The sequence below is a fragment of the Nocardioides sp. Z43_10 genome (assembly GCF_059766615.1).
The window spans coordinates 1-55,579 of record NZ_JCBAJY010000007.1; the positions used below are offsets into that span (position 1 = coordinate 1).

At 71.6% G+C, this 55,579-nt stretch carries 59 protein-coding genes (1 of these 59 cut by a window edge); 30 read left to right on the forward strand and 29 right to left on the reverse strand.

Annotated elements, in window-relative coordinates; genetic code table 11:
• From AC6EI4_RS13475 to AC6EI4_RS13490, 4 genes are all read right to left on the reverse strand, one after another.
• On the reverse strand, positions 1-1,185 hold a 1,185-nt coding region (locus AC6EI4_RS13475; protein ID WP_498451765.1), incomplete at its 3' end, for a hypothetical protein.
• A gap of 149 nt (positions 1,186-1,334) precedes the next feature.
• On the reverse strand, positions 1,335-1,547 hold the full coding sequence (locus AC6EI4_RS13480; RefSeq protein WP_498421955.1) for a hypothetical protein: 213 nt from the start codon (positions 1,545-1,547) through the stop codon (positions 1,335-1,337).
• Between the two features lie 81 nt (positions 1,548-1,628).
• Positions 1,629-2,045, reverse strand: a complete 417-nt coding sequence (locus tag AC6EI4_RS13485) for a DUF4439 domain-containing protein (protein WP_498421953.1) — start codon at positions 2,043-2,045, stop codon at positions 1,629-1,631.
• Entirely contained in the window at positions 2,042-2,629 is a 588-nt protein-coding gene (locus tag AC6EI4_RS13490) for a hypothetical protein (protein ID WP_498451766.1), read from the reverse strand. The genes AC6EI4_RS13485 and AC6EI4_RS13490 overlap by 4 nt, the downstream gene beginning before the upstream one ends.
• 134 nt (positions 2,630-2,763) lie before the next feature.
• Between AC6EI4_RS13490 and rimP the strand changes: the two genes are divergently transcribed.
• The 8 genes from rimP to AC6EI4_RS13530 all read left to right on the forward strand — a co-directional run bounded on the left by rimP (position 2,764) and on the right by AC6EI4_RS13530 (position 11,300).
• Positions 2,764-3,255 carry a ribosome maturation factor RimP gene (gene rimP / locus AC6EI4_RS13495; protein WP_498421949.1) on the forward strand — a complete coding sequence of 164 codons (492 nt, stop codon included), beginning with the start codon at positions 2,764-2,766 and terminating at the stop codon, positions 3,253-3,255.
• The gene (gene nusA, locus AC6EI4_RS13500) at positions 3,255-4,232 is read left to right on the forward strand and encodes a transcription termination factor NusA (protein WP_498421947.1); all 978 of its coding nucleotides are present in this window, start codon (positions 3,255-3,257) and stop codon (positions 4,230-4,232) included. The genes rimP and nusA overlap by 1 nt, the downstream gene beginning before the upstream one ends.
• Before the next feature lie 67 nt (positions 4,233-4,299).
• On the forward strand, positions 4,300-4,707 hold the full coding sequence (locus AC6EI4_RS13505; RefSeq protein WP_498451767.1) for a YlxR family protein: 408 nt from the start codon (positions 4,300-4,302) through the stop codon (positions 4,705-4,707).
• Positions 4,708-4,825: 118 nt separating this feature from the next.
• Positions 4,826-7,798 (forward strand): translation initiation factor IF-2, encoded by a 2,973-nt coding sequence (gene infB, locus AC6EI4_RS13510; RefSeq protein WP_498451768.1) that lies wholly within the window; start codon positions 4,826-4,828, stop codon positions 7,796-7,798.
• Positions 7,799-7,907: 109 nt separating this feature from the next.
• Complete coding sequence (gene rbfA / locus AC6EI4_RS13515) at positions 7,908-8,393, forward strand: 30S ribosome-binding factor RbfA (protein ID WP_498421941.1); 486 nt, start codon at positions 7,908-7,910, stop codon at positions 8,391-8,393.
• Complete coding sequence (truB, locus tag AC6EI4_RS13520; RefSeq protein ID WP_498421940.1) at positions 8,390-9,265, forward strand: tRNA pseudouridine(55) synthase TruB; 876 nt, start codon at positions 8,390-8,392, stop codon at positions 9,263-9,265. Before rbfA ends, truB begins: the two co-directional genes overlap by 4 nt.
• Positions 9,266-9,348: 83 nt before the next feature.
• A complete protein-coding gene (locus tag AC6EI4_RS13525; RefSeq protein WP_498422266.1) occupies positions 9,349-10,287 on the forward strand; it encodes a bifunctional riboflavin kinase/FAD synthetase in 939 nt (312 codons plus the stop codon).
• A complete protein-coding gene (locus AC6EI4_RS13530; protein ID WP_498451769.1) occupies positions 10,284-11,300 on the forward strand; it encodes a hypothetical protein in 1,017 nt (338 codons plus the stop codon). The genes AC6EI4_RS13525 and AC6EI4_RS13530 overlap by 4 nt, the downstream gene beginning before the upstream one ends.
• A 43-nt stretch (positions 11,301-11,343) precedes the next feature.
• On the opposite strand, the gene AC6EI4_RS13535 is transcribed toward AC6EI4_RS13530, so the two are convergent.
• From AC6EI4_RS13535 to AC6EI4_RS13550, 4 genes are read right to left on the reverse strand one after another with little or no spacing between them, the layout of a single operon-like run.
• Positions 11,344-11,601: an HPr family phosphocarrier protein gene (locus AC6EI4_RS13535; RefSeq protein ID WP_498421936.1), complete on the reverse strand. Its 258-nt coding sequence runs from the start codon at positions 11,599-11,601 to the stop codon at positions 11,344-11,346.
• A 40-nt stretch (positions 11,602-11,641) separates the two neighbouring features.
• Complete coding sequence (locus AC6EI4_RS13540) at positions 11,642-13,777, reverse strand: PTS fructose transporter subunit IIABC (protein ID WP_498451770.1); 2,136 nt, start codon at positions 13,775-13,777, stop codon at positions 11,642-11,644.
• Positions 13,774-14,745, reverse strand: a complete 972-nt coding sequence (locus AC6EI4_RS13545; RefSeq protein WP_498451771.1) for a 1-phosphofructokinase family hexose kinase — start codon at positions 14,743-14,745, stop codon at positions 13,774-13,776. The genes AC6EI4_RS13540 and AC6EI4_RS13545 overlap by 4 nt, the downstream gene beginning before the upstream one ends.
• Positions 14,742-15,509 (reverse strand): DeoR/GlpR family DNA-binding transcription regulator, encoded by a 768-nt coding sequence (locus AC6EI4_RS13550; protein ID WP_498451772.1) that lies wholly within the window; start codon positions 15,507-15,509, stop codon positions 14,742-14,744. Before AC6EI4_RS13550 ends, AC6EI4_RS13545 begins: the two co-directional genes overlap by 4 nt.
• Before the next feature lie 100 nt (positions 15,510-15,609).
• Here AC6EI4_RS13550 and ptsP point away from each other — a divergent pair, with 100 nt between their 5' ends.
• Complete coding sequence (gene ptsP / locus AC6EI4_RS13555; RefSeq protein WP_498451773.1) at positions 15,610-17,313, forward strand: phosphoenolpyruvate--protein phosphotransferase; 1,704 nt, start codon at positions 15,610-15,612, stop codon at positions 17,311-17,313.
• A gap of 31 nt (positions 17,314-17,344) precedes the next feature.
• Here ptsP and AC6EI4_RS13560 read toward each other — a convergent pair whose 3' ends face one another.
• Positions 17,345-19,519 carry a molybdopterin-dependent oxidoreductase gene (locus AC6EI4_RS13560; protein ID WP_498451774.1) on the reverse strand — a complete coding sequence of 725 codons (2,175 nt, stop codon included), beginning with the start codon at positions 19,517-19,519 and terminating at the stop codon, positions 17,345-17,347.
• A gap of 270 nt (positions 19,520-19,789) precedes the next feature.
• Between AC6EI4_RS13560 and rpsO the strand changes: the two genes are divergently transcribed.
• From rpsO to AC6EI4_RS13575, 3 genes are all read left to right on the forward strand, one after another.
• Positions 19,790-20,065: a 30S ribosomal protein S15 gene (gene rpsO, locus AC6EI4_RS13565; protein ID WP_498421925.1), complete on the forward strand. Its 276-nt coding sequence runs from the start codon at positions 19,790-19,792 to the stop codon at positions 20,063-20,065.
• Positions 20,066-20,435: 370 nt separating this feature from the next.
• Positions 20,436-22,676, forward strand: a complete 2,241-nt coding sequence (locus AC6EI4_RS13570) for a polyribonucleotide nucleotidyltransferase (protein ID WP_498451775.1) — start codon at positions 20,436-20,438, stop codon at positions 22,674-22,676.
• A gap of 62 nt (positions 22,677-22,738) precedes the next feature.
• Entirely contained in the window at positions 22,739-24,073 is a 1,335-nt protein-coding gene (locus AC6EI4_RS13575; RefSeq protein ID WP_498451776.1) for a M16 family metallopeptidase, read from the forward strand.
• On the opposite strand, the gene AC6EI4_RS13580 is transcribed toward AC6EI4_RS13575, so the two are convergent.
• A complete protein-coding gene (locus AC6EI4_RS13580; RefSeq protein WP_498451777.1) occupies positions 24,070-24,537 on the reverse strand; it encodes a class I SAM-dependent methyltransferase in 468 nt (155 codons plus the stop codon). The genes AC6EI4_RS13575 and AC6EI4_RS13580 overlap by 4 nt on opposite strands.
• A gap of 206 nt (positions 24,538-24,743) precedes the next feature.
• Here AC6EI4_RS13580 and dapB point away from each other — a divergent pair, with 206 nt between their 5' ends.
• Positions 24,744-25,487, forward strand: coding sequence for a 4-hydroxy-tetrahydrodipicolinate reductase (dapB, locus tag AC6EI4_RS13585; protein WP_498451919.1), 744 nt, complete (start codon positions 24,744-24,746; stop codon positions 25,485-25,487).
• 30 nt (positions 25,488-25,517) lie between these two features.
• Here the strand turns inward: dapB and AC6EI4_RS13590 are convergent, their stop codons facing one another.
• From AC6EI4_RS13590 to AC6EI4_RS13635, 10 genes are all read right to left on the reverse strand, one after another.
• Complete coding sequence (locus tag AC6EI4_RS13590; protein WP_498421921.1) at positions 25,518-26,558, reverse strand: zinc-dependent dehydrogenase; 1,041 nt, start codon at positions 26,556-26,558, stop codon at positions 25,518-25,520.
• Entirely contained in the window at positions 26,558-27,013 is a 456-nt protein-coding gene (locus AC6EI4_RS13595; protein ID WP_498451778.1) for a PTS mannitol transporter subunit IIA, read from the reverse strand. Before AC6EI4_RS13595 ends, AC6EI4_RS13590 begins: the two co-directional genes overlap by 1 nt.
• Complete coding sequence (locus AC6EI4_RS13600; protein ID WP_498421919.1) at positions 27,003-27,311, reverse strand: hypothetical protein; 309 nt, start codon at positions 27,309-27,311, stop codon at positions 27,003-27,005. The genes AC6EI4_RS13595 and AC6EI4_RS13600 overlap by 11 nt, the downstream gene beginning before the upstream one ends.
• A 71-nt stretch (positions 27,312-27,382) precedes the next feature.
• Positions 27,383-28,492 (reverse strand): mannitol-specific PTS transporter subunit IIC, encoded by a 1,110-nt coding sequence (gene mtlA, locus AC6EI4_RS13605; RefSeq protein ID WP_498451779.1) that lies wholly within the window; start codon positions 28,490-28,492, stop codon positions 27,383-27,385.
• 145 nt (positions 28,493-28,637) lie between these two features.
• Positions 28,638-28,931 carry an AzlD domain-containing protein gene (locus AC6EI4_RS13610; RefSeq protein ID WP_498421917.1) on the reverse strand — a complete coding sequence of 98 codons (294 nt, stop codon included), beginning with the start codon at positions 28,929-28,931 and terminating at the stop codon, positions 28,638-28,640.
• A complete protein-coding gene (locus AC6EI4_RS13615) occupies positions 28,931-29,635 on the reverse strand; it encodes an AzlC family ABC transporter permease (RefSeq protein ID WP_498451780.1) in 705 nt (234 codons plus the stop codon). The genes AC6EI4_RS13610 and AC6EI4_RS13615 overlap by 1 nt, the downstream gene beginning before the upstream one ends.
• Before the next feature lie 64 nt (positions 29,636-29,699).
• A complete protein-coding gene (locus AC6EI4_RS13620) occupies positions 29,700-29,933 on the reverse strand; it encodes a hypothetical protein (protein ID WP_498421915.1) in 234 nt (77 codons plus the stop codon).
• 106 nt (positions 29,934-30,039) lie between these two features.
• Entirely contained in the window at positions 30,040-30,612 is a 573-nt protein-coding gene (locus tag AC6EI4_RS13625) for a GNAT family N-acetyltransferase (RefSeq protein ID WP_498421914.1), read from the reverse strand.
• The gene (locus tag AC6EI4_RS13630) at positions 30,609-31,457 is read right to left on the reverse strand and encodes a DMT family transporter (RefSeq protein WP_498421913.1); all 849 of its coding nucleotides are present in this window, start codon (positions 31,455-31,457) and stop codon (positions 30,609-30,611) included. The genes AC6EI4_RS13625 and AC6EI4_RS13630 overlap by 4 nt, the downstream gene beginning before the upstream one ends.
• Positions 31,454-32,047 carry a DUF3043 domain-containing protein gene (locus AC6EI4_RS13635; protein WP_498421912.1) on the reverse strand — a complete coding sequence of 198 codons (594 nt, stop codon included), beginning with the start codon at positions 32,045-32,047 and terminating at the stop codon, positions 31,454-31,456. The genes AC6EI4_RS13630 and AC6EI4_RS13635 overlap by 4 nt, the downstream gene beginning before the upstream one ends.
• 96 nt (positions 32,048-32,143) lie before the next feature.
• Between AC6EI4_RS13635 and AC6EI4_RS13640 the strand changes: the two genes are divergently transcribed.
• From AC6EI4_RS13640 to AC6EI4_RS13660, 5 genes are read left to right on the forward strand one after another with little or no spacing between them, the layout of a single operon-like run.
• The gene (locus AC6EI4_RS13640) at positions 32,144-32,908 is read left to right on the forward strand and encodes a PspA/IM30 family protein (RefSeq protein WP_498421911.1); all 765 of its coding nucleotides are present in this window, start codon (positions 32,144-32,146) and stop codon (positions 32,906-32,908) included.
• Positions 32,905-33,183 carry a PspA-associated protein PspAA gene (gene pspAA, locus AC6EI4_RS13645; protein ID WP_498421910.1) on the forward strand — a complete coding sequence of 93 codons (279 nt, stop codon included), beginning with the start codon at positions 32,905-32,907 and terminating at the stop codon, positions 33,181-33,183. The genes AC6EI4_RS13640 and pspAA overlap by 4 nt, the downstream gene beginning before the upstream one ends.
• Before the next feature lie 5 nt (positions 33,184-33,188).
• On the forward strand, positions 33,189-34,109 hold the full coding sequence (htpX, locus tag AC6EI4_RS13650) for a zinc metalloprotease HtpX (protein WP_498421909.1): 921 nt from the start codon (positions 33,189-33,191) through the stop codon (positions 34,107-34,109).
• A gap of 3 nt (positions 34,110-34,112) precedes the next feature.
• The gene (gene pspAB / locus AC6EI4_RS13655) at positions 34,113-34,685 is read left to right on the forward strand and encodes a PspA-associated protein PspAB (RefSeq protein WP_498421908.1); all 573 of its coding nucleotides are present in this window, start codon (positions 34,113-34,115) and stop codon (positions 34,683-34,685) included.
• Positions 34,682-35,950, forward strand: a complete 1,269-nt coding sequence (locus AC6EI4_RS13660; protein WP_498451781.1) for an ATP-binding protein — start codon at positions 34,682-34,684, stop codon at positions 35,948-35,950. Before pspAB ends, AC6EI4_RS13660 begins: the two co-directional genes overlap by 4 nt.
• Positions 35,951-35,961: 11 nt before the next feature.
• Here the strand turns inward: AC6EI4_RS13660 and AC6EI4_RS13665 are convergent, their stop codons facing one another.
• Positions 35,962-36,801 (reverse strand): GNAT family N-acetyltransferase, encoded by an 840-nt coding sequence (locus tag AC6EI4_RS13665; protein ID WP_498451782.1) that lies wholly within the window; start codon positions 36,799-36,801, stop codon positions 35,962-35,964.
• Positions 36,802-36,873: 72 nt separating this feature from the next.
• Between AC6EI4_RS13665 and AC6EI4_RS13670 the strand changes: the two genes are divergently transcribed.
• The 4 genes from AC6EI4_RS13670 to erpA all read left to right on the forward strand — a co-directional run bounded on the left by AC6EI4_RS13670 (position 36,874) and on the right by erpA (position 40,258).
• On the forward strand, positions 36,874-37,842 hold the full coding sequence (locus tag AC6EI4_RS13670; RefSeq protein WP_498451920.1) for an ATP-binding cassette domain-containing protein: 969 nt from the start codon (positions 36,874-36,876) through the stop codon (positions 37,840-37,842).
• On the forward strand, positions 37,839-38,642 hold the full coding sequence (locus tag AC6EI4_RS13675) for an ABC transporter permease (protein WP_498421905.1): 804 nt from the start codon (positions 37,839-37,841) through the stop codon (positions 38,640-38,642). Before AC6EI4_RS13670 ends, AC6EI4_RS13675 begins: the two co-directional genes overlap by 4 nt.
• Before the next feature lie 22 nt (positions 38,643-38,664).
• A complete protein-coding gene (locus AC6EI4_RS13680; RefSeq protein WP_498451783.1) occupies positions 38,665-39,768 on the forward strand; it encodes a glycerate kinase family protein in 1,104 nt (367 codons plus the stop codon).
• 127 nt (positions 39,769-39,895) lie between these two features.
• Positions 39,896-40,258: an iron-sulfur cluster insertion protein ErpA gene (gene erpA, locus AC6EI4_RS13685; protein WP_498421903.1), complete on the forward strand. Its 363-nt coding sequence runs from the start codon at positions 39,896-39,898 to the stop codon at positions 40,256-40,258.
• A 137-nt stretch (positions 40,259-40,395) separates the two neighbouring features.
• Here erpA and AC6EI4_RS13690 read toward each other — a convergent pair whose 3' ends face one another.
• Positions 40,396-40,662, reverse strand: coding sequence for a hypothetical protein (locus AC6EI4_RS13690; RefSeq protein ID WP_498421902.1), 267 nt, complete (start codon positions 40,660-40,662; stop codon positions 40,396-40,398).
• A gap of 64 nt (positions 40,663-40,726) precedes the next feature.
• Between AC6EI4_RS13690 and AC6EI4_RS13695 the strand changes: the two genes are divergently transcribed.
• The 5 genes from AC6EI4_RS13695 (at position 40,727) to AC6EI4_RS13715 (ending at position 46,301) form a co-directional block, all read left to right on the forward strand.
• Positions 40,727-41,713 carry a carbohydrate kinase family protein gene (locus AC6EI4_RS13695; RefSeq protein ID WP_498451784.1) on the forward strand — a complete coding sequence of 329 codons (987 nt, stop codon included), beginning with the start codon at positions 40,727-40,729 and terminating at the stop codon, positions 41,711-41,713.
• Between the two features lie 156 nt (positions 41,714-41,869).
• Entirely contained in the window at positions 41,870-42,781 is a 912-nt protein-coding gene (gene ctaC, locus AC6EI4_RS13700; RefSeq protein ID WP_498451785.1) for an aa3-type cytochrome oxidase subunit II, read from the forward strand.
• A gap of 80 nt (positions 42,782-42,861) precedes the next feature.
• Positions 42,862-44,556, forward strand: a complete 1,695-nt coding sequence (ctaD, locus tag AC6EI4_RS13705) for an aa3-type cytochrome oxidase subunit I (protein WP_498451921.1) — start codon at positions 42,862-42,864, stop codon at positions 44,554-44,556.
• Positions 44,556-44,951, forward strand: a complete 396-nt coding sequence (locus AC6EI4_RS13710; protein ID WP_498421898.1) for a cytochrome c oxidase subunit 4 — start codon at positions 44,556-44,558, stop codon at positions 44,949-44,951. The genes ctaD and AC6EI4_RS13710 overlap by 1 nt, the downstream gene beginning before the upstream one ends.
• Before the next feature lie 201 nt (positions 44,952-45,152).
• Positions 45,153-46,301, forward strand: coding sequence for a L,D-transpeptidase (locus tag AC6EI4_RS13715; RefSeq protein WP_498451786.1), 1,149 nt, complete (start codon positions 45,153-45,155; stop codon positions 46,299-46,301).
• A gap of 667 nt (positions 46,302-46,968) precedes the next feature.
• On the opposite strand, the gene qcrB is transcribed toward AC6EI4_RS13715, so the two are convergent.
• The 4 genes from qcrB to ctaE are packed head-to-tail and all read right to left on the reverse strand — an operon-like array spanning position 46,969 to position 51,272.
• Positions 46,969-48,702, reverse strand: coding sequence for a cytochrome bc1 complex cytochrome b subunit (qcrB, locus tag AC6EI4_RS13720; RefSeq protein ID WP_498421896.1), 1,734 nt, complete (start codon positions 48,700-48,702; stop codon positions 46,969-46,971).
• 2 nt (positions 48,703-48,704) lie between these two features.
• Positions 48,705-49,727: a cytochrome bc1 complex Rieske iron-sulfur subunit gene (gene qcrA, locus AC6EI4_RS13725; protein WP_498421895.1), complete on the reverse strand. Its 1,023-nt coding sequence runs from the start codon at positions 49,725-49,727 to the stop codon at positions 48,705-48,707.
• Positions 49,724-50,593 carry a cytochrome bc1 complex diheme cytochrome c subunit gene (gene qcrC / locus AC6EI4_RS13730; RefSeq protein WP_498421894.1) on the reverse strand — a complete coding sequence of 290 codons (870 nt, stop codon included), beginning with the start codon at positions 50,591-50,593 and terminating at the stop codon, positions 49,724-49,726. The genes qcrA and qcrC overlap by 4 nt, the downstream gene beginning before the upstream one ends.
• Positions 50,594-50,624: 31 nt before the next feature.
• Positions 50,625-51,272, reverse strand: coding sequence for an aa3-type cytochrome oxidase subunit III (ctaE, locus tag AC6EI4_RS13735; protein WP_498421893.1), 648 nt, complete (start codon positions 51,270-51,272; stop codon positions 50,625-50,627).
• Positions 51,273-51,337: 65 nt separating this feature from the next.
• Here ctaE and AC6EI4_RS13740 point away from each other — a divergent pair, with 65 nt between their 5' ends.
• Genes AC6EI4_RS13740 through trpD form a run of 3 tightly spaced genes read left to right on the forward strand, consistent with a single transcriptional unit; the run spans position 51,338 to position 53,748 of the window.
• A complete protein-coding gene (locus AC6EI4_RS13740) occupies positions 51,338-52,276 on the forward strand; it encodes a cytochrome c oxidase assembly protein (RefSeq protein WP_498421892.1) in 939 nt (312 codons plus the stop codon).
• 21 nt (positions 52,277-52,297) lie between these two features.
• Complete coding sequence (locus tag AC6EI4_RS13745; protein WP_498422262.1) at positions 52,298-52,705, forward strand: Rv3143 family two-component system response regulator; 408 nt, start codon at positions 52,298-52,300, stop codon at positions 52,703-52,705.
• Positions 52,705-53,748 (forward strand): anthranilate phosphoribosyltransferase, encoded by a 1,044-nt coding sequence (gene trpD / locus AC6EI4_RS13750; RefSeq protein ID WP_498421891.1) that lies wholly within the window; start codon positions 52,705-52,707, stop codon positions 53,746-53,748. Before AC6EI4_RS13745 ends, trpD begins: the two co-directional genes overlap by 1 nt.
• A 28-nt stretch (positions 53,749-53,776) precedes the next feature.
• Here trpD and AC6EI4_RS13755 read toward each other — a convergent pair whose 3' ends face one another.
• The 3 genes in view from AC6EI4_RS13755 to AC6EI4_RS13765 are tightly spaced (at most 35 nt apart) and all read right to left on the reverse strand, a layout consistent with a single transcriptional unit that may run on beyond the window.
• Positions 53,777-54,409, reverse strand: coding sequence for a hypothetical protein (locus tag AC6EI4_RS13755; RefSeq protein ID WP_498421890.1), 633 nt, complete (start codon positions 54,407-54,409; stop codon positions 53,777-53,779).
• 26 nt (positions 54,410-54,435) lie between these two features.
• The gene (locus AC6EI4_RS13760) at positions 54,436-54,714 is read right to left on the reverse strand and encodes an Lrp/AsnC family transcriptional regulator (protein WP_498421889.1); all 279 of its coding nucleotides are present in this window, start codon (positions 54,712-54,714) and stop codon (positions 54,436-54,438) included.
• A gap of 35 nt (positions 54,715-54,749) precedes the next feature.
• On the reverse strand, positions 54,750-55,579 hold the 3' portion of the coding sequence (locus tag AC6EI4_RS13765) for a DEDD exonuclease domain-containing protein (protein ID WP_498451787.1). 952 nt of this gene lie beyond the right edge of the window; 830 of the gene's 1,782 nt are visible here — the last part of the coding sequence; its start codon lies off the right edge, out of view — the gene reads right to left on this strand; its stop codon occupies positions 54,750-54,752.

Sequence of the window (55,579 nt, forward strand, 5' to 3'; positions counted from 1 at the left end):
GCAGGTGTGGTCGATGAGGGTCAGGCGTTCGACGAGGCGGTCGGGGGTCTCGTAGGCGTTGACGTGGACGTGGTCCTGGAGGTCGATGACCGGCTTGATGGTGATCTGGGTGTCGGGGGTGGCGCACCAGTCGCGGACCTGGTCGAGCGAGACGAAGGAGGCGGTGTTCTCCACGCGCGCCAGGTGTACGGCGCTGGCGGCGTCGGTGTCGGTGCTGCAGTCGGGGTGGGCGCCAGCGTCGTCGAGGCCTCGGGCGCGTAGCGCGTCGTGGGAGAGGTGGACGTAGAGCACGACCTGCCGCGGTCGTCGGGCCGCTGCACGCGACCGGTGGGCGGCAGTACCCGCGTCATGCGGGTTGTGCGGTTGATCGGGAGCACCTGGTGCCTCGGATCCACCGCACTGACCTGCGCCCGGCCCCTCGCCGGCGCCCAGGTCGAGGGCGAGCTGGCGTCGGGCGAGCTCCCCGGCGGCCTTCGCCCGCCGCACCCCGAGCGGGTCCACCGACCCCAGCGCCTGCTGCTGCGCCGCACCGGCCGCGACGGCCGCGTCGAGGTCGAGAGCGTCGGCGAGGTCGAGCTCACCGCGCACGGTCATGGTGCCGTCGTAGGAGACCTGGTCGGTGTCGATGTCGAAACACCGCCCATCCGCAGCCGCGCGGCGCCGAGCCTCGGCCTCCTCGGGCTGGAACCGGACCCGCGCCTCTTCGATGAGCCGGTCCAGGGCGGCGAGACCGATCTTGTGTGCGACTGCGGCGACGTGGGTGTCCACGAACCCCGCACCCGCTGGCACCAGGCTCATCGTGGCGTCCGCGATGCGCCGGGCTTTCCACGCCACGAGATCACCGCTGACGACCTGCGCCCAGACCTTGGGGAGGCAGTGGCGCAGCTCCAGGGCCTGCCCGACATACCGCCGCCCGGCGTCGGTGGACATTCCGATGGCGAGGGCGAACTCGGTGACCGCGAACTCCGCCACCAGGGGCGCCCCGGGTCCGGCGACGGGGATCCCGTGGTCGCCGTACGGCCCGTGGATGACCGCGGCCGCTTCAAGGGACTCCACCGAGTGCATCGCGGCCCAGTCCACCGCCAGCTGCAGCTGCTCGGCCTCCGCGCGGTCCGCGGTGGTGCGCCGTACTCGCGCGGCGTCCAGCACCGCACGGGCGGTGTCAGGAGTCGCGGTCCGGGTCATGGATCCACTCAAGCAGGCGCCACCGACAGTCCTGCCCCCAGAAACCGCCACGACACGCGGACTGTGGAGAACTCATTCGAGTTGATTCTGAGGACGCCCCCTCGCGCTCGCCCCTCGGCGATCCGAGTCCAGCTCCGCCGGCGCCCGGACTACTTCGAGGGCTCGGGGACGGTGCAGTCGACCTTGGGGTTCACCCCGAGGTAGTTCAGCGGCCCGGCCACGATGGTGAGGACGGTGTCACTGGTGGTCTTGCAGTTCACCTTGCGATCGTCGGAGAAGTAGTCCCGCTGGTAGGCGGCCAGGGCGCCGATCACCAGCCAGACCACGATCAGGGCGCTGAGCAGACTGCTGACGGCTTTCATGGAACGTCTCCTGTCACTGTGCGGGTCTGTGCCGGGACCCGATACCCCGTTCCGCGGAGCGCAGTCACCGGCCGGGCGAGCTCACTCGCCGGGGAAGTCCTGGGGCGCCCCGCCCAGGCGGACCCGGCGCACGGCGGCGTCCACCAGCGCCGAGACGGCCCAGGCCCGCTGCGCGCCGACGCTGTTCGCGACCAGTGCGGCGTACGTCGCGGCGCAGCCGTCCTCGATCTCGATGGCCGCCTCGCGGCGCTGCTGGGAGGTGCGCAGCGGGGCGGGGATCTCGTAGGCCGAGGCGGCCGCGACCGGCTCCTGGCCCAGGTCGCGCAGCGCCCGGGAGAGCTCGTCGCGCCGGGAGCGGTGCAGGGCGTAGCCCCGCGTCAGCTCCGCGTTCAGCTCCGCCTCCGCCGAGGCCGACGTCCGTGCGCCCAGCACCGCGTAGAGCCACGCGGCGGCGTGCTCCGCGGCCAGCGTGCGCTGCAGGGCCTCCGGCGTGCTCACGAGGTCTCCGCCGATCCCGGCGTCACCGGCAGCGCGACGGGAAGAGCCGCCAGGTGCTGGGCCACCGATGCCGCCATCACCGCGAGCAGCCGGGCGAAGGTGCCGCTGTCGGCCTGCTCGGCGAGCGAGCCGAGGTCGCTCTGCAGCGCCTGCTCGCGGCGCCGTAGGCCGGCCCAGGCCCGGGCGGGGTCGGCCGGGCTGGTGGCGCTGGCAGGCGGCGCGGGGTCGGGGACCGCCTCGCTGAGCAGGTCGCGGTGGGCCTGCTGGGCCTGGGCCAGGGGGTCGAGCAGGCCCGCGGCTGAGCGGTGGCGCGCGGCAACCGCCACGACGAGGGCGAGGGCGGCGTCGATGCGCTCGAGCGCCTGGGCGGCCAAGCTCTCGTCGAGGACGGCCTCGTCGGAGGGGGAGTTGTCGGGGGACGGTGAGCCGGAGGGGTCGGGGCTGGCACCCGGCGTGTCGCAGGCCGTGAGTGCCGTGACGCCGACCGCGAGTACGCCGCCGCGCAGCGCCGCCCGGCGGGTCGTCTCGCGCCGTCCCCACGGGACCAGGTCGTGCGCCGGGCGGGCAGGGTCGGTGCTGGACACGCCGACGACCCTATCGCCGCGCGCCGGGACGGCGCCGACGACGCCGCCGGGACGCGCAAACGGCGATGGTCGGGAAGGCCTTCGCAACGGCTAAGGTGGAGGCTCTACAACAGCACAAGGAGGTAGCTATCCCCGTGAGTACCGCCCGTCAGGACGCCACCCGGGACCGCATCGAGTCCGAGCTCTCCGGACCCCTCAGTGCGCTGGGTCTCGATGTCGAGGCCGTCGAGATCACGCCCGCCGGCAAGCGCCGCGTGCTGCGCGTCGCCGTGGACACCGATGGGGGCGTGACCCTCGACGACGTCGCGGACGCGACCCGTGCCATCTCCGAGGTGCTGGACGAATCCGACGTGATGGGGGAGATGCCCTACACGCTCGAGGTCACCTCGCGCGGCGTCGACCGCCCCCTCACCCTGCCGCGCCACTGGCGCCGCAACGCCGACCGGCTGGTCAAGGTCACCCTCCTCGAGGAAGGTGAGCTCACCGGTCGCATCACCACCAGCGACGAGACCTCCGTCACCCTCGACATCGACGGGGAGAGCCACGAGATCGCCTACCGCGACATCGCCAAGGCCCTCGTCCAGGTCGAGTTCAACCGCAAGGCCCGAAAGGACGACGACGCCTGATGGACATCGACCTGAGCATCCTGCGCATGCTCGAGCGCGAGAAGGAGATCTCCTTCGACGTGCTCGTCGAGGCGATCGAGCAGGCCCTCCTCACGGCCTACCACAAGTCCCCGGGAGCCCGAGCCCGGGCGCGGGTCGAGCTCGACCGCAAGTCGGGCCACGTCACGGTGATGGCCACCGAGGTCGACGACGACGGCAACGAGATCGGCGAGTTCGAGGACACCCCGGCCGGCTTCGGCCGGATCGCGGCGACGACGGCCAAGCAGATCATGCTCCAGCGCCTGCGCGACGCCGAGGACGAGCTCAAGTTCGGCGAGTTCTCCGGACGCGAGGGCGACGTGATGTCCGGCGTGATCCAGCAGGGCCGCAACCCCGACGACGTGCTGGTCGACCTGGGCCGGCTCGAGGCGCTGCTGCCCGTCGGCGAGCGGGTCCCCGGCGAGAAGTACGAGCACGGCAGCCGGATCAAGTGCCTGGTGGTCTCGGTGCGCAAGGGGATGCGCGGCCCCCAGGTCACGCTCTCGCGCTCGCACCCCAACCTGGTCAAGAAGCTGTTCGCCCTCGAGGTGCCCGAGATCGCCGACGGCACCGTCGAGATCACCGCCATCGCTCGTGAGGCGGGACACCGCACCAAGATCGCGGTGCGCTCCACGATCCCCGGCGTGAACGCCAAGGGTGCCTGCATCGGCCCGATGGGCCAGCGGGTCCGCAACGTGATGGCCGAGCTGCACGGCGAGAAGATCGACATCGTCGACTGGTCGCAGGACCCCGCCCAGATGGTGGCCCACGCGCTGTCGCCCGCCCAGGTGCGCTCGGTCGAGATCGTGGACCTGGCGGCCCGCTCCGCGCGCGTCGTGGTGCCGGACTTCCAGCTGTCGCTGGCGATCGGCAAGGAGGGCCAGAACGCCCGCCTGGCGGCGCGGCTGACTGGCTGGCGCATCGACATCCGCTCCGACGAGGCGCCGGCGCCGCGCTGAGTGCGCTGCGGCCACATCGGGCCGCCCGGTTCGGTGAACGACGCCTGAAGGAGTAGTGTTGTTGCCAGTGGCACGCGAACTCACCCCTCCCGCACGCCCCGATCACCGCCGTACGCCCGCTGGCTCCTCGCCCGCTGGTGGCGGGGGACCGGTCAGGACGTGCGTCGGGTGTCGGGAGCGGGCCACGAAGAGCGAGTTGTTGCGAGTGGTCGCTGGCTCGGACGCCTGGGGCTCACCAGCCCTGGTGCCCGATCCCGGGGCCACTGCACGCGGCCGAGGGGCGCATCTGCATCCCCGCGCCGAGTGCTTCGACCTCGCGGTGCGGCGCAAGGCATTCCCTCGGGCCCTTCGGGTCCAGGGAGCGCTCAGTGCCGAGCCGGTGAGGGCCTACCTCGACTCGCTCCGCGTGTTGATAAGCCAGCGTGACGAAGACCATGCGTTGACTCGCAGAGTCGCTGACATGACCGACGTGTGACCTACAGGAACTGGAGCAGCAGCTCATGAGCACTCGATGAGTACTTCCCGATGAGCATGCACAACCACTAACGGTCCGCAGCACCCCTTGAGACGGGGCTCGGGCCAGAAGGAGCAGCGTGGCTAAGACCCGAGTCCACGAACTCGCAAAAGAGTTCGGCGTCGAGAGCAAGTTCGTTCTCGAGAAGCTCAAGGAGATGGGGGAGTTCGTCAAGTCGGCATCGTCGACGGTCGAGCCCCCGGTCGAGATGCGTTTCAAGAAGCAGTTCGGCGAGCAGTTGAAGACTGCTGCGCCGGCACAGGCAGCCGACCAGGCCGCCCCCACAGCACCCAGCACGAGCGCCCCCAAGGCGCCGGGTACTCCCGGCCCGCGTCCCGGCCCCAAGCGGGCCGCGGCACCGGCAGCCGTCGAGGTCCCGGCAGCCGTCGAGGTCCCGGCAGCGCCCCAGGCTCCGGCAGCGCCGGCCCCCGCGCCTGCTGCCCAGGCTCCGGCCGCAGCCCCCGCACCGGAGGCGCCCGCCGCTCGCGCGGCTCAGCCCCCGGCCGGTGCGCCGCGCCCCGGTCCCAAGCCCGGTCCCCGCACGCCCTCGGCTCCCGAGCCGCAGGCGGCTCCCGAGCCGCAGGCGGCACCCGAGGCTCCGGCAGCTCCGGCGGCTCCGGCCGCTCGAGCCGGTGGCCCGACGCCGAAGGCGCCCGCGCCCAAGTCGCCGGCACCCCGACCGGTGGGCCGTCCCGGCTCGCCGCGCCCGGGCAACAACCCCTTCTCGCCCAGCCAGGGCATGGGACGTCGACCGTCCGCTCCGCGTGACGGTGGCGCGCCCGGCGCCGGCGCAGGTGCTCCCGCAGGCGCTCCCGGCGCCTCCGGTGGCGACCAGCGTCCGCCGCGTCCGCCGTCGGCACGCGACGGTGGCGCCCCCGGGCGTCCCGGCATGCCGCGCCCCAACCCGGCGATGATGCCGAAGTCCCCGGCCGCCTTCGGTGCTGGCCCCGGCGGCCGCGCCAGCGGTCCGGGTCGTCCCGGCGCCCCCGCCCGCGGTGGTGCCGGTCGTCCCGGCGCGCCCGGTCGCGGTGGCCCCGGCGGTGCCCCCGGTGGTCCCGGCGGCTTCGCCGGTCGCCCCGGCGGCGGTGGCCGTCCCGGCGGCGGTCGTCCCGGTCAGCGCGGTACCACGCAGGGTGCCTTCGGGCGTCCCGGTGGCCCCTCGCGTCGTGGTCGCAAGTCGAAGCGCGCGCGTCGTCAGGAGTTCGAGGCCATGCAGGCGCCCACCATCGGTGGTGTGCGCGTCCGCAAGGGCAACGGCGAGACCGTGCGTCTGGCCCGCGGCTCCTCGCTGACCGACTTCGCCGAGAAGATCGGCGTGGACGCGGCAGCGCTGGTCCAGATGCTGTTCAGCCTGGGCGAGATGGTCACCGCGACCGAGTCGGTCAACGACGAGACGTTCGAGCTGCTCGGCGAGGAGCTCAACTACGACGTCGTGGTGATCTCTCCCGAGGACGAGGACCGCGAGCTCCTGGAGTCCTTCGACCTCGAGTTCGGTGAGGACGAGGGCGACGAGTCCGACCTGTCGGCGCGTCCGCCGGTCGTCACGGTCATGGGTCACGTCGACCACGGAAAGACCAAGCTCCTCGACGCCCTGCGCAGCGCCAACGTGGCGGCGAAGGAGGCCGGTGGCATCACCCAGCACATCGGTGCCTACCAGGTCGCCACCGAGGTCGACGGCGACGAGCGTCTGATCACGTTCATCGACACCCCGGGTCACGAGGCCTTCACCTCGATGCGTGCCCGTGGTGCGCAGGCCACCGACATCGCGGTCCTGGTGGTCGCGGCCGACGACGGCGTCATGCCGCAGACGATCGAGGCGCTCAACCACGCCAAGGCCGCCGGCGTGCCGATCGTGGTCGCGGTCAACAAGATCGACAAGCCCGACGCGGACCCGACCAAGGTCCGTGGCCAGCTCACCGAGTACGGCCTGGTCCCCGAGGAGTACGGCGGCGACACGATGTTCGTCGACGTCTCCGCGAAGTCCGAGCTCAACCTCGACAAGCTGCTCGAGGCGATCGTGCTCACCGCCGACGCGTCCCTGGACCTGCGGGCCAACCCCAACCAGGACGCTCAGGGTCTGGTCATCGAGGCGCACCTGGACCGCGGTCGCGGCCCGGTCGCCACGATCCTGGTCCAGCGCGGCACGCTGCGCGTCGGTCAGTCCATCGTCGCGGGTCCTGCCTACGGCCGGGTCCGGGCGATGCTCGACGAGCACGGCGACAACATCACCGAGGCCGACCCGTCGCGCCCGGCGATGGTCCTGGGTCTCACCGCGGTTCCGGGTGCGGGCCAGAACTTCATCGTCGTCGACGACGACCGGATGGCACGCCAGATCGCCGAGAAGCGCGAGTCGCGTGAGCGGGCGGCCATGCAGGCCAAGCGCCGCGTGCGTCGTACGCTCGAGGACTTCATGGCCTCCATGGAGAAGGGCGAGACGCAGGAGCTCAACCTGATCCTGAAGGGCGACGTGTCCGGCTCGGTCGAGGCCCTCGAGGACTCGCTGGCCCAGATCGACGTCGGCGACGAGGTCAGCCTGCGGGTCATCGACCGCGGTGTCGGTGCGATCACCGAGACCAACGTCGACCTCGCCGCCGCCTCCGACGCCATCATCATCGGCTTCAACGTCCGGCCCCAGGGCAAGGCGAGCCAGATGGCCGACAAGGAAGGTGTCGAGATCCGCTACTACTCGGTCATCTACCAGGCGATCGAGGAGATCGAGGCGGCGCTCAAGGGCATGCTCAAGCCGGAGTACGAAGAGGCGGTGCTCGGCCAGGCCGAGATCCGCAACATCTTCCGCTCCAGCAAGATCGGCAACATCGCCGGCTGCATGGTCACCTCGGGCACGATCCGGCGCAACGCCAAGGCGCGTGTGCTCCGCGACGGCGCCGTGGTGGCCGACAACCTCGACCTCGCCTCGCTCAAGCGGGAGAAGGACGACGCGTCGGAGGTCCGCGAGGGCTTCGAGTGCGGTCTGGTGCTGAAGAACTACCAGAACATCCAGATCGGGGATGTTGTGGAGTCCTTCGAGATGCGCGAGATCCCGCGCAGCTGATCCAGGCAACGCGGCCGGGCGTCCCCCTTCGGGGGCGCCCGGCCGTTCTGCGCATAATGGCGGGGGCGTGACCACGCGCCCCGCCCCACGTTCGAACCAGGGAGAAGTCATGGCCAGCCCACGTGTCCGCAAGATCGCGGACCGGATCCAGGTGATCGTCGCGGAGATGCTCGAGCGGCGGATCAAGGACCCGCGGCTCGGGTTCGTCACCATCACCGACGTCCGGCTGACAGGTGACAGCCAGCACGCGACCGTCTACTACACCGTGCTCGGCGACGAGGACGACGTCACCGCGAGCGCGGCCGCCCTGGAGTCGGCCAAGGGCGTCCTGCGCGCCGAGGTCGGCAAGCAGCTCGGCATGCGCACCGTGCCCACGCTCACCTTCGTCCACGACGCGCTGCCCGAGAACGCGCGTCAGATCGAGGACCTGCTGGCCAAGGTGCGTGAGTCGGACGCGGCCGTGGCCGCCGCCCGCGAGGGCGCCCAGCCGGCCGGCGAGGCGGACCCCTACCGCAAGCCGCACGAGGAGGACCAGCTCGAGGACGAGCCGGACCCCTCGCCCGAGGACGCCGCCGAGGGCACCCGCGGGGCGTGAACGCCCCTTCGCCCTCGGGCCTCGTCGTCGTCGACAAGCCCGGCGCCCTCACCTCCCACGACGTGGTCGCCCGGGTGCGCCGCCTGGCGGGCACCCGCAAGGTCGGTCACGCGGGCACGCTCGACCCGATGGCCACCGGGGTGCTCGTCCTCGGCGTCAACCGCGCCACGCGGCTGCTGGGCCACCTGATGCTCACCGAGAAGGCGTACGCCGCCACGATCCGGCTCGGGGTCAGCACCGTCACCGACGACGCCGAGGGCGACGTCCTCGCGCGGTCCGCAGCCGAGCACCTCGGCGACGACGAGATCGCGCAGGCCCTGCAGCGCTTCGTCGGCGACATCGAGCAGGTCCCGACCGCGGTCTCGGCGATCAAGGTCGACGGCAAGCGTGCCTACCAGCGGGTGCGCGAGGGCGAGCAGGTCCAGCTCAAGGCCCGCCCGGTGACGGTCCACGAGCTCACCGCCGGCGTCCCGCGCCGCGGGGACGGCGTCGTCGACGTGGACGTCGAGCTGCGCTGCTCCAGCGGCACCTACGTCCGGGCACTGGCCCGCGACCTCGGCTCGGCCCTGGGCGTCGGCGGGCACCTCACCGCGCTGCGCCGCACGGCGGTCGGCGGGTTCTCCCTCGACGTGGCCAGCAGCCTCGAGCAGCTGGCCGAGGAGTTCACGATGATCCCGATCGCCCAGGCCGCGCGCGCCAGCTTCACGTCGTACGACCTGGGGGAGGAGCAGGCGGCCGACGTGCGCGTCGGCCGGGCCCTGGAGCTGGAGCTGCCCGACCGGCCGACGGCGCTGTTCGACCCCTCCGGGGAGTTCCTGGCCCTCTACGAGCAGCGCGGCGCGCAGGCACGTGCCGTCGCCGTCTTCGTCTGAAGGCGCACTCCATGCCCGCCAGCGCAGCCGCTGTGAAAGGCTGACCCGCGATGATCCAGCAGCACAGGAAGGCCGGTGGGCCGATGCGCGTGTGGCGCTCCCTCGACCAGGTACCGGCCGATCTCGGTCGCACCGTGGTCACCATCGGCAACTTCGACGGTGTCCACCTCGGTCACCAGCACGTCGTACGCCGCTCGCGCGAGGTCGCCGACGCCCTCGGCGTCGAGGGCGTGGTGGCGGTGACCTTCGACCCGCACCCGATCGCGGTGCTGCGTCCCGAGCACGCGCCCCCCACACTCACCACGATCGACACTCGGCTCGACCTGCTCGCCCGAGCCGGTGTCGACGACGCCCTGGTCGTGCCGTTCGACCGCGACATCGCCAGCTGGGCGCCCGAGGAGTTCATCCAGCGGATCGTGGTCGAGGCGCTGCACGCGCGCGCCGTGGTCGTCGGAGCCAACTTCCGCTACGGCAAGCGGGCCGCCGGCGACGTGGCGCTGCTCCAGCGGGTCGGCGCCGACAGCGACTTCGTCGCGGAGGGGATCGCCCTGGACGGCGGACCGCAGGTGTGGTCCTCGACCTATGTGCGCAACTGCCTGGCCGCCGGTGACGTCGAGGGCGCGGCCGAGGCGCTGGGGCGTAACTTCTCGGTGCGCGGAGCCGTGATCCGCGGCGACCAGCGCGGACGCGGGCTGGGCTACCCCACGGCCAACGTGCCGACCAGCGGGATGGCAGCAGCCCCCGCCGACGGTGTCTACGCCGGCTGGATGCGCCGCCTCGACACCGGTGAGGTGCTGCCGGCGGCGATCAGCGTGGGCACCAACCCCACCTTCGACGGAGAGCGGGAGCGGCGGGTGGAGTCCTACGTGCTCGACCGTACCGACCTGGAGCTGTACGGCGTCGAGGTCGAGGTCTCCTTCGTCGCCCGGCTGCGGGGGATGGTCCGCTTCGCCGACGTCGAGGCCCTCGTCGAGCGGATGGGCGACGACGTCGCCCGGGCCCGAGAGCTGCTCGGGTCGTGACCTCGCGGATCCACGAGGCCGACACCCTGCGCTCGACCGAGGCCTGGTTCCTGCGCAACGGGCTGCCCTACTTCGTGCCCGCCGAGCGCGAGGCCGCGCGTGCGGCCCTGCATCCGCGCAAGACGCTGCCGCTGGTGCTGCTGGTCGGCCTGGTGGCGGCGGGGGCCGGGTGGGCCCTGGCCTGGGTCTCGGAGGATCTCGCCTTCGCCCCCGCCACGCTGTTCTCGATCGGGGTGGCGGCGGCCGGGTTCTACGGCGTCACCGCGCTGCGGGCGCGACCGCTGCTGGGCTGGGCGCTGGGCCGCACCATGTCCAGCCTGCGGATGCTGATGCCGATGGTGGTCCGGGCGCTGCCGCTGCTGCTGCTGTTCGTGACCTTCCTGTTCATCAACGCGGAGGTCTGGGAGGTCGCCGCCAGCTGGACCGGCGGCGTGCTGTGGCTGACCGTGCTGCTCTTCTGCCTGATGGGCGCCGGCTTCCTGCTCGGTCGGCTGCCCGAGGAGGTGGACCGCACCGACGACTCCGTCGACGACCGCCTGCTGCTCACGGCGTGCACCGGCACCCCGCTGGAGGCCGCCGCGCGTGACCTGGTCGCCGATCCCGACAGCGACCCCGCGTCGTACGCGACCGTGACCGGCTACGAGCGCTGGAACCTGATCCTGGTGCTGATGATCGTCCAGGCCGTGCAGGTGCTGCTGCTGGTGCTCTCGGTGTTCGCGTTCCTGATGGCGTTCGGCTCGCTGGCGATGACCAACGACGTGGTGCTCGTCTGGGCCGACGAGGCCGCCGGCGACGTCGGGCACCTCCCGGGCCTGCCGAACACCTCGCTCCCGCTGCTGAAGGTGGCCACCTTCCTGTCCGCCTTCTCCGGGCTGTACTTCACGGTCTCGGCGCTCACCGACGAGACCTACCGCGCCCAGTTCTTCTCCGGCGTGCTGCGCGAGATGGAGCGCGCCGTCGGAGTGCGGGCGGTCTACCGGGCGCTGCGCGCGCACAGCGGGCAGACGCTGTAGGGCGCCGCCCGCTGCGGTGGGTGGTGAGAGCCGGTGGCGGGGCTCAGGCGTCGAGGTCCTGCTCGACCATCGCGGCGATCTTGTCGACCGCCGTCTGGTCGTCGCCGGAGACCTCGACCTCGGCCCCGTTCCCGGCGCCCAGGGTCATGATCATCAGCGCCGAGCTCGCGTCCACGGGGTCCCCGCCGGGCATCGAGATGAACACGTCGCTGCCGAGCTCCCCGGCCGCCTCGGAGATGAGCGAGGCGGGACGGGCGTGCAGGCCGACGGCGGATCCGACGATGACGGTCTTGCTGGGCATGTGAGCTCCTTCGAGGGGGTGGGGTGGTTGGCTGGGCTGCTCAGAGGGCAACGGGAGTCGCGGCCTTCGTGTCGGCGTACTCGTCGGCCGGGGTGCGGCCGAAGCTCTTCAGCACGATCACGGCGAGGGCGGCGACCAGCACGCCGGCGGCCAGCGAGATCAGGTAGCCCAGCACGTTGTCGACGGCGAAGAGCACGAACACACCGCCGTGCGGAGCCCGCAGCGCCACGTCGAACGCCTGGGACAGTCCACCGGTGACGCCGCTGCCGAGCATGATCGCCGGGATCACCCGCAGCGGGTCGGCCGCGGCGAACGGAATGGCGCCCTCGGTGATGAAGGAGGCGCCCATCAGCCAGGCCGCCTTGCCGTTCTCCCGCTCGGCCGGGGTGAAGAGCTTGGGACGCAGCACGGTGGCCAGCGCCAGGGCCAGCGGCGGGACCATGCCGGCGAGCATCACCGAGGCCATGATCTTCAGCTCGGGAGCGTCGGTGGCGGTGGCCGCGGCGCCCAGCCCGGCGGTGGCGAAGCCGTAGGCCGTCTTGTTCAACGGCCCACCCATGTCGAAGGCCATCATCAGTCCGAGCACGACGCCGAGGATGATCGCGGAGCCGCCGCTCATCGAGTTGAGGCCGTCGGAGAGCGCCTTGGTCAGTGCGGTGAGCGGCTTGCCGAGGACCGCCAGCATGATCACGCCGGAGATCAGCGTGGCGCCCAGCGGGATCACCAGGACCGGCATCAGGCCGCGCGCCCAGACCGGGACCTTCCACGAGGAGATCCAGTAGGCGACGAAGCCGGCGAGCACACCGCCGACCAGGCCGCCCAGGAATCCGGAGTTGAGGGTGTCGGTGGCGATCCAGCCCATCACGAAGCCCGGCGCGATGCCCGGCCGGTCGGCCATCGCGTAGGCGATGTAGCCGGCCAGGGCGGGGACGAGGAAGGTGAAGGCCGCCTGCCCGAGCACCAGCAGGAGCGCCCCGATGTAGGTCAGCAGCGGTCCGCGGGCCAGCTCGGACTGGTCGAGGTCGTACGCCGAGGGGTCGGGCAGGTCGAAGATCGTGGAGTTGGTGACGATGTGCTTGGCGACGTTGACCTCCTCCCCGTTGAAGGTGCCGGCGAAGTTGATCGCGTAGCCACCGAACAGGAAGCCGAGCGCGATCAGCAGGCCGCCGGCGGCCACGAACGGGATCATGTAGGAGACGCCGGTCATCAGCACCCGGCGGATCCGCGCCCCCCAGGACTCGCCGGCCCCGGCGGTGCTGGCCTCCTCGGCGCTGCCCTCGACGCGCGGCGCCGAGGGGTCGTCGGCGGCCCGCAGCGCCTCGGCGATCATCTGGTCGGCCTCGTCGATCGGGCGCTTCACTCCGGAGCGGACCACGGGCAGCCCCGCGAACCGGCCGCGGTCGCGCACCCCGACGTCCACGGCGAAGATGGCCGCCCCGGCCCGGGCGATCACGTCGGCGGGCAGCGGCGAGGCGCCGGCCGAGCCCTGGGTCTCCACCGCGATCTCCACTCCGGCGCGCTGGGCGGCGGCCTCGAGGGCCTCGGCGGCCATGTAGGTGTGGGCGATGCCGGTCGGGCACGAGGTGACCGCGACCAGGCTGGGCCGCTCGGCCCCGGCGTCGCCCGCAGCGTGAGCCGGCGTTGTGGGGCTGGCGCCGGTGGCCGGCGCGGGCGTGTCCGCCGCGTGCGCCCCACCGGGGGTGCCCGTGCCGGCTGCCGGGGCGGCGTCGGGGAAGATCCCGGACACGATCGCGACGACCTCCTCGGCGCTCGCCGCCGAGCGCAGGGCGCTGGTGAAGTCGGGCTTCACCAGGGCCCGGGCCAGCTGGGTGAGCAGCTGCATGTGGGTGGTGTCCCCGCCCGCGGGCGCGGCGATCAGGAAGGCGATGTCGGCGGGTCCGTCCTTGGCGCCGAAGTCGACCGGTGGGCTCAGCCGCGCGAAGGCGAGGGTGGGGGTCTCGACTCCCGCGGTGCGGCAGTGCGGGATGGCGATGCCGCCGGGCAGGCCGGTGGCGGAGGTGGCCTCGCGGGCCAGCGCGTCCGTCACGAGCTGAGCGGTGTCGGTGGCGCGTCCGGCGTCGTGGACGACGTCGGCCAGGGCACGGATGACGTCGTGCTTGTCGGTGCCGAGGTCGGCGTCGAGCCGGACCAGATCGGCGGTGAGGAGGGCGGTCACGGGTGGCCTCCAGGTATCGAGGGGAGAGCGAGCGAGCGGACGTGCACCAGCTCGGGGTGGACCAGGGACGGGTCAGGGACACCCGTCCCCGGCAGGCTCGCCGCCGCGCTGCCGTAGGCCACGGCGAGGGCGAGGCGATCGGCCGGCGACTTGTCGGTGATGTCGCCGAGCATGTAGCCGAACAGGCTGGCGTCGCCGGCCCCGACCGTGCTGGCCAGCACGGTCGGTGGGGGAGTGGCCTGCCAGACGCCGTCGGCCCGGACGAGCACGGCGCCCTCGCCGCCGAGGGTGACGAGCACGGACCCCACCCCGCGCGCGACGAGACCCTGCGCTGCCTGGGCGGCCGCGGCCGGGTCACTCTCCAGCGACTGCGCGGAGAAGCCGGTCAGCGAGGCCAGCTCCTCGGCGTTCGGCTTCATCAGATCGGGGGCGGCGCGGTCCAGGCCGGCCACCACGGCGGAGAGGGGCTCCCCGCTGGTGTCGACCGCGATCTTGGCGGAGCCGTGGGCCAGGGCGGCCACGAGCTCGGCGTACCAGGTCACCGGCGCCCCGGGCGGCAGCGAGCCGGCCAGGACCACCCAGTCGGCGCTGTCGGCGCGGCGCAGCAGCGCGTCGCGCAACCGGCCCAGCGACTCGGGCGTGGCCACGGCCCCGCGGGTGTTGAGCTTGGTGGTGGTGCCGTCGGGCTCGGTGATCGTGAGGTTGACCCGTATCGGGCCGGTCGGCTCCTCGGGGCGGCAGTCGACACCCACGGCGAGCAGCTCGGTCACGTAGGGGTCTTCCCTGTCGGCGGGCAGGACCGCGATCGAGGGGATACCCGCGGCCACCGCCGCACGGGAGATGTTGACGCCCTTGCCACCGGACTGCGAGAGGCCGGACTCCACGCGCAGCACGCCGCCGCGCTCCAGGGGGCCGTCGAGGTTGACGGTGCGGTCCACGCTCGGGTTGGGGGTGAGGGTGACGATCATGCGACCACCACCTCGACGCCGGCTTCCTCGAGGGCGGCCCGGTCGAAGGTGGTGATCGCGCCGTCGGTGACCAGGACGTCGACGTCCGAGATCTCCGCGAAGCGCAGGGTCCGCTCCTGGCCGATCTTCGCGGAGTCGGCCAGCACCACGACCCGCTGCGCGGCGGCGACCATCGCCCGCTTGGCCGCGGCCTCGGCGTCGTCGGGAGTGGACAGCCCGTGCGAGACCGAGATGCCGTTGGTGCCCAGGATCGCGATGTCGGCCCTGATCCGGCCGAGCGCCTCGACGGTCTCGGCGCCGACCGCGGCCTGCGTGGTCGCGCGGACCCGGCCGGGCAGCAGGTGCAGCTCGACGTTGGGTTGGCTGGCCAGCCTGGCGGCGATCGGGACCGCATGGGTGAAGACGGTGAGGGGACGCTCACGGGGGATCAGGGCTGCGAACCGTCCGGTCGTGCTTCCCGCGTCGATGAGCACGGTCGACGCGGCGCCGGGCAGCAGGTCGATCGCGGCCGCCGCGATCCGCTCCTTGGCCTCGGGATTGGCCGCGTCCCGGTCGCTGAGGGCCACCTCGATCACCGTGAAGGTGTCGGCCGGCACGGCGCCCCCGTGCACGCGGCGCAGCAGGTTCAGCCGCTCCAGGGCGGACAGGTCACGGCGCACGGTCTCGGTCGTGACGTCGAACTCACGGGACAGGTCACTGACCGACACCCGACCCTGACGGGTGACCAGCTTGACCATCGCCTGCTGGCGTTCCTCGGCATACATTCGGCCTCCATCCCTGGACCGTCCCCCACGATCTGCGTTTATGTTGTTTTAGTCCCCGTTTGTGTTGACTGTCAAGGGTCCGGCGGGTTTCATGGGAAGCATGACCAGCCAGACCGACACCAGCCGCGGCTCGCGGCACCTGCAGGGCACGCCTGTCGTCGCGGGGGTCGTCGTCGGCCCTGCCGTCCACGTGATCGGCACCGTGGAGCCGAGTCTGGTCGAGGCGTTCGGCACCGGCGGCTTCGAGGACGCCGAGCAGGCGCTCGCGGCGTACGACGCGGCGGTGCAGGAGGTGGCTCAGGGATACGCGCGCAAGGCGGAGTCGGCGTCCGGCTCGGCCTCCGAGGTGCTGGCCGCCAGCGCCGGACTCGCCCGCGACAAGGGGCTGCGCACGGCGGTGCGCAAGCACCTGGGCCAGGGCGAGGTCGACCTCCTGGCCGCGGTCGGCGCGGCGGTGCAGCAGTTCGCGAACGTGTTCGCCGACATGGGTGGGCTGATGGCCGAGCGGGTCACCGACCTGCACGACATCGAGCGCCGGGTGGTGGCCCACCTCGTGGGGGCCCCGGAGCCGGGTGTGCCCACGCCCGACGAGCCGTCGGTCCTCCTCGCCGCGGACCTGGCCCCCTCCGACACCGCGGGGCTCGACCCCGCCCGGGTGCTGGCCCTGGTCACCGAGCGCGGGGGCTCCACCAGCCACACCGCGATCATCGCCCGCCAGCTGGGCATCCCGTGCGTCGTCGGCTGCTCCGGGGTGCGGGAGATCCCCGGCGGCACGCCCGTGCTCGTCGACGGCACCACGGGGATCGTCGAAGCCGAGCCCGACGAGGCCGACTCGCAGCGCCGGGTGGCGGCCGACCGTGAGCTGCGGGCGTCGCTGGAGGCGTGGACCGGGCCGGCGAAGACCCGGGACGGCTCCGCGGTGAAGGTGCTGGCGAACGTGGCCGACGCGGAGTCCGCCCGTCTCGCGGCTCAGGCCCCGGTGGAGGGGGTCGGGCTGTTCCGCACCGAGCTGAGCTTCCTCGGACGCCGCGAGGAGCCCTCGGTCGAGGAGCAGGCCGAGCTCTACGCCGAGGTGCTGGCGCCGTTCGCGGGTGCGGGGCGCTACGTCGTGGTGCGCACCCTCGACGCGGGTTCGGACAAGCCGATCGCCTTCGCCACCCACGAGGGCGAGGAGAACCCGGCGCTCGGGGTGCGGGGGCTGCGACTGGCCTTCGACAACCCCGGCCTCCTGGAGCGCCAGCTGGCGGGCATCGCGCTGGCCGCCGAGCGCACCGGGGTGGAGACCTGGGTGATGGCCCCGATGGTGGCCACCGTGGCCGAGGCGCGCGAGTTCGCCACGATGGTGCGCGGCCACGATCTCAAGGCGGGGATCATGGTCGAGGTGCCCAGCGCGGCCCTGCTGGCGCACCGGATGCTCGAGGTGGTCGACTTCCTCTCCATCGGCACCAACGACCTGACGCAGTACACGATGGCCGCGGACCGGATGGAGACCGACCTGGCTCACCTCACCGACGCCTGGCAGCCGGCGGTCCTCCAGCTGATCGCGATCACCGCCGCCGCGGGTCGCCAGGCGGGCAAGCCGGTCGGCGTGTGCGGCGAGGCCGCTGCCGACCCGCTGCTGGCCTGCGCCCTGGTGGGCATGGGGGTCACCTCGCTGTCGATGGCCGCCGCCGCGGTGCGTCCGGTGGGGGCGCGCCTGTCCCTGGTCACCGCGACCGCGTGCGAGGAGGCCTCCGAGGCGGCGCTGGCCGCGGACAGCCCGCTGGCGGGGCGCGCGGCCGCCCGCGTCGCGCTCGGCCTCTGAGCGGCGCGCGCCGCGCCCTGGTGCCGCCTGCCTAGCGCCCGGCCGCCGTCACGGTGACCGGGACCCCGCTCAGCGCGGCGTTGCCGCTCACGTCGAGCAGGTCCGGGTCGGTCAGGTCGTTGATCGACACTCCGGGCACCTGCCCGGCGTGCTGCATCCGGGCGCCCTGGTGCTGGGCCTGCTGGTGGCCGTAGCCGTGCGGGAGGCTGACCACGCCCGGCATCATCTCGTCGCTGGCCCGCACCTCCACCTCCACGGACCCCACCCGCGAGGTGACGCACACCGCGGCGCCCTCGGCGAGGCCACGTGCGGTGAGGTCGTCGGGGTGCATCAGCAGCTGGTGGCGGGCGCGGCCGCGGGTCAGCCGCTCCACGTTGTGCAGCCAGGAGTTGCAGTCGCGCTGGTGACGCCGGCCGATCAGGACCAGCGCGTCACCCGACGCCTCGTCAGCGGCCGCCGCGGCTGCCGCGTGCAGGCGGTCGAGGTCGGCCAGGACCAGGCCGGGCGCCGCGTCCACCCGCTTGCTGCGGTGCGGCAGCCGGTCCGGCAGCTGCCCGGGACGCAACGGCCCCAGGTCGATGCCGGCGGGGTTCGCCCGCAGCCTGCGCAGGGTGACCCCGGAGCGGCCGCGGCGCAGCAGCGCGGCGACCAGGAGGGTGGGGCTGGTCGAGAGCCGCAGTCGCTGGCGCAGCCGCACCTTGCGCGGTGCCGGGCTGTTCAGCCGGCGCTGGATGCGCACCGCGAGCTCGCGGTAGATCTGCCAGTCGTGCAGGGCGTCCTTCGGCTTGGCCAGCACCGCGGGGGTGAAGCGCGCGGTGTTGCGGACCGCGAGGACGTGGAAGACCAGGTCGTAATGGTCGCGCTCCAGGGCGGTGGTCGGCGGCAGGATCACATCCGCGTGCCGGGTCGTCTCGTTGAGGTAGATGTCCACGCACGCCATGAAGTCGAGGCCGGCCAGCGCCCGGTCCAGCCGGGCGCCGTCGGGGGTGGACAGCACCGGGTTGCCGGCCAGGACCAGCATCGAGCGGATCTGGGCGTCACCGGGAGTCTCGATCTCCTCGCGCAGCGCCGCCACCGGCAGCTCGCCGCCGAACTCCGGCAGGCCGCGGACCCGGCTGCGCCACGCGTCGTGGTGGCCGCGCCCGATCAGGCCGGTGCCCACCGCGTCGATCGCCGGGGTGGTCAGCATCGCGCCGCCGACCCGGTCGAGGTTGCCGGTCAGCAGGTTCAGCAGCTGCACGGCCCACTGGCACACGGTGCCGAAGGCCTGGGTGGACACGCCGATCCGGCCGTAGGCCACCGCACTCCGGGCCGCGGCGAAGTCGCGGGCGATCCGGCGGATCTCCGCGGCGGGGACGCCGCTGAGCGCCTCGGCGCGCTCCGGGGTGAAGCCGGTGACCGCCTCGCTCACGGCGTCCAGCCCGTCGACGTACGGCGGGGGAGTGGCGAGCCCCTCGGCGAGGAGCACGTGCACCATCCCCAGCAGCACGTGCGCATCCGAGCCGGGACGCACGAAGTGGTGCTCGTCGGCGACCCGGGCGGTCTCGCTGCGCCGGGGATCCAGGACGACCATCCGGCCGCCGCGCGCCTTCAGCTCGCGCAGGCGCGCGGGGAAGTCCGGCACCGTCATCAGCGAGCCGTTGGAGGCCATCGGGTTGGCCCCCACTACCAGGAAGTACGACGTGCGGTCGATGTCCGGGATGGGCAGGAACAGCTGGTGGCCGTACATCAGGTACGCCAGCAGCTGGTGGGGAAGCTGGTCGACCGACGTCGCGCTGAACTTGTTGTGCGTGCGCAGGGACTTCACCAGGGTCGTCCCGTGGGTCAGCGACCCCAGGCTGTGCGCGTTGGGGTTGCCGAGGTAGACGCCGAGCGCGTCCTTGCCGTGCTCGTTGATCGTGCGCGCCAGGCCGTCGGCGGCCGCGTCCAGCGCCTCGTCCCACTCGACCTCGCGCCAGTGCGGGCTGCCGTCCGGCTCGGTGCCCACCCGGCGCAGCGGCCGGCGCAGCCGCTCCGGGTCCGCGTGCACGTCGGCCAGGGCGATGCCCTTGGGGCAGACGTGGCCGCGGGAGAGCGGGTCGGCGGGGTTGCCGCGCACCGAGGTGACCACGCCGTCGGTGAGGGTCAGCTCGAGGCCGCAGATCGCCTCGCACAGGTTGCACACGCCGATACGCTTCTGCTCGCCGGTGGCGGCCCCTGGCCTCATCCGGGCATCCTCACACCGATCGGGCCCCCGGGGAACCGCCGGCGTGCACCGATCCGGTTGGGCGCTCGCGCCACCTGGCGAGGGTCAGGAGGCGGCAGGATTCGCCGCTGCGGTCGCGACGCTGATAATCTTGCGCGGTTGCCCGGACCCGGCCTCGCCGGATCCGACAGGGTGACGACCAGTACACCGCCGTAGGAACGGCCGCGGATCCAGAGTGCCCGGGTGAACAGGCCCCGGCGCGCCGCGCAGCGAATCGAAAGGAGCCCCCGTATGTCGATCGGTACCGACGCGGAGACCAAGAAGAAGATCATCGCCGAGTACGCCACGGCCGAGGGCGACACCGGTTCGCCCGAGGTGCAGATCGCGCTGCTGAGCCACCGCATCTCGCACCTGACCGAGCACCTCAAGCAGCACAAGCACGACCACCACAGCCGTCGTGGTCTGCTGCTGCTGGTCGGCCAGCGCCGTCGCCTGCTGAACTACCTGCAGAAGACGGAGATCGCTCGCTACCGCTCGATCGTCGAGCGCCTCGGCCTGCGTCGTTGATCTGCCTGACGTCTCTGTGAGGAGCGGTCGCCACCTGGTGGCGGCCGCTTCTCGCGCTCTCGGGGCCTTTCGCGGTAGCGATGCCCCGGACCAGGACACCGGCGGGTTTCGGCTCGCGGGCCCGATTCGTTAGTGTCGGTCTCAGACCTCACCGCTGAACCCCACAACTCCACATTGAACACATCACCAGGAGCGACCCGCAGACGCCGGCCCGGTCCTCGGTAGTGGCTTTCGGAGCAGGGCTCCGCGAGCCTCGATCGAAGACCGGCCCCTCCCTCGAACGGGAGGGCACACCCAGGCGGGACACCTTCGATGCCCCGCCGACAGGCGGACCTGCGGATCGCTCCGCGAAGAGAAAAGGGATGAACCCTTGACAGACTCCACTCCGGCCGGACCGGTCATCTCCGCGGTCGAGACCGTTCTCGACAACGGCAAGTTCGGCACCCGCACCGTCAAGTTCGAGACCGGGCTGCTGGCCCGGCAGGCCGCTGGCTCCGTGACGGCCTACCTCGACGACGACACCATGCTGCTCTCGGCCACCACGGCCGGCAAGCACCCCAAGGACCACTTCGACTTCTTCCCCCTGACGATCGACGTCGAGGAGCGGATGTACGCCGTGGGTCAGATCCCCGGCTCGTTCTTCCGCAGCGAGGGTCGTCCCGGCGAGGACGCCATCCTCACCTGCCGGCTGATCGACCGGCCGCTGCGCCCGACGTTCAAGAAGGGCCTGCGCAACGAGGTCCAGGTCGTCATCACCGTGATGGCGCTCGACCCCGACCACCCCTACGACGTGCTGGCCATCAACGCCGCGTCGCTGTCGACCCAGCTCTCCGGCCTGCCGTTCTCCGGCCCCGTGGGCGGCGTCCGCGTCGGCCTGATCGAGGGTCAGTGGGTGGCGTTCCCGACCCACAGCCAGCTCGAGAACGCCGTCTTCGACATGGTCGTCGCCGGGCGCGTCACCGACACCGGCGACGTCGCGATCATGATGGTCGAGGCCGAGGCCACCGAGCAGACCTGGACCCTGGTCCAGGGCGGCGTGCAGGCGCCGACCGAGGAGATCGTCGCCTCCGGTCTGGACGCCGCGAAGCCGTTCATCAAGCAGCTCTGCGAGGCCCAGGCCGAGCTGGCCAAGGAGGCCGCCAAGCCGGTCCAGGAGTTCCCGATCTTCCTCGACTTCGAGGACGACGTGTACGCCGCCGTCGAGGCCGCGGTCAAGAGCGACACCGCTGCCGCGATGACCATCGGGCCCAAGCAGGAGCGCGAGGACAGGCTCGACGAGATCAAGGCCTCGCTGCTGGAGAAGCTCGGCGAGCAGTTCGCCGGTCGCGAGAAGGAGATCGGCGCGGCGTTCCGCGCGCTGAACAAGCAGCTGGTCCGCGAGCGGGTGCTGCGCGACAAGGTCCGCATCGACGGCCGCGGGCTGGCCGACATCCGGCCGCTGCACGCCGAGGTCGGCGTGATCCCGCGGGTGCACGGCTCGGCGCTGTTCGAGCGCGGCGAGACCCAGATCCTGGGTGTCACCACGCTGAACATGCTCACCCTGGAGCAGAAGCTCGACACGCTCTCCCCGGAGAAGACGCGTCGCTACATGCACAAGTACGTCTTCCCGCCGTTCTCCACTGGCGAGACCGGCCGCGTGGGCTCGCCCAAGCGTCGCGAGGTCGGCCACGGGGCGCTCGCCCGCCGGGCGCTGCTGCCGGTGCTGCCCACCCGCGAGGAGTTCCCCTACGCGATCCGCCAGCTCTCCGAGGCGATGGGCTCCAACGGCTCCACCTCGATGGGCTCGGTCTGCGCCTCGACGCTGTCGCTGCTGCAGGCCGGCGTGCCGCTGCGCGCCCCCGTCGCCGGCATCGCGATGGGCCTCATCACCGGTGAGGTCGACGGCGAGACCCAGTACGTCGCGCTGACCGACATCCTCGGCGCCGAGGACGCGTTCGGCGACATGGACTTCAAGGTCGCCGGCACCAAGGAGTTCGTCACCGCGCTGCAGCTCGACACCAAGCTCGACGGCATCCCCGCCGACGTGCTGGCCGGCGCGCTGACCCAGGCCCGCGACGCCCGCCTGGCGATCCTCGAGGTGATGAACGAGGAGATCGCCGCGCCCGAGGAGATGTCGGTGCACGCGCCGCGCATCATCACGGTCCGCATCCCCGTCGACAAGATCGGCGAGGTCATCGGCCCGAAGGGCAAGGTGATCAACCAGATCCAGGACGACACCGGGGCGTCGCTGTCCATCGAGGACGACGGCACCATCTACATCGGTGCGACCAACGGCGAGGCCGCGGAGGCGGCTCGCCAGGCGGTCAACGCGATCGCCAACCCGACCATGCCCGAGATCGGCGAGCGCTACCTCGGCACGGTCGTGAAGACGACCAACTTCGGCGCCTTCGTCTCGCTCATGCCCGGCAAGGACGGCCTGCTGCACATCAGCAAGCTGCGCTCGCTGGCCGGCGGCAAGCGCGTGGACGCCGTCGAGGACGTCGTCTCGGTGGGCCAGAAGGTCCAGGTCCAGATCGCCGAGATCGACGACCGCGGCAAGCTCTCGCTGATCCCGGTGGTCGAGGAGTCGGCCGACGAGACAGCCGAGGCCGAGGCTCCGGCCGAGGACTGAGCATGACCCCTCCCCTCACGGGGCCAGACACGGCAGCCGGCCAGCAGACTTCTGCTGGCCGGTTGGCCGTTTCTCAGCCCGTCGGCAGCACCCGCACCCTGCAGACCGTCACCGACGACTCCGGGGCGGTGACCTCCCAGATCCGGCGCACCGTCCTGCCCGGCGGCCTGCGGGTGGTCACCGAGCAGATGGCCGGCGTGCGCTCGGCCTGCATCGGCGTCTGGGTCGGCGTCGGCTCGCGTCACGAGACGCCCAGCCTGCACGGCTGCTCGCACTTCCTCGAGCACCTGCTCTTCAAGGGAACCCGCGAGCGCTCCGCGATGGACATCTCGGTGCAGTTCGACGCGGTGGGCGGCGAGTCCAACGCGTTCACCGCCAAGGAGTACACCTGCTTCCACGCCCGCGTGCTCGACGTCGACCTGCCGCTGGCCGTGGACGTGCTCGGCGACATGGTGACCAACTCGACGCTGCTCGACGAGGACGTCGAGGCGGAGCGCGACGTGATCCTCGACGAGATCGCGATGCACGACGACGATCCCGACGACGTGGTCCACAACCTCTTCGCGCACCAGGCGTGGGGCGACTCCCCGCTGGGCCGCGACATCGCCGGCACCGAGGACTCGATCGCCGCGCTCACCCGCGACCAGATCGCCGGCTTCTACCGCACCCACTACACCGCGCCCAACGTGGTGGTGGCCGTGGCCGGCAACGTCGACCACGCTGCCGTGGTGGACCAGGTGCGCACCGCCTTCGCCCGCAACGGCTTCCTGAGCGGCTCCGAGGAGCCCGTCCGGCCCGCCCCGGCCGGCGACGTACGTCCGGTGATGCCGGGGACGGTCACCGCGGTGCGGCCGCTGGAGCAGGTCAACCTCGTGCTGGGCATGAACGGGATCTCCCGCAACGACGAGCGTCGCTTCGCCCTGGGCGTGCTCAACACCGCACTCGGGGGAGGGACGTCCTCACGGCTCTTCCAGGAGGTCCGCGAGCGGCGGGGACTGGGGTACTCGGTGTACTCCTTCGCCTCCCACCACGCCGACGCCGGACTGGTCGGGGTGTCGGTCGGCTGCCTGCCCGCCAAGCTCGACGACGTCCTGGCCACCGTGCGCGAGCAGCTGGCGCTGGTGGCCGCCGAGGGCATCAGCGCCGAGGAGCTGGAGCGCGGCAAGGGCCAGCTGCGCGGCGGGCTGGTGCTGGGCCTGGAGGACTCCGGCTCGCGGATGTCGCGGCTGGGCAAGGCCGAGCTGGTCTACGACGAGATGCTCAGCCTCGACGAGGTCATCGCCCGCATCGACGCCGTCACGCTCGAGGAGGTGCGCGCGCTCGCGGCCGAGATCTTCACCCAGCCCGAGGTGCTGGCCGTCGTCGGCCCGGTGCCCGGGGGCGCGGAGCCGGCCTAGCGGCGTCCGATGATGCCGACCACGGGCGGGGCCTTCTGCTCGACCAGCGACACCCGGAAGCCCCCGTCCACGAGCGACTTCGAGGCCTTCTCGATCATGTGCGGGATCCGCTCGCGGTTGACCGCCTCGTAGAACAGGAAGATGGCTCCGCCCGGGACCAGCCGCTCGTGGAGCAGGGCGATCTCGTCGGCGCACTCGCGCACCCAGAACAGGTTGACGTTGAACGCGAAGACCTTGTCGAGCCGCTTGACCGGCACCCGCAGCGTGGCGAGGTCGATCTGACGCACGGTCAGGCGCCCGGCCTGGACGTACTTCGCGTTGCGGCGCTTGGTGCGGTCGACGCCGGACTCGGAGCGGTCGATCGCGAAGAGCTTGCCTGTCTCGAGGCGCTCACAGATCAGCTCCGCCCCCGCGCCGGGTCCGCATCCGATCTCCAGAACGGAGTCATCGGGACGGACGTCCATCACGTCGACGGCCCATCTGATTCGCGCCGGTATCGCCTGTGCCATGGGAGACAGCCTGCCACTACCCGGTCCGAGAGTCAGGCACCGGGACGCGTCTGGGACGCAGCGAGGATAGGTTAGGGGGCGTGAGTGCATCAGGCGAGACGTCGCAGCCCCGGTCCAGCGAAGACGCCCAGGACACGCCAGGAGCCTCGCCGGGCGCCCGGCTGAGGGTCGGGGTCCTCGGGGCCCGCGGCAAGGTCGGCAGCGAGGTCTGCGCGGCCGTGGAGGCCGCGGACGACACCGAGCTGGTCGCGCAGATCGACGCCGACGACTCGCTGGAGGAGCTGCTCGCCGCGGGGGCCGAGGCGGTCGTCGACTTCACCCACCCCGACGTGGTGATGGACAACCTCCGCTTCTGCGTCGAGCACGGCATCCACGCGGTGGTGGGCACCACCGGCTTCGACGAGTCGCGGCTGGCGACCCTGGGCCGGTGGCTGGAGCGGGCGCCCGAGGTCGGCGTGCTGATCGCCCCCAACTTCTCCATCGGCGCGATCCTGATGATGCGCTTCGCTGCCGCCGCCGCCCCGTTCTACGAGTCGGTCGAGGTGGTCGAGCTGCACCACCCCGGCAAGGCAGACGCGCCGTCGGGGACGGCGCGCCGCACCGCGCAGCTGATCGCCGCCGCCCGCCGCGAGGCCGGTCTCGGCGCCCAGCCGGACGCGACCAGCACCGAGCTGGACGGGGCCCGCGGCGCCGACGTGGACGGGGTGCGCGTGCACGGCCTGCGGATCCGCGGGCTCGTCGCCCACCAGGAGGTGATCCTCGGCGGGGTGGGGGAGACCCTCACCATCCGGCACGACTCGCTGGACCGGGCGTCGTTCACCCCGGGCGTGCTGGCCGGTCTGCGCGCCATCCGGTCCCACCCCGGGCTCACCGTCGGCTTGGAGGAGTTCCTCGACCTCGAGTGAGCCCGGCGCCACCGCGGCGCGCCGGCCCGCTCACGGCTCCACGGTCACCTTGATGGCCTCCCCCCGAGCCACGATGTCGAAGGCGTCGAGCGCGCGCTCGAGGGGCAGCCGGGCGGTGATCAGGTCCTTGACGGGGACCTTGCCGGAGGCGATGTACTCCAGCGCCCGCTTGTTGTGCGAGGGCGCGGAGCCGTTGGCGCCCATGATCATCAGCTCGCGGTAGTGCACGAGGTTGGAGTCGCAGGCGATGATCGGCTTGTCCTTGGGCAGACCCCCGAAGAACGAGATGCGCCCACGCCGGGCCGCCATCCGGATGGCCTGCTCCTGGGCGATGCCGGCCGCGGTGGCGGTGATCACCACGTCCGCGCCGCGGCCCTCGGTCAGCTCCATCACGCGCTGCACGACGTCGACCTCGGCCCCGTTGAGGGCCTCGTCGGGACCGACCGCCTTCGCGGACATCTCCAGGCGCTCGGCGTTCACGTCCACCAGGAACACCCGCGCGGCGCCGTTGGCGCGGGCCAGCCGGATGTGGATGCAGCCGATCGGGCCGGCACCGAAGACCACCACGGTGTCGCCGTCCCCGACGTGGATGAGCTCCTGGGCGTTGATCGCGCAGGCGAACGGCTCGGCCGCGGAGGCTTCGTCGAAGCCGACCCCCTCGGGGATCCGGTTCAGCCCGTCGACGGCGAGCACCTGGGGCGGGACGATCAGATACTCCGCGAAGCCGCCGTCGTACTGGTAGCCCACCGAGGTCTGGTTCTGGCACACCGCCATCCAGCCCTTGCGGCACTCGTAGCAGTGCCCGCACGGGACGGCGGCGATGATCTGGGCCCGGTCGCCGATGTCCCACCCGCTGACCTCGGCGCCGACCTCGACGACCTCGCCGGCGACCTCGTGTCCCATGGTGCGCGGCGGGGTGATGTTCTGGTGGCCGTTGTTGCGGATCTTCACGTCGGTGCCGCAGGTCGAGCAGTTCCTGACCCGCAGCTTGACCTCGTCGGGGCCACAGGTGGGCTCCTCGACGTCCTCGATGCGTACGTCGCCGGGGGCGTAGAAGCGAACGGCCTTCATCAGTTGTCCTCCTCGGCCCGGGGCGCCAGCAGCGCCAGGACCGCGTCGATGTCGTGGGTGGTGCGCAGTTGGGCCGCGGCGTCCGGGTCGCTGAGGACCAGGGCGAGCGACTGCAGGATCGAGATGTGCTCGTCGCTGCGTGAGGCGATGGGGATGCAGACGTGGCAGGTCTTTCCGTTCCAATCCACGCCGTCGGGGAACTGCAGGAACGCCAGGGCGGCGCGGTGGATGTGCTCGCGACTCTCGTCGGTGCCGTGCGGGATCGCGATGCCCTCGCCCATGTAGGTGGAGACCGAGCGCTCGCGCTCGAGGATCGCGTCGGCGTACAACGGGTCCGCCGCGCCGATCTCGACGAGGACCTCGCCGCACTGGCGCAGGGCATCCGCCTTGTCGACCGCCCGCAGCCCGAGCCGCACGGCGTCGGGTGCGAGCACCTGGGCGGCGTCAGGACTCAAGGACTCCACCGTCCTTGATGGCGCTCTCGACCTTGGCGAAGGCGGGGTCGCCCATGAACACCTGGAAGGGCACCACGACGGCGTCGGGGTTGATGCCGGTGGCGCGCTGGGCCAGACCGGCGTGGCAGAGCACCACCTGGGCGTCGGCGGGAATGGAGTTCACCGGGGTGTGCTCCACGGCGACGCCGTACTTCTTGAGCTTCTTCTTCATCGTGCTGGCGACCATGACGCTGCTGCCCATCCCGGCGTCGCAGGCGATGATCACCTTCTTGACGTCCGATCCGTTGACCTTCGGCATCTCGAGTCTCCTGTCCTGTGGGGTTGGTGCGTGCGGTGTCGTGCGTGCGCCTGCGGGTCCAGGGCAGCGCCTCAGCTGCCGACCACCACCTCGTCCTCGGGCAGTCGAGCCTCGTCGGGCTCGCGCTCCCCGCGGCCGAAGCCGAGCAGCACCGAGGCCGCCGCGAAGGACACCGCCGCGGCCACGATGATCGAGGCGAGCACCGGGAAGTAGCCGCCCTTGGGGGTCACCGCGAGGTAGGCGAAGATGCTGCCCGGTGAGGCGGGCGCGACCAGCCCGGCGTCGAGGATGGTGCCGGTGAGGATGCCCGCGGCGCCGCCGGCGATCGCGGCGAGCACCAGCTGGGGCTTCATCAGCACGTAGGGGAAGTAGATCTCGTGGATGCCGCCGAGGAACTGGATGATGATCGCGCCGGGCACCGTCGGACGCATCACCTTGGGGCCGAAGAACATGAACGCGAGCAGGATGCCCAGGCCTGGGCCGGGGTTGGACTCCACCATGAACAGGATCGACTTGCCGGTCTCGCTGGCCTCGTTGGCCCCCAACGGGGAGAGCACCCCGTGGTTGATCGCGTTGTTGAGGAACAGGATCTTGGCGGGCTCCACGATGACCGACGCGAGCGGCAGCAGGTTGTTGTCGACGAGGGTCTGGACGCCGTCGCCGAGCCACTCCACGACGTTGGAGACGACGGGGCCGATCGCGAGCCGTCCCAGGCAGGCGAAGACGCCGCCCACGATGCCGGCGGTGAAGTTGTCGATGAGCATCTCGAAGCCGGAGGGGACCCGGTCCTGGATGGCGTTGTCGACGAGCTTCATGAAGTACGCCGCGAGCGGGCCGATGATCATCGCGCCGAGGAACATCGGCACGTCGGAGCCGACGATGACACCCATGGTGGCGATGGCGCCCACCACGGCGCCGCGCTGGCCGTGGACCATCCGTCCGCCGGTGTAGCCGATCAGGATCGGGAGCAGGTACTTGATGATCGGGTCGACGAGCTCGGCCAGGTCGGCGTTGGGTGTCCACCCGTCCTCGATGAACAGCATGGTGATCAGGCCCCAGGCGATGAACGCCCCGATGTTGGGCATGATCATCCCCGCGAGATAGCCGCCGAAGCGCTGGACGCGGGCGCGTACTCCGCTTCCCTCGAGCTTCTTGTTGGCAGTTGCGTCTGGGATGGCCATGGTTCCTCCAAGAAGAAGGCTGTGAGGCTCCTCACATCTGTGTTTACCTTTATATGGACCCGATCATGTGGCGTCAAGAGATGGTCGGTCGATTTCTATGCCGGAAACCCAGATAAACGGGGGTGCCCGGATGAGGGCCTCGGGCTCAGAGCCGGAGCAGGGCCGCGGTGGCGGCGGCGCCGAGCACCACCACCAGGAACGGCGCGCGCAGCACCAGCAGTGCCACGGCCGCGGCGAGTCCACCGGCGCGGGCGTCGAGCGCCAGCGCGCCCGGGTCGCCGAAGACCTGTACCGCCACCAGGGCCGCGAGCAGGGCGACCGGGAGCAGGTCGGCGACCCGCTGCACGAGCGGGCGCTCGAGCACGGCGGGCGGCACCGCCAGCCCGGCGAGCTTGAGCAGCCAGCACCCCACGCCGGTCGCCACGATGACCGCCCACATCATCGGGGTCCTCGGGTCGTGGCCGGGGTCGAGCGCAGCACGACCCCCGCGAGCAGGGCCACCCCTCCGGCGGCGAGCACCGGCACCCCCGCCGCGGTGAGCGGGACCAGGCACAGCGCCGCGCCGGCGGCGAGGGCCGCCACCAGCTGGTTGCGGCGCTCGCGCAGGCGCGGCCAGAGCAGCGCCAGGAACGCCGCTCCGACCGCCGCGTCCAGGCCGTAGGTGCGAGGGTCGCCCAGCGCCTCACCGGCGAGCGCGCCGGCCAGCGTGGCGATGTTCCACAGGCCGAACACGCCGAGGCCGGTGGTGAGGAACCCCAGCCTGGCCGCGCTCGTGGACTCGCGGGTGATGGCCATCGCCGTCGACTCGTCGATGACCAGCTGAGCGGCCGCGGTGCGGCGCCAGCCCCTCCAGTCGAGCAGCGGAGCCAGTCGCAGGCCGTAGAGCGTGTTGCGACTGCCCAGCAGCAGAGCGGTGAGCGCCCCGGAGAGGGGAGTGCCGCCGGCCGCGAGGACTCCGGCGAAGGCGAACTGGGAGGCGCCGGTGAAGACCAGCAGCGAGAGCGCGCACGCCTGAGCGGGGGAGAGGCCGGAGGCGACCGCGACGGCGCCGAACGAGACGCCGTACGTGCCGGTGGCCAGCGCCACGGCGAGACTGTCGCGAATGATCCCGCGACGCTGCGAGGGCGTCATCTCGTCGGTCATGCCGAGACCTCGGCGCCTCTCGGACGACCCGAGCGCCCGCCCCCCGGTAGCCGGGACGGGAGGCTCAGTGCCGTCGAGGGCTGTGCCGGGCCGGGCTGCGGTGTGCCGCGTGGGCGGAGAAATCGTGGACCAGCAGGTACGCGGCCACCAGGCCGACGGCGGCGCCGACCCCGGCACCCACCGAGGCCATCACCGGCAGCGCGGTGACCTGGGCGAGCCAGGCCCCGACGCCCAGGAAGGCCACGACGGCGACGACGGCGAGAACGAAGCGGTACAGGCGCGGCAGTGGACCGAGCACGGGTGCCTCCCTTGGTGCGTGCGGACCCACGAGGCTGGGGCCCGCCCGGCGCCGTGAGGCGCCGGTCACACCATGGTGGCGCGTGGCTGGCGGAAAGCAAAGAGGTCTAGACGAGGGAGGTGTGCAGGCGCACCTCGCGCACGACGGTGGTACCGGCGCCGTCGAGGTCGAGCTCGCGGTGCGCCCCATCGGGGGACCAGCCGGCGGCCTCGACGAACGCGCGCAGCGTGTCGTCGGTGGAGAGCACCCAGGTCAGCGCGCGCTGGAAGCGGTCGGCGACCATGGTGTCGGCGGCCGCCTGGAGCAGCCGCGATCCGTGTCCCTTGCCGCGCTCGTCCGGGTCCACGGTGAACTCCCGGAGCTCGCCGTCGGCGATCGGGTCCCGGTCGGGGTCGCCGGTCGGTCCGGTGATCGCGAAGCCCACCACCCGGTTGCGCTCCAGGGCGACCAGCACCCGGTTGCGGGCGTCGCCCGGCTTGGCCAGCGCGCTGCGCCAGGTGGCCGCGAGGGCGGCCGGGTCGCTGGCCAGCAGCTCGTCGGGCAGCAGTCCCTGATAGGCCACGCGCCACGCCCGCAGCTGCACCGCCGCCACCGCGTCGGCGTCGTCGGACCAGGCGACCCGCACCGAGACGTCGGCGCTGGGTCCGCTGGGCGGGCTGCTGGGAGGGGGAGTGCTCATGGCGCCATCCTGACACCGCCGGCCGGCGGCCCGGACGGGGCGTCGCCCGGTGCTCCCGCCCGGCTCACCCAGATGGCGCCGACGGTCGCCAGCAGCAGCCCCGCCACCACGCCCGCGGACCATCCCGCACGGACGCCGTCACCCAGGAGCAGGATGCCCGCCAGCGCCGGCACGAAGGTCTGCGCGACGATCATCGGGGCCGTCGAGGAGGTGACCGCGGCTCGCTCGAGACCCAGCGAGTAGAGCCAGAAGCCGAGCAGACCGAAGGCCGGGACGGCCAGGCCCGCCGCGACGTCGGCCGGATCGAGGGCGGCGTCGAAGCCCCGCACCGCGATCGCGGAGCCGGCGTAGGCGAGGCCGGCCAGCCAGCCGAGGGAGGCGCCCGCGCTGCGGCGTACGAGGAAGCCGAGCACGGCGATCGCGACCACCGCGCTCCACAGGGCGAGGGCGAAGCCGTCCGAGGAGCGCACCTCCCCGACAGCCCCGCTCCCGACGGCGAGCAGGACCAGGCCGGCGGTGACTGCGGCGATGGCGAGCCAGCGTCGGCGCCCCACCGGCTCGCGCAGCAGCGCCGCGGAGAGCACGGCGGTGACCGGCATCGACATCGATATCGTCGCCTGGGCCAGGTAGAGGGGCAGGTACCAGATCGAGACGGCGTGCAGCACGAACCCGAGCAGGTAGGCCGCCACCACCACCATCAGCCAGCGGTTGCGCAGCGCCGAGGCGACGAAGCCGACCAGGTCCTGGCCGCCGGTGGGAAGCCGGCGTACCGCGTGGGCCTGCAGGACCGCGCTGGCGCCGAAGAGCAGGGCCGCGGCCAGCGCCGCGACCAGGCCGACGATCACCGGTAGTGCTCGGGCAGCTCCTGGCCGATCCTCACCTGCGGCTTGGGCAGGCGCAGGAACCTCATCTGCAGGGCCCGGATCAGGGCGTAATAGGTGGTGCCCTTCAGCGGCGCCTCCGGGAAGCGCCGGCGCAGCTCACGGCGCAACCGCAGACGCAGGACGACGACGTCGATCAGCACGACCGCGAAGACGCCGAACATCAGGGTGTTGCCGATCCCGGCCAGCCGGGCGCTGCCGGAGTAGCCCAGGAACATCGTCAGCAGCAGCAGCGGCAGCACCAGCTCGGTGAACGAGAAGCGGGTGTCGACGAAGTCGCGGATGAAGCGCTTGACCGGGCCCTTGTCGCGCGGCGGCAGGTAGCGCTCGTCGCCGGTCTTCATCGCCGCGCGCATCTTCTGGCTCGACTCGCTGCGCGAGCTGCGCTGGGCGCGGGCCAGCTCCTTGCGCGAGCGGGGCGTCTTGGCCCGGGCGCGCGCGGCCGCCTCCGCCTCCCGTCGGCTGGGGGTCGGCCGCCCCTTCCCGTCCCGCTTGACCAGGTCCGGGGTCGTGGGAGTGACGATGGGGCTCTCGGTCTTGCTGCGACGGAACAACGATGCTGCCTTCGTGAGCGAGGAGTGTGGGATCCAGACTATAGGGTGGGCTGACCAGCACCGACGCCCGACAGTACGAGGAGGGGCCGCATCCCCATGAGTCTCATGAAGCGCATCAGTCTGATCTTCCGATCCAAGGCCAACAACGCGCTCGACCGCGCTGAGGACCCGCGCGAGACGCTGGACTACAGCTACCAGCGCCAGCTCGAGCTGCTCACCAAGGTACGGCGCGGCGTGGCCGACGTCGCGACCAGCCGCAAGCGCGTCGAGCTCCAGGTCAACCAGCTCGTCCAGCAGTCCACCAAGCTGCAGGACCAGGCCGAGAAGTCGATCGCGATGGGCCGCGAGGACCTCGCTCGTGAGGCGCTGACCCGCAAGTCGGGGCTGACCAACCAGATCAACGACCTCAAGGCGCAGCACGCCCAGCTCCAGGGTGAGGAGGAGAAGCTCACCCTCGCCCAGCAGCGCCTGCAGGCCAAGGTCGAGTCCTTCCGGACCCGCAAGGAGACGATCAAGGCGACCTACACCGCGGCCGAGGCCCAGACCCGCATCAACGAGGCGGTCTCCGGGATCGGCGAGGAGATGGGCGACGTCGGGATGGCGATCCAGCGCGCCGAGGACAAGACGGCCCAGATGCAGGCGCGTGCCGGCGCGATCGACGAGCTGATCTCCTCCGGCGCCCTCGACGACGTCACCGCGGTCGGGGCCGGTGACGACATCGCCCGCGAGCTGGAGTCGATGAGCTCCCAGGCCGACGTCGAGGCCGAGCTCGCCCGGCTCAAGGGCGGCAGCGCGCCGCAGGCCCTCGAGTCGCAGGACATCCTCGGCGTCGAGGGTCGCAAGCAGGAGGGCCAGGCGTGATCGTCCGGATCATGGGGGAGGGACAGTTCGACGTCCCCGAGACCAGCGTCGAGCACCTCAACGAGCTCGACGCCGCGGTCGAGGCGGCCGTGGAGTCCGGGGACCTGGCCCGTTTCAGCGAGGTGTTCGGCGCACTGCTCGACGGTGTGCGCCGCGTGGGCACCCCGCACCCGGCGGATGCGCTCGACGAGTCCGACCTGATCCTGCCGCCGGCCGACGCGAGCATCGACGACGTGCGCGCCCTGCTCACCGGCGACGGTCTGATCCCAGGCTGAGTGTCGTGGCTCGCTCACGCTTCATCAAGGACACCGGACTGACCGTCCGGATGACCCTGGTCATGTTCCTGCTCGGCGCGCTCTTCGTGGCGCTGGTCGTGGGGCTGATGTATGCGGTGGGGGCGAGCGCGGCGCCGCTGATCGGGCTGCTGGGGCTGGGCGTCGCGTTCTACCAGTGGTGGAGCTCGGACAAGGTCGCGATGCGGGCGATGCGGGCCCGCGAGGTCTCCCCTGCGGAGGCCCCCGAGCTGCACGGCATGATCGACCGGCTGTGCGCGCTGGCCGACATGCCCAAGCCGCGGGTCGGGATCGCGAACCTGGCCGTGCCCAACGCCTTCGCCACCGGCCGGTCCCCGAACCGCTCGGTGGTGTGCGTGACCACCGGCATCCTGCACACGCTGGACGCCGAGGAGCTCGAGGCGGTCCTCGCCCACGAGCTCTCGCACGTCGCCCACCGCGACGTGCTGGTGATGACGGTCGCGTCCTCGGCGGGGATCGTGGCCGGGATGCTGACCCGCGGGGCCCAGTACGGCGGGTTCGCGATGACCCGCGGCAGCAACCGGGACGGCAACGGAGGCGCGCCCGCCTTCCTCATCGCGCTGCTGATCAGCCTGGTCGTCTACGCGGTCAGCTTCGTGCTGCTGCGGGTGCTCTCGCGCTACCGCGAGCTCAGCGCCGACCGGGCGGGCGCCTACCTGACGATGAAGCCGGCCGCGCTCGCCTCGGCCCTGCAGAAGATCACCGGCGAGATCAACACCATCCCCAAGCGCGACCTGCGCTCCTCGGCGGCGATGAACGCGTTCTTCATCGCCCCCGCGGTCAGCGGCGTCTCGCTGCGGACGCTGACCTCGACCCACCCGTCCCTGGAGCAGCGGCTCGAGCAGCTCGCCCGGATCCAGGCCGAGCTCAGCCGCCCCGAGGGCTGAGCGGTGGGTCTCTGGGACGTCATCACCGGACGCAGCCGCCCCAAGCGGGCGAACCTCGACGCGCTGTTCGCGGTGCCCAACGCCGCGCTCACCCTGGAGAGCGCGGCCGGTCTGCGGCCCACCGGGCTGGGGTCGGTCTGCTTCCGGGCGGCCGGCGGTGCCGCGTTCGCCCAGACCCAGGCCGACGTGGTCGCGCTGCTGAACGGCGATCCCCAGGCGCCCGACGTCGAGCTCAGCACCGACCGGTTCGGGTTCACCTGGCTGGTGGTGCACCGCGACCCCAGCGACACCGCCGGGCTCTGCACCGACCTGCACGCCGTCAACACCACGCTCGAGGCACAGGGCTTCGGCACCGGCCTGCTCTGCTCGGTGGTGCCGTTCGCCGACACCGCCGGGCACAAGGTGGGTCTGGTCTACCTCTACAAGCAGGGCACCTTCTACCCGTTCGCGCCGCGTGCCGGCGAGCAGCGAGACAACCTGCTCGAGCTCGGCGTGCGCGACGCCCTCAAGGGCGAGCTGGCGATGGAGTCCGACCTCGGTCGCTGGTTGGCCCTGTGGGGGGCCCCGGGCCTGTGAGCGCCGCCGATCGCAGCAGCGCAGGCACGATGGCCGCCGACCGGCCCGCCGACGGGGTGCGCCGGACCCGCGCGATCGAGGACTACGGCGTGCTGCAGGGGGGCCCTCGCCCCGAGCTCCAGTCGATCGCGGAGCTGGCCGCCCACCTGTGTGGGGTGCCGATGGCAGCGATCAACCTGCTCACCGACTCCGAGCAGCACCAGGTCGCGACGTACGGCTTCGACGCCGCGGTCCTCCCTCAGGAGGACACGCTCTGCGCGGTGACGGTGCGCACCGCGGAGCCGGTGGTCATCAGCGACGCCAGCGCCGACCCACGGCTGCGCGACAACCCCTTCGTGAACGGCGACCTGGACCGGGTGCGCTTCTATGCCGCCCACCCGCTGCTCACCCCCGCGGGCGTCGTCATCGGCACCCTGTGCGCCTTCGACGTGGTGCCCCGCGAGCTGGACGCGCGCGAGCGCGAGCTGCTGGCCTCGTTGGCGCAGCGGGTGGTCGAGCTGCTGGAGCTGGAGCGGCGCACCCGCGACCTCGCCGCCACCGTCGAGGAGCTCCGGGCGGCGCAGGCCGAGCTGGAGCGCTCCAACGAGCAGCTCGCCTCGTTCGCCGGGCAGGTCGCCCACGACCTGCGCAATCCGCTGACCGCGATGGGCATGTCACTGCAGCTGCTGCGCGAGGAGGTCCAGCAGGGGGCCGGCGACCGCGAGGAGCTGCTGTGGCTGGCCCAGCGCGCGATCAGCGGAACCGAGCGGATGCAGGCCCTGGTCGACGAGCTGCTCGACTTCGCGCGCCTCGGCGCGGGCCTCGCGGTGGCGGAGGTGGACCTGGCCGGCCTGCTCGAGGAGGTCCGCGCCGACCTGGCGCCGGCGCTGGGCGGGGCCACCCTCGAGGTCGGCGACCTGCCGAGGGTGCGCGGGGACCGGGTGCAGCTCCGGATGCTGCTGCAGAACCTCCTCGCGAACGCCGTCAAGTTCACCCGCCCCGGCGAGCCGCCGCGGATCGAGGTGGACGCCCACCGCGACGCCGACCGGTGGCAGCTGGAGGTCAGGGACCACGGGATCGGGATCCCGCCCGAGGACCGCGTCCGGGTCCTGGAGCCGTTCGTGCGTCTGGACCAGCGGGTGGCGGGCTCGGGGATCGGTCTGGCCACCTGCAGCCGGGTGGTGCGCGCGCACGGTGGCTCGATCGAGCTGGACGAGACCCCCGGCGGTGGCACGACCGTGCGGGTGCGACTGCCGGTGACGCCCGACGCGTCGCCGGCGCGCTGAGCAGCCCGCCCTCAGAGCAGCGAGCCGTGGTGCAGGTACGGCGCCGGCGGGGCCATGCCTCGCAGCGCCAGGTAGCCCCGCTGGTGCAGCGAGAGCCGGGCCGCCATCCCCACCTCGATCGCCCATTGGTTGGCCGCGGTGACGTGAGGCAGGCTGACGGTGCCCTCGGGCGGGGCCGAGGCGAGGGCCTCCCAGAGCAGGTCGGTGGCGGTGCGCCGGTTGGTCGCCGCGACCAGCTGCGGTGAGCCGTCCGCGTCCACGTAGGCGTAGCCCGAGCCGGTGCTGCGGTCGCACACCAGCAGCCGGAACGTGCCCGCCAGCACCGGGTGGTCGACCAGGTGCGCGGCCCCGCGGGTGCGGCGGTCCACCGAGTCCATCAGCTCGAAGTCGGCGGCCGTCCCCTCGCGGACCCGCTCGACGATCGGCAGCGCGGCGCGGTCGAGGACGCCGGTGAGGAACATCTGCGGGTGCAGGGCGAACCCGGCCGCCCGGTACCGGCGCGCCGCGCGCGGGTCGGCGGAGGCGGAGAGCATGCCGCGCAGGCACCCCCGCCCGTGCTGCAGGGCGGCCTCGAGCAGCACCCGGCCGACCCCGCGCCCCTGCAACCCCGGGCGCACGGCGTACGAGGCGAGCAGCCACATCAGCTCGCGCACGTAGGAGACGGCGAACCCGACGATCTCGCCCTCCTGCTCGGCGACCCAGCAGCCGGCCGGGTCGGTGCGCACCAGGTGGGTGGTGCGGGCGATCCACGCCGCGGCCCGGTCCGGCGGGCGCAGCTGCGGGTCGGGCCAGTCGCGCTGATGGGTGCGGCTGTCGAGCTCGTGGAACCCCTGCGCCGAGAGCCGCTCCACGACGGGCACGTCCGCCGGCAAAAGGGGTCGTATCCAGGTGCTCACCATGCGACCCTAGCGAGGGTGAGGGAGATGATCCGGGCGGACGGCCTGGTCAAGCGGTACGGCGACGTGGTGGCGCTCGCCGGCCTCGACCTGAGCGTTCCCGAGGGCACCGTGCTCGGTCTGCTGGGGCCGAACGGGGCGGGCAAGACGACCGCGGTGCGCATCCTGACCACGCTGCTGCGCCCCGACGCCGGCAGCGCCCAGGTGGCCGGCGTCGACGTGGCGCAGGACCCGCAGGGAGTCCGGGCGCGGATCGGCCTGTCGGGGCAGTACGCGGCCGTCGACGAGCACCTGACCGGCTACGAGAACCTGGAGATGGTGGGCCGCCTCTACGGGCTGGGGAGGGTTCGCGCCCGCGTCCGCGCCCGCGAGCTGCTCGAGCGCTTCGACCTCGCCGACGCGGCGGACCGCCCCTCCAAGACCTACTCCGGTGGCATGCGCCGGCGCCTCGACCTGGCCGGCGCACTGGTCGCCGAGCCGGCCGTGCTGGTCCTGGACGAGCCGACGTCCGGGCTGGACCCGCGCAGCCGGATGCATATGTGGGACGTCATCCGCGAGCTCGTCTCCCACGGGGGCACGCTCCTGCTCACCACCCAGTACCTCGAGGAGGCCGACCGCCTCGCCGACTCCATCGTCGTGATCGACCATGGCCGGGCGATCGCCCGCGGGACCGCGGACGAGCTCAAGCGCGAGATCGGCGGGGAGCAGATCGAGCTGTCGGTCCTCCACCGTGACCAGGCCGAGGTGGCGCGCCGGGTGTTGGCCAGCGTCTCGGGGGCCGAGGTCCGCGTCGGCGACACCGGCCGTGAGCTGTCGACGCCGGTCGAGGGCGGAGCCAGGGCGCTGCGGGAGGTGCTGGCTCTGCTCGAGGCCGAGCAAGTGGCGGTGATGGATGTCGGTCTGCGCCGGCCCACGCTGGACGACGTGTTCCTGGCGCTGACCGGCCACGCCAGCCAGGACGACGCGGGCGCGGAGCGCACGGAGGCCGCCCGATGAGCACCATGTCGCGGATGGCGAGCGACTCCTGGGTGATCTCCAAGCGCAACCTGATCAAGATCAAGCGGGTCCCCGAGGTCCTGGTGTTCGTGCTGATCTCGCCGATCATGTTCGTGCTGCTGTTCGCCTACGTCTTCGGCGGGGCGATCGACCCCGGCGGCGGGGTGAACTACCGGGAGTTCCTGATCGGCGGGATCTTCGCCCAGACGGTGGTCTTCGGCTCGACGTTCACCGGGGCCGGGCTGGCCGAGGACATGCAGAAGGGGATCATCGACCGGTTCCGCTCGCTGCCGATGTCGCGGGCCGCGGTGCTGGTCGGCCGGACCTTCTCCGACATCGTCTACAACCTGCTCTCGATCGTGATCATGGCCCTGACCGGACTGCTCGTCGGCTGGCGGGTGCGTGGCTCGGTCCTCGACGCGCTCGCGGCCTTCGCGCTGCTGCTGCTGTTCGCCTACGCGTTCAGCTGGGTGATGGCGCTGGTGGGGCTGCTGGTGCCGAGCGTCGAGGTCATCAACAACGCCTCGTTCATCGTGATCATGCCGCTGACCTTCGTCTCGAACGCGTTCGTGCCGCTGGAGAGCTTCCCCTCGGGGCTGCGGGTCTTCGTGGAGTGGAACCCGGTCTCGGCGGTGACGCAGGCCGTGCGCGAGCTGTTCGGCAACACCAACCCCACCGTGCCGGTGCCCGACGTGTGGTCCATGCAGCACCCGGTGCTGTACACGCTGGCCTGGGTCGTGCTGATCCTGGTGGTGTTCGTGCCGCTGTCCGTCAGGCAGTACCGCCGCGCCGCCGGCTGAGCCGTGCGGCGAGGATGGGCCCATGCGCGTCCTGATCGCCCCTGACAAGTTCGCCGGCACCCTGACCGCGGTCGAGGCGGCCGAGGCCATCGCCGAGGGCTGGCACCGCCACGCGCCCGACGACGAGCTCGACCTCGCCCCGATGGCCGACGGCGGGCCGGGCTTCGTCGACGTGCTGCACGTGGCGCTGGGCGGCCGGCTGCTGGCGCGCACCGTGCGCGGGCCGCTGGCTGAGCAGGTGCCGGCGGCGGTGCTGCTGGTGGGCGACACGGCGTACGTCGAGAGCGCCCAGGCGTGCGGGATCCAGCTGACCGGCAGCCGGCCGGGGGCGGCCGAGCGCGCCACCACCTACGGCGTGGGGGAGCTCCTCGGGCACGCCGTGGACGCCGGCGCGCGCCGCGTCGTGGTGGGCCTGGGCGGCAGCGGCAGCAACGACGGGGGAGCCGGCCTGCTCGCCGCGCTGGGCGCGGAGGCGGACGTCCCGCTCGACCGGGGGGCGCTGGGCCTCGAGGGGATCGGGCGCCTCGACGCGTCCGCCGCCCGGGCCAGGCTCGCGGGCGTCGAGGTGGTCGCGGCCAGCGACGTGGACAGCCCGCTGACCGGGCTGTTCGGGGCGACCAAGACGTTCGGCCCGCAGAAGGGCGTGAGCGAGGACCGGATCGCGGAGGTGGACGGGCTTCTGGAGCGGTTCGCCGTCGTGGTGGACCGCAGGCTCTCGCTGGAGAAGGGGGCCGGCGCGGCCGGCGGGCTCGGCTTCGCGCTGCTGGCGCTGGGCGCGCGGCGCACCCCGGGGGTGGCCCTGGTCGCCGAGGCGGTGGGCCTGGAGCGCCGGGCACGCGAGGCGGACCTGGTGGTGACGGGGGAGGGTGCCTTCGACTTCTCCAGCCGCTCGGGCAAGGTGCCCTACGGGGTCGCGGAGCTCGCCGCGCAGGCGCTGCGGCCCTGCATCGCGCTGGCCGGCCGGGTGCTGGTCGGCTCGCGGGAGATGCGGGCGCTGGGGGTGGAGTCCGCCTACTCCGTGGTGGACCTGGTCGGGGAGGAGGCGGCCCTGGGTCGGCCCCGCGCCGCCCTGGCGGACCTGGCCGCCCGCGTGGCCAGGTCGTGGTCGCCCCGCACGCCTCGGTGATCCGGCGAGCCAATGGCTGCCGAGCGGTGGGGAATAACCGTCGGTGTGCGACCATTGGGAACGGATATGACCGGTGCCGTCCAGCGCCGGACGACCGAATCTCTAGCCTTTCTTCCAGGGAGCGAACATGACCGAGCAGGTCGAGACCACCGAAGAGCGCCGCACCGACCAGATCAACCTGAGCTCGGTCGCGTCGAGCAAGGTGAAGAGCCTCCTCGAGCAGGAGGGGCGTGACGATCTCGCCCTGCGCATCTCGGTGCAGCCGGGTGGCTGCTCGGGTCTGCGCTACCAGCTCTTCTTCGACGAGCGCACCCTCGACGGCGACGTCACCACCGACTTCGACGGCGTCACCGTCGTGGTGGACCGGATGAGCGTCCCCTACCTCAACGGCGCGACGATCGACTTCGTCGACACCATCGAGAAGCAGGGCTTCACCATCGACAACCCCAACGCCACCGGCTCCTGCGCCTGCGGCGACTCGTTCCACTGAGCGCGCGGCGCCGGGGCCTCTGAGCCCGGCGCCCCGCTCGCCCGGCCCCGCTCGCGGGTGACCCGGAACCCACGAGGCCCCCTGCCAAGCGTATTGGCAGGGGGCCTCGTGGCTCCCGAGACGGGAAGCGGTGGGGGTCAGTCGAGATGCAGGTGCAGCGCGCCGGCCAGCCGGGCGGCGGCCTCGCTCACCTTGATCTCACGCTTGGCGATCTCCCGGGGGAAGTCCGCGTAGTGCAGGCTGGGCGCCCCGGCGACCGCGGCCCGCGCCGCGTGCTGCAGGCGGGGGCTGACGTGGAGGTTCTCGCCGGCCGCGCGGCAGGCGCCGTACAGCTCCTCGGGGGACTCGAAGTCGTCGTAGGCGAGACGGGTGGAGCGGCCGTGCGCTTGAGTCGCGGAGATCATGACCCTGAGATTAGGGGCTACTCCCGGGTACCGACAGCGGTACCGACCGGTAGTGTTGCCAGGCATGTCGCTGCTCATCACCGGATCGATCGCCACCGACCACCTGATGTCCTTCCCGGGACGCTTCTCGGACTCGCTGGTCGTGGACCAGCTCGACAAGCTGTCGGTGTCGTTCCTCGTCGAGGACCTCGAGGTGCGGCGCGGGGGATGCGCGGCCAACATCTGCTTCGGCCTGGGCAACCTCGGCATCGAGCCGGTGCTCGTCGGCGCGGTGGGGGAGGACTTCGTCGACTACCGGGCCTGGCTCGAGCGGCACCACGTCGACTGCAAGGGCGTGCACGTCTCCGAGACGCGTCACACGGCGCGATTCGTGTGCACCAACGACTCGTCGATGGCCCAGATCGCGTCGTTCTACGCCGGCGCGATGAGCGAGGCGCGCGAGATCGAGCTCAAGCCGATCGTGGACCGGGTGGGGGAGCCGGACTTCGTGCTGATCGGGCCCAACGACCCCGAGGGCATGCTGCGCCACACCGAGGAGTGCCGCCAGCGCGGCTACCGGTTCGTGGCCGACCCCTCCCAGCAGCTCGCCTTCGGGGACGGCGCGATGATCCGGCCGCTGATCGACGGCGCCGAGATCCTGTTCTCCAACGAGTACGAGGCCTCGCTGATCACCCAGAAGACCGGCTGGAGCCGCGAGGACGTGCTCTCCCGCGTCGGCACCTGGGTGGTCACCCTCGGGGCCGCCGGGGTGCGCATCGACCGCGAGGGCGCGGCGTCGATCACCGTGCCCGCCGTCCCCGAGATCGCGAAGGTCGAGCCGACCGGGGTCGGCGACGCCTTCCGGGCCGGCTACCTGGCCGCCCTGGCCTGGGGACTCGGGCCTGAGCGAGCCGGGCAGCTCGGCTGCCTGCTGGCGGTCTACGTCGTCGAGCAGGTCGGCACCCAGGAGTACTCGCTCTCGCGCGCGGCCTTCCTCCAGCGCTGCCTCGACACCTACGGCGCGGACGCCGTCGCGGACTTCGAGCCGCACCTGAAGACCTTCCGTCCCTGAGCTTCCCGGCGTGCCCGCGGCAGCGGTGAGCCCCAACGGGCCACGGCAAGGGGCGAAGGTCACAGACCCGGCCCTTACGGGTCCCCACCGAGTCATCCGACCCACACTTCGGATAGGGTTTCGCCTATCCGTGATCTTTGAGAGAGAGGCTCGTTCGTGGGTCTGCAGCTCCCCAAGCGCGCGACCAAGTCGGTGAAGCGGCTTGCGCTCAGCGTTGCGCTGGGCACAAGTCTCCTACTGGTCGGCGCGTGCTCGGCCGAGGACGAGGACCAGATCCGTCGTCTGGCCATGCCCGAGCCGGTGACCGAACAGGCACCGGCAATCTTCGACCTCTGGCGTTATGCGTGGCTTGCCGCCATCATCACCGGCATCATCGTCTGGGGCCTGATCTTCTGGGTGATCCGACGCTACCGGCGTCGCCACGCCGACGAGATCCCCGTGCAGACGCGCTACAACCTGCCGCTGGAGATCTTCTACACCATCGCCCCGATCCTGATGGTGATCGTGTTCTTCTACTGGACCGTGACGGTCCAGAACGAGGTCCTCGACGAGGTCCCCGAGCCCGACCGGACCATCGAGGTGGTCGGTCAGCAGTGGTCGTGGACCTTCAACCACGGGCTCGGTGAGCCGGACTTCGACGTCGCCGACGACGAGCCGCGCTACGACGAGTACGTCGCGGTCGTCGGCACCGGCTCCGAGATCCCCACGCTGGTCCTGCCCGAGGGCGAGACCGTCCAGTTCAACCTGCACTCCCCGGACGTCATCCACTCCTTCTGGGTGCCCGGCTTCCTGATGAAGCTGGACGTCGTCCCCGGACGCATCAACCACTTCCAGGTCACTCCGAACAAGGAGGGCACCTACGTCGGGAAGTGCGCCGAGCTCTGCGGCGTCTACCACTCCCGGATGCTCTTCAACGTCAAGGTCGTGTCGCCCGACGAGTACGAGGACTACCTCGCTGACCTCGAGGAGGTCGGACCGGTCTACTCCGAGCCGCTCCTGGGCGGCTCCGAGCTCAAGACGCAGGACGGCCTGGACACCGAATCTGACGCAGAGGGAGGTCACGAGTGACCACCACAGCAGCACCGGTGCCTCAGAGCGCCGCCGTGCCCGTCCGTCGTAAGACCCTGGGCCAGCACGCGGTCACGCTGATGACCACGACCGATCACAAGCTGATCGGCAAGATGTACCTCGTCACCTCCGTCGTCTGGTTCCTCCTGGGCGGCCTGATGGCTCTGGTGATCCGCTCCGAGCTCGCGTTCCCCGGCCAGCAGGTCGTGAACGAAGAGCTGTACAACCAGATGTTCACCATGCACGGCACGATCATGCTGCTGCTGTTCGCGACGCCGCTGTTCTTCGGCTTCTCGAACGTGATCATGCCGATCCAGATCGGCGCGCCCGACGTGGCGTTCCCGCGGCTGAACATGTTCAGCTACTGGCTCTACCTGTTCGGCGGCCTGATCGCCGCCGCCGGGTTCCTCACCCCGCAGGGCGCGGCCAGCTTCGGCTGGTTCGCCTACACGCCGCTCTCCGACGCCGTGCGCTCGCCCGGCATCGGTGGCGACCTGTGGGTGATGGGCCTGTACATGGCCGGTGTCGGCACCATCCTCGGTGCGGTCAACTTCATCACCACGATCATCTGCATGCGTGCGCCCGGCATGACCATGTTCCGGATGTCGATCTTCACCTGGAACACGCTGATCACCAGCATGCTCGTGCTGATGGCGTTCCCGATCCTCGGTGGCGCGCTGCTGATGCTCGAGGCCGATCGGATGCTCGGGGCACACGTCTTCGACGCGGTGCACGGTGGACCGATCCTGTGGCAACACCTGTTCTGGTTCTTCGGCCACCCCGAGGTGTACATCATCGCGCTGCCGTTCTTCGGCATCGCCAGTGAGATCCTGCCGGTCTTCAGCCGCAAGCCGATCTTCGGCTACGTGGGTCTGGTCGGCGCCACCCTGGCGATCGCGATCCTGTCGGTGGCCGTGTGGGCCCACCACATGTTCGTCACCGGGGCGGTGGACCTGCCCTTCTTCTCGGGCATGACATTCCTGATCGCGGTGCCCACAGGAGTGAAGTTCTTCAACTGGATCGGCACTATGTGGGGCGGGTCGGTAAGTCTCGACACGCCCATGCTGTGGACGATCGGCTTCCTGACGACGTTCCTCTTCGGTGGCCTGACCGGTGTCATCCTGGCCTCGCCCCCGCTGGACTTCCACGTCTCGGACTCGTACTTCGTGGTGGCGCACTTCCACTACGTGGTCTTCGGCACCGTGGTGTTCGCGATGTTCGCCGGCTTCTACTTCTGGTGGCCGAAGTTCACCGGGCGGATGCTCGACGAGCGGCTGGGCAAGATCCACTTCTGGCTGCTGTTCATCGGCTTCCACCTGACCTTCCTGGTCCAGCACTGGCTCGGCGTCGAGGGCATGCCCCGTCGCTACGCCGACTACCTGCCCCAGGACGGCTTCACCACGCTCAACCAGATCTCCACGGTGGGCGCGTTCCTGCTCAGCCTCTCGATGCTGCCGTTCTTCTACAACGTCTACGTGTCGCGCAACGCCCCGCTGGTGGGCGTGGACGACCCGTGGGGCTGGGGCCGCTCCCTGGAGTGGGCCACCAGCTCGCCGCCGCCGCGGCACAACTTCCACTCGCTCCCGCGGATCCGCTCGGAGTCGCCGGCCTTCGACCTCCACCACCCGGAGATCGCGGTCATGGAGCTGCGGACCAACGCGGCAGAGGGCACGAGCACGCCGTCGGACTCCCCTGAGGTGTCCGGTCGCGAGGAGATGCTGCAGGAGCGCCTCGCCGGCAACACCGACGAGCGCGGCACGGAGGAGAAGAACTGATGAAGGCCGAAACCTGGATCTTCGGGATCACCACGATCTTCTTCGCACTGGTCGCGCCCGCGTACTGGTTCATCAGCGGCGACTGGACCGGGACCTCGGCCCTGGTCATGGCCTTCCTGCTGGTGGCGATGATCACCCTGTACCTGGGCTTCCACGCCTCCCGGATGGACGCCCGTCCGGAGGACCGCAAGGACGGCGACATCGCGGAGGGCGCCGGCGAGCTCGGCTTCTTCCCGCCGTACTCGTGGTGGCCGTTGTGGTGCGCCCTGGCCTTCTCCACGGTGACGCTCGGCGTCGTCGTGGGATGGTGGCTGGCGATCATCGGCAGTGCCTTCGGCGTGATCACGCTGGCCGGCTGGGTCTTCGAGTACTACCGCGGGGAGCACGCTCACTGAGCCCTCCCGGCGCCGCCACGGCCCCGATCGACACCCCCAGGGGTGACGGTCGGGGCCGTGTCTGTTGGGGGTCCGGCCGCTACCCTGGGTGAGGCACTGCTCGCTCCTCCCGGGGGAATCCACATGATTCGAGCTCGAGCCCTTTGCGGCACCTCTGCTTCTGCGCGCCACACTCGGGCGCCGGCGACCGTCCTGGCGGGGGTGCTCTGTGTCGTCCTGACGGCCTGCTCAGGCAGCTCCGGCTCCGACGGCGACTCCCCGGACGGCGGCCCTGCCGCCAGCCCCGAGGCGGCGCCGGTGGAGGTCACCACCGACGTCGGCAAGGGCACCGCCGTGCCGGTCGACCATCTGGTGACGGTGCGCGCCGAGGGGGGCACGCTGCGTTCCGTGGTGGTCCGCGGTGGCGGCGACCGGGTCGCGGGCGAGCTGGCGAAGGACGGTGCGTCCTGGAAGGCCACCGAGCGCCTGGAGCCGGGCACGTCGTACGTCGCCCGCACGGTGGCCGAGCGCACGGACGGCAGCACCGAGCGCGCGCGCTCCCGCTTTCGCACAGTCGACCTGACGCTGGATCAGCAGACCTACCCCTCGGTGGCGCCGTTGGCGGGGGAGACCGTGGGCGTGGGGATGCCGGTGATCGTCACCTTCGACGTCGCGGTGCGCGACAAGGCCTCGATCGAGCGTCACCTGAGCGTCACCAGCTCGCCGCGCCAGGCCGGAGCGTGGCACTGGATCAGCGACACCGAGGTGCACTGGCGCCCGCGGGCCTACTGGAAGCCCGGGACCGAGGTCAGCGTCGACGTGGACGTCAACAGCGTCCCGGCGGGCGGCGGCGTCTACGGCCAGGAGAGCCGCAGCGTCGCGTTCACCGTCGGCGACTCGGTGGTGCACAAGATCGACGTGGCCGGCCACCAGATGCGCACGCTGATCAACGGTGAGGTCGCCCGGACGATCCCGATCAGCGGGGGCAAGCCTGGCTTCGAGACCCGGTCCGGGACCAAGGTGATCATGGAGAAGCACCGCACCAAGCGGATGGACGCCGCCACCACCGGCATCGACGAGAGCGACCCGGAGTACTACAACATCGAGAACGTCGAGTACGCCCTGCGGGTCACCCACTCCGGCGAGTTCCTGCACGCCGCACCCTGGTCGGTCGGCTCCCAGGGTGCCGCCAACGTCAGCCACGGCTGTGTGGGGATGAGCACCTCCGACGCCGCCTGGGTCTATGAGATGACCAATCGGGGCGACGTCGTCGAGGTCACCGGCACCCAGCGCCAGATGACTCTGGAGAACGGCTACGGCGACTGGAACCTCCCCTTCAGCGAGTACAAGAAGGGCTCCGCCCTCAGCTGACCCCCAGCCCCCCCCACCCACCCCCCAGTTGGTCCCCAAGTCCCCAGCTGGTCCCCAAGCCCCCAGGTGGACCCCAGCCCCCCAGCTGGGCCCCAAGCCCCCAGCTGGGCCCCAAGGCCCCAGCAGGGCCCCCAAGTCCCCAGGTGGGCCCCAAGGCCCGCGACCCGTCACTCCCTCGACCAGACACGCCGGGGTTGGCGTAGCGAGTGACGGGTCGGCGGGCCTGGGCACTGGTGCATGGACCTGAGCGGCGTGGATCCTCTCACAGCCGGCCAGGGTGCTCCCGGGGTGCGTGGCCATGCGCACACGGGCGGTGGTGCACATCGCCACGTACGGCGCGCGCGGGCGTCGCGCGGTCCACGTCGGCGAGGCGCGTCCGTCGTGGCGCGCCGTACGCCGGCGGTGGTGAGAACGCCAGGGTGACGAGAGTGCCTGACGCGCCATAGGGGACAGAACGGGCGTGCCTGCTCGACAGGCTTCATGGGCCCCGCTGCCGACGGCTTACCCCCGCTCACGGCCCGCGAGCCGTCACTCACGCCGGCAGGTACGGCGTGTCTGGTCGAGGGAGTGACGGGTCGCGGTGGGGGAGGGGGGGTGGGGTGGGTGGGGATGCAGAAGGGCCCCGGACGCTGGTGCGTCCGGGGCCCTTCTGTGGTGGAGCGGTGGATCAGTGCTTGCGGAGCTCCTCGCCCTTCACCGGGTGGTGGCCGTCGAACTGGTGGCCGTCGACCACGCGGTCCTCGTAGGGCGCCTCGAGCTCGTGCTCGTGGTCGACCTCGTGGTGCGCCGCCTCGAGCTCGGCCCGGGTCGGCTTCTGCACGTTGTCGGCGTACATCAGGCGGGAGAGCCGGCCCCGGAGCTTGTCGAAGCGCTTCGGGGGAGCGGCCACGCCGTTGGCGTCCGTGGTCGCACCGGGCACGTAGACCTCTTCGCGATCGCGGGCGGTCATCGTGTAGGTCCGCGCCACGTCGAGCGGCTCGTGACGCTCGGAGTAGCTGCCCTCGGGCGAGCGCATGATGATGCCGGTCTCGTAGCCGTGGAGCAGGTCCTCCTCGTCCTTGCGCTGCAGGGAGATGCACCAGCGGCGGGTGATCCAGAACGCGATGACCGGACCCAGGAAGACCATCACCCGCATGAAGTAGGTGATCTGGTTGATGCTCAGGTCCATCTTGATCGCGATGATGTCGTTGCCGCCGGCGGCCCAGAGCAGACCGTAGAAGGTCATCAGGGCGACCATCACCGCGGTGCGGGTCGGCGCGTTGCGCGGGCGCTGGAGCAGGTGGTGCTCGCGCTTGTCACCGGTGATCCACGCCTCCAGGAACGGCAGCAGGATCAGGATGACCAGCATCAGGACCGGGAGGATCAGGATCGGCAGCATGACGTTCCAGCTGAGCGTCACGCCCAGGAACTCCGACTCCCAGCCCGGGATGATCCGCAGCGCACCGTCGGGCCAGCCCATGTACCAGTCGGGCTGGGAGCCCGCGGTCACCTTGGACGGGTCGTAGGGGCCGTACTTCCAGACCGCGTTGATCGTGGTGGTCGCGCCCATCACGGCGATGACACCGAAGACGATGAAGAAGAAGCCGCCGGCCTTCGCCATGTAGACGGGCAGCATCGGGAAGCCGACCACGTTCTTCTCGGTACGGCCGGGGCCGGGCCACTGGGTGTGCTTGTGGTAGACGAGCAGCAGCATGTGGGCGGCGATCAGGGCCAGCAGCAGGCCCGGGATCAGCAGCACGTGCACGATGTAGAGCCGCGGGATGATCGCGTCACCGGGGAACTCGCCGTCGAACAGGAAGAACGACATGTAGGTGCCGACGATGGGCGCGGACTTCATGAACCCGTCGGCCGCCCGGACGCCGGTGCCGGAGAGCAGGTCGTCGGGCAGGGAGTAGCCGGTGAAGCCCTCGAGCGTGCCGAGCAGCAGCAGCAGGCAGCCGATCACCCAGTTGAGCTCACGGGGCTTGCGGTGCGCGCCGGTGAAGAACACGCGCAGCAGGTGGATCATCATCGACGCCACGAAGATCGTGGCCGCCCAGTGGTGCATCTGGCGCATCAGCAGGCCGCCGCGGACGTCGAAGGAGATGTCCAGGCTGGAGGCGAACGCCTCCGACATGTGCAGGCCGCGCAGCTGGTCGTAGCTGCCCATGTACTCGACCTCGGCCATGCTGGGCCGGAACCACAGCGTCAGGAAGACGCCGGTGAGGAGCAGGACCACGAAGCTCCACAGGGCGATCTCGCCCAGCATGAAGGACCAGTGGTCGGGGAAGACCTTGCGGAGGTTCTTCTTGGCCATCCCGGCCAGGCCGAGACGCTCGTCGGCCCAGTTGGCGACCGCGGCGCCCTTGCCGGGCTTCTTGACGGTTGCCGCCGTAGTGGCGTTGGTCTTTGCGACGGACATGATCAGCCACGCTCCCAGAAGCTCGGGCCCACGGGCTCGGTGAAGTCGCTCTGCGCGATGAGGTAGCCCTCCGAGTCGACGGCGAGCGGCAGCTGCGGCAGCGGACGCGCCGCAGGTCCGAAGACCACCTTCGCGGAGTCGGCGAGGTCGAACGTGGACTGGTGACAGGGGCAGAGCAGGTGGTGGGTCTGCTGCTCGTAGAGCGAGATCGGGCAGCCCACGTGGGTGCAGATCTTCGAGTAGCACAGGATGCCCTCGACCGACCAGTTCTCCCGGCCGGGGCCGGGGATGATCTCGTCGGGCTCCATACGCACCAGGACGATCGACGCCTTGGCCTTGTGGACCTGCAGCTCGACGCCTTCGATGTGCTCGGTCCACAGCGCGATCGGCTGACCGTTGATCAGGTCGCCGATCTCCATGTCCGAGACCTTGATCGGGGTGCCGAGGACGTCGCGGGCGACGCGCATCCCCTTGTCCCAGATCGTGTGGTAGAGGCTGTCACCGGGCAGCGGCCCGAGGTCGCGAAGCGCGACGACGGCCGGGATGCCGAGCATGCCCAGCGCACCCAGCAGGGTGTTGCGCACCAGCGGGCGGCGGCCGATGCCGGACTCCTCGAGCCCGTCACTGAGCGCCTGGAGCGTGGCGGCGCGGTCCTCCTCGGAGGAGGCGGCCGGGTGACGCATCTCGACCATCTCGTGGTCGGCCATGAGCTTGCGGGCCCACTGGATGATGCCGATGCCGATACCCAGCAGGGCGCCGGCCAGGGTCAGGCCCAGGGCGAGCGTCGAGGCGCCCATCCCCAGGAACGTGGTGGGGTCCTCGCCGATGTCGATGGTGAAGTAGGCGACGACGAACAGGATGGCGCAGATCATCGAGAAGACGAACAGTGCAGCCACCTGGCGCTCGGCGCGCTTCTCGGCCCGGGGGTCGACGTCGGTCGGGCGCCACTGGTGTGGCGGTAGACCGGGGTCGGCGATCGGGTCCGGGGCCGGGACGGCCGGAAGGGTTTCGTCGTGGGTGCTCACGATGCCAGCTTGTCCTTCTTAGAGCGGGTGGTGTGGGCAGCGATCCAGACGGCGAAGGCGACCAGGCCACCGATACCGAAGATCCAACCGAAGAGGCCCTCGGTCACGGGACCGAGCGAGCCCAGGGTGAATCCGCCGTAGTTGGGCTCTGCCTCGAGGGACTTGAGGTAGGCGATGACGTCGCGCTTGTCCTCGGGGGCGAGGTTGCCGTTGGAGAAGACCGGCATCTGGGTCGGCCCGGTGAGCATGGCCTCGTAGATGTGCTTCTCGTCCACGCCGGACAGCTTCGGCGCGTACTTGCCGCGGGGCATCGCCCCGCCGGCGCCGGCATAGTTGTGGCAGGCGGTGCAGTTGGTCAGGAAGATCTGGCCGCCGTTGACGATCGCGGCTTCGCGCTCGTCGTCGGTGAGGCCCTCGATGCTGTAGTCGGCCTCGTCGGGGATGTCCGGTCCGACGCCGAGGGAGGCGACGTAGGCGGACAGGGCCTCGCGCTCCTCGTCGTTGTACACGGCAGGCTTGGCAGGCGCCTGGACGCCCGGCTGCACCAGCGGCATCCGGCCGGTGCCGACCTGGAAGTCGACGGCGGCGGCGCCCACGCCCACCAGGGACGGGCCGATCTGGTTGCCGTTCTGGGTGAGGATGCCCTCGCCGTTCTTGCCGTGGCAGTAGGCACAGCCCACCAGGAAGAGCTCGCGCCCCTCCTCGACCAGTGCCGGGTCGGCCTCGGCCTTCTCCGCCTGAGCGGGGGAGAACGCGGTATACAGCCCACCGGTGAGCACCAGTCCGAGCAGCATGACGATCAGGCCCGCCAGACGACCGCGGCGATGCCGCGAGATTCGTCCGACTGAGCGGTTCAAGAGACGCACATTGAGTCCTAGCTTGAGCAGGGTCGGGCTGTTACTTGATCAGGTAGATGGTCGCGAACAGACCGATCCACACCACGTCCACGAAGTGCCAGTAGTACGACACGACGATCGCGCTCACGGCCTGCTCGTGGGTGAACTTGCGGGCCAGGTAGGTCCGCCCGAGCACCAGGAGGAAGGCGAAGAGTCCGGCGGTCACGTGGATGCCGTGGAAGCCGGTCGTGAGGTAGAACATCGAGCCGTAGGCCGAGTCCTGGATCGTGATGCCCTCGTGGATGAGCTCGGCGTACTCCGTCGCCTGGCCGGCGATGAAGATCGCGCCCATGATGAAGGTCAGCGCGAACCACTCGCGCAGACCCCAGCCCTTGACGTTGAGGAGACCACCGGTGCGCCCGACCTGACCGCGCTCGGCCGCGAAGACGCCGAGCTGGCAGGCCACGGAGGACAGGACCAGGATCGTGGTGTTGGCCGCGGCGAACGGGATGTTCAGCGCGTCGGTGTTCTGCTGCCAGAGCTCCGGGCTGACCGAGCGGATCGTGAAGTACGCCGCGAAGAGCGCGGCGAAGAACATCAGGTCGCTCGCGAGCCAGATGATCGTGCCGACGCTGACCATGCTCGGTCGGTCGAGGTGCCCGTGCAGCCGGGATGCCGGAATCGCTGTTGCTGTCGCCACGCGGAGCATTATGTCCTGACTAGGACCGAAGGGCACCCCACCCCCCTGTCTTTAGGCGTCATAAACTTCACAGCGTGGTGTTCACAGCGTGGCAAGCGAGTCCGAATCTGCCGGAGTTCACCCTAGGGCGGATCTTCACCGAGTGGGGGATCGATCCCTTCCTCTTCGTGGCGACCGTGTGGGTGGCCGGCCTCTACCTGGTCGGGGTCTCGGTGCTGCGGCGCCGCGGGGACAAGTGGCCGTTGGGACGCACGCTCGCCTTCGTGGTCGGCGGGATGGGCTCGTTCTACGTCGCCACCCAGTCCGGGATCGGCGCCTACGACACCACCCTGCTCAGCGTGCACATGGTCCAGCACATGGTGCTCTCGATGGTGGTGCCGCTGTTCCTCGCGCTCGGCGCCCCGGTCACCCTCGCCCTGCGCACCCTCCCGTCGCGGCCGCGTCGCTGGCTGCTGGCGGTGCTGCACTCGCGGGTGGCGAAGGTGCTGTCCTTCGCGCCGCTGGCGTTCTTCCTCTACGTCGCCTCGCCCTGGGCCCTCTACTTCACCGGGTGGTACGACGCGAGCCTGCGCTCGACGTACGTGCACGAGATGATGCACGTCCACCTGGTGCTCGTCGGCGCGCTGTTCTTCTGGCCCCTGATGGGCATCGACCCGGTTCCCGGTCGGGTCTCGGAGCCGTTCCGGCTGGTGCTCACGTTCCTCACGCTGCCCTTCCACGCCTTCCTCGGCGTCACGATCATGGCGCAGGAGGCACTGATCGGCGCGGAGTGGTACGCCGCGCTGCGCGAGGGGCCGATGGGCTCATGGCTGCCGGACGCGGCGGACGACCAGCACGTGGCGGGCGGGATCCTGTGGGCCTCGGGCGACCTGATCGGCCTGATCTTCTTCGGGGTCCTGTTCGTCCAGTGGGTGCGCTCCTCGGCGAAGGAGGCGGTCCGCGAGGACCGCAGGCTGGACCGGTTGGAGGCCCAGGAGAGAGCGCGCGCAACGGCGGCGGCAGGCGAGGGATAGCATCGGGGTGTGAGTGACACCATGCCGAAGTCCGCGCCGCTGAAGGTCCTCGTCTACAGCGACGACGTCAACACCCGCCAGCAGGTCATCCTGGCCCTCGGCCGGCGCCCGCACCCCGACCTCCCCGAGCTGGAGTACGTCGAGGTGGCCACGGAGCCGGTCGTCGTGCAGCAGATGGACGCCGGCGGCATCGCGCTCGCGATCCTCGACGGCGAGGCCGTGCCCGCCGGCGGGATGGGCATCGCCAAGCAGATGAAGGACGAGATCTTCGAGTGCCCCCCGATCCTGGTGCTGACCGGTCGCCCGCAGGACGCCTGGCTGGCCACCTGGTCGCGCGCGGAGGCGGCGGTGCCGCATCCCCTCGACCCGATCCAGCTGGCGCAGACCGTCGTCTCGCTGCTGCGCTCCCGCGTGCCCGCTCGCGCCTGATGGCGTCCGGCCACCGGCCACTCGGCTGGTCCGACGTCCTGACCACCCTGGTCGCGGGGCAGGACCTGTCCCGCGAGCAGGCCGTCTGGGCGATGGGGGAGATCCTCGCCGGGGAGGCGTCCCCGGCCCAGATCGCCGGGTTCGCGGTGGCGCTGCGGGCCAAGGGCGAGACGGTCGACGAGGTGGCCGCGCTGGTCGAGGCCACGTTGGCGCAGGCCACGCGCATCGAGGTGCCGGGCCGGCTGCTCGACGTGGTGGGCACCGGCGGCGACCGCTCGTTCTCGGTGAACATCTCCTCGATGGCCGCGATCGTGGCCGCCGGCGCCGGTGCCCGCGTCGTCAAGCACGGCAGCCGCTCGGCCTCGTCGAAGTCCGGCAGCGCCGACGTCCTCGAGGCGCTCGGCATCCGGCTCGACCTTCCGCCCGCGCGGGTCGCGGCCGTGGCCGAGGAGGCCGGCATCACGTTCTGCTTCGCCGCGGCCTTCCACCCCGCCCTGCGCTACGCGGCGGTGCCGCGGCGCGAGCTGGGCATCGCCACCACCTTCAACATCCTGGGCCCGCTGATCAACCCCGCCGCCCCGGCCGCCCAGGCGATCGGCTGCGCGGATGAGCGGATGGCCCCGGTGATGGCCGGCGTGTTCGCCGCCCGCGGCGTCGACGCGTGGGTGGTGCGCGGCGACGACGGGCTCGACGAGCTCACCACGACCACGACCTCGCGGATCTGGCAGGTCCGCGACGGCGCGGTGCGCGAGGCGACGCTGGACCCGCGCGAGCTCGGCTTCACCCTGGTGCACGCCGACGCCCTGCGGGGCGGGGACACCGAGCACAACGCCGACGTCGTACGGCGGCTGCTGGCCGGTGAGCAGGGGCCGGTGCGCGAGGCCGTCGTGCTCAACGCCGGGGCGGCGCTGGCCGTGCACGAGGGCGCCGAGGGCGCCCCTCTCGACGTGCTCGGTGCCGGGATCGAGCGGGCCCGGGAGTCGCTGGACAGCGGCGCGGCCGGCGACGTGCTGGAGCGCTGGGTGGCAGCCTCCTCGGCCTGAGGCCCGCCGGCGCCGGCGCCCGCCTCGCTCAGAGGTTGAGCACGTAGGCGTCGCCGTCCGCGCGGAACCCGACGTCGAGCCGGTCGTAGTAGGGCTCGCTCATCTGCGGGTTGGTGACCACCTGGTGGTAGCCGCGGTCGCGGAGCTGGCCGCTGGGGCGCCAGACGAACTCCCCGGGGGAGAAGTCCCGGTAGCGCGGCGTCACGTAGTCGAGCAGCACGTGGGCGCGGTCGCCCTCCCCGCGCAGCAGCACCACCCCCACCGTCTCGTCGCCCTTCTGCACGAGGTAGGCGAGCCGGTCGGGCGCGCAGTGGTCCCAGACGAAGTCCGGCTGGTGCTTGAGGATGTCGGCGCCGTGCACCCGCAGCAGGTGGCGCAGGTACTCGTCCTCGGGAGCGACCTCGAGGACCGTGTAGGCCGTCTCGTCGTGCCGCTCGCGGCTCAGTTGGGCGATGAACCAGACGTTGATGACGCTGAGCACGACGTTCATGGCGACCATCGGCCAGATCTCGAGCAGCCCGTTGAAGACGATCAGCGTCAGGCAGGCGACGAGGTTGAGGATGCGGAAGCGGAGCACCCGGGCCTGCAGCAGCGACAGGACCAGCAGGGCGGAGCCGCTCCAGCCGAGGACGTCCAACCAGTGCGCGCAGAGCCAGGTCACGGCTGCAGGCTACTGCTGCGAGGCCCTCAGTCGAGGCCCAATGCGAATGCTGCCTCGAGGTCGTGGTTGGAGTAGGCACGGAAGGCGATGTGGGTCTCGGTCGCGGTCACCCCGTCGACCTTGTTCAGCCGATCGGCGACCACGGCGGCGACGTCCTCGTGGTTGCGCACCCGGACCAGCGCGATGAGGTCGATCTGCCCGGTGACGGAGTAGACCTCGCTCACGCCGTCAAGGGCGGCGATCGCCTCGGCGACCTCGGGGATGCGGGAGACGTCGGCCTTCACGAAGACGATGGCGGTGATCATGGGGACACGTTAGCGCCGCCACCACCCGTCGTCGCTCAGCGCACGGGCTGGTGCACCGGGGCCAGCGCGCGTCGCTCCTCGAAGGGGACCAGGGTGAGCTTGGACTGGTGCACGGCGTCGTGCAGCGCCAGGTGGCGCGTGGCGCCCTGCACCGGGCAGCTCCACTCGCCGTCGACCTCGACCAGGCGCACGCCCGGCGACTCCAGCCAGCGCAGGATCCGCTCGGTCTCCTCGGCGGTCGCGGCGGGCACCGGGCCGAGGCCCGGGGGCACCGTCTCTGCGCTGGCGCGCAGCTCGGCGACGTACTGGTGGGCGTCGGCGCCCGGGGGGATCACCCCGGCGGCGCCCAGCCGGCCGTGCCGTACGACGTGCACCGCCCACCGGCCGTCGTCCTCGCGGCGGGCGGCCACCACCTCGGCGCAGCGGGTCAGGGCGCTGAGCCGCTGCGTCCGGGCGGCGGCGCGGATGAAGGCCGCCAGCCGGTCGCGGTGGGCGCCCGCCTCCTCGAAGCGCTCGTCGAGGGCCAGGGCGCTCATCCGGGCGTTGATCGCCTCGACCACCTCGTCGGGTCGGCGCAGCAGGGTGTCGCGCAGCCGGCCGACCACGGCGCCGTACGCGTGCTCGTCGACACTGCCGTCGCACGGCGCCAGGCACTTGCCCATCTCGGCCAGCACGCACGCCGAGCGGGACGGCAGACGCGGCAGCCGGCCACCGCACTGACGCACGGGGAACGTGTCGTGCAGCGCGGAGAGGCACTTCTCGGCCGTCTTGCGCGAGGAGAACGGGCCCAGGTAGTCGGCCTCGTCGTCGAGCACCCGGCGCACCAACGACAGCCGCGGCCACGTCTCGCGGGTCAGCTTCAGGA

Bases quoted from the DNA above. Each gene is read 5' to 3' on its own strand.
- AC6EI4_RS13625 (WP_498421914.1), bottom strand. From the start codon at position 30,612: ATGAGCACTCCCCCTCCCAGCAGCCCGCCCAGCGGACCCAGCGCCGAC.
- AC6EI4_RS13600 (WP_498421919.1), bottom strand. From the start codon at position 27,311: ATGCCGAAGGTCAACGGATCGGACGTCAAGAAGGTGATCATCGCCTGC.
- AC6EI4_RS13670 (WP_498451920.1), top strand. From the start codon at position 36,874: ATGATCCGGGCGGACGGCCTGGTCAAGCGGTACGGCGACGTGGTGGCG.
- trpD (WP_498421891.1), top strand. From the start codon at position 52,705: ATGGCGTCCGGCCACCGGCCACTCGGCTGGTCCGACGTCCTGACCACC.
- AC6EI4_RS13615 (WP_498451780.1), bottom strand. From the start codon at position 29,635: ATGACCGACGAGATGACGCCCTCGCAGCGTCGCGGGATCATTCGCGAC.
- AC6EI4_RS13690 (WP_498421902.1), bottom strand. From the start codon at position 40,662: ATGATCTCCGCGACTCAAGCGCACGGCCGCTCCACCCGTCTCGCCTAC.
- mtlA (WP_498451779.1), bottom strand. From the start codon at position 28,492: ATGGCCATCCCAGACGCAACTGCCAACAAGAAGCTCGAGGGAAGCGGA.
- AC6EI4_RS13745 (WP_498422262.1), top strand. From the start codon at position 52,298: ATGCCGAAGTCCGCGCCGCTGAAGGTCCTCGTCTACAGCGACGACGTC.
- ctaE (WP_498421893.1), bottom strand. From the start codon at position 51,272: ATGCTCCGCGTGGCGACAGCAACAGCGATTCCGGCATCCCGGCTGCAC.
- ctaD (WP_498451921.1), top strand. From the start codon at position 42,862: ATGACCACGACCGATCACAAGCTGATCGGCAAGATGTACCTCGTCACC.
- AC6EI4_RS13535 (WP_498421936.1), bottom strand. From the start codon at position 11,601: ATGCCCAGCAAGACCGTCATCGTCGGATCCGCCGTCGGCCTGCACGCC.
- AC6EI4_RS13695 (WP_498451784.1), top strand. From the start codon at position 40,727: ATGTCGCTGCTCATCACCGGATCGATCGCCACCGACCACCTGATGTCC.
- AC6EI4_RS13590 (WP_498421921.1), bottom strand. From the start codon at position 26,558: ATGAAGGCCGTTCGCTTCTACGCCCCCGGCGACGTACGCATCGAGGAC.
- erpA (WP_498421903.1), top strand. From the start codon at position 39,896: ATGACCGAGCAGGTCGAGACCACCGAAGAGCGCCGCACCGACCAGATC.
- rbfA (WP_498421941.1), top strand. From the start codon at position 7,908: ATGGCCAGCCCACGTGTCCGCAAGATCGCGGACCGGATCCAGGTGATC.
- AC6EI4_RS13710 (WP_498421898.1), top strand. From the start codon at position 44,556: ATGAAGGCCGAAACCTGGATCTTCGGGATCACCACGATCTTCTTCGCA.
- AC6EI4_RS13610 (WP_498421917.1), bottom strand. From the start codon at position 28,931: ATGTGGGCGGTCATCGTGGCGACCGGCGTGGGGTGCTGGCTGCTCAAG.
- AC6EI4_RS13545 (WP_498451771.1), bottom strand. From the start codon at position 14,745: ATGATCGTCACCCTCACCCCCAACCCGAGCGTGGACCGCACCGTCAAC.
- AC6EI4_RS13675 (WP_498421905.1), top strand. From the start codon at position 37,839: ATGAGCACCATGTCGCGGATGGCGAGCGACTCCTGGGTGATCTCCAAG.
- AC6EI4_RS13680 (WP_498451783.1), top strand. From the start codon at position 38,665: ATGCGCGTCCTGATCGCCCCTGACAAGTTCGCCGGCACCCTGACCGCG.
- qcrB (WP_498421896.1), bottom strand. From the start codon at position 48,702: ATGTCCGTCGCAAAGACCAACGCCACTACGGCGGCAACCGTCAAGAAG.
- AC6EI4_RS13525 (WP_498422266.1), top strand. From the start codon at position 9,349: ATGCGCGTGTGGCGCTCCCTCGACCAGGTACCGGCCGATCTCGGTCGC.
- AC6EI4_RS13760 (WP_498421889.1), bottom strand. From the start codon at position 54,714: ATGATCACCGCCATCGTCTTCGTGAAGGCCGACGTCTCCCGCATCCCC.
- nusA (WP_498421947.1), top strand. From the start codon at position 3,255: ATGGACATCGACCTGAGCATCCTGCGCATGCTCGAGCGCGAGAAGGAG.
- rpsO (WP_498421925.1), top strand. From the start codon at position 19,790: ATGTCGATCGGTACCGACGCGGAGACCAAGAAGAAGATCATCGCCGAG.
- AC6EI4_RS13480 (WP_498421955.1), bottom strand. From the start codon at position 1,547: ATGAAAGCCGTCAGCAGTCTGCTCAGCGCCCTGATCGTGGTCTGGCTG.
- ptsP (WP_498451773.1), top strand. From the start codon at position 15,610: ATGACCAGCCAGACCGACACCAGCCGCGGCTCGCGGCACCTGCAGGGC.
- AC6EI4_RS13560 (WP_498451774.1), bottom strand. From the start codon at position 19,519: ATGAGGCCAGGGGCCGCCACCGGCGAGCAGAAGCGTATCGGCGTGTGC.
- AC6EI4_RS13550 (WP_498451772.1), bottom strand. From the start codon at position 15,509: ATGTATGCCGAGGAACGCCAGCAGGCGATGGTCAAGCTGGTCACCCGT.
- AC6EI4_RS13580 (WP_498451777.1), bottom strand. From the start codon at position 24,537: ATGGACGTCCGTCCCGATGACTCCGTTCTGGAGATCGGATGCGGACCC.
- AC6EI4_RS13640 (WP_498421911.1), top strand. From the start codon at position 32,144: ATGAGTCTCATGAAGCGCATCAGTCTGATCTTCCGATCCAAGGCCAAC.